Source organism: uncultured Dialister sp. (assembly GCA_900314595.1).
In the GTDB taxonomy this organism is placed as follows: Bacteria; Bacillota; Negativicutes; order Veillonellales; family Dialisteraceae; genus Dialister.
The window spans coordinates 1-57671 of sequence record OMVW01000007.1 but is presented as its reverse complement, the minus strand read 5'-3'; the positions used below and the strand labels follow the sequence as shown (position 1 = coordinate 57671).

Here is a 57671-nt window from a genome sequence, read left to right as displayed (position 1 = left end):
ATTTCATTCTTGCCATAAGGGCAAAGAAGGGATAGCTCAATTCATTTCACCCCACTTGTCGTAAAACCAGAAGTGATGGACCGGTCCGTGGCCGTGACCCACGGAATCTTTCGCCGCTTTTTTGATAGCGCCTTCCATATATTTCTTTGCTTCTTTCACTGCTTCGGGAAGAGAGAGTCCTTTCGCCATTCCAGCGGCAATCGCGGAAGAAAGCGTACAGCCGGTGCCGTGGGTATTTTCCGTTTCCACCCTATCCCCGATGAAGGAATAAAATTGATTTCCATCAAAGAGGATATCCTTTGCATCTTCCACCAGGTGTCCCCCTTTGACGAGGACTGCCCGGCAGCCGTAGTCCATGAGCTTTTCCGCCGCTTTTTTCATATCTTCCGTATTTTCAATGGGAAGGCCCGAGAGGACTTTGGCCTCGGGAATATTTGGCGTAATCAATGTGGCTATGGGTATCAGTTTCTTTTTATAGGTTTCAATGGCTGCTTCTTCGAGAAGGACTGCCCCGCTGGTGGCCACCATGACCGGGTCCACCACAAGGGGCGATTTTTCTGCGGAAATAAGGAAATCTGAAACTGTTTCCACGATTTCCGGAGTGGAAAGCATGCCGGTTTTCACCGCTTTCGGCGGGATATCGTCATAAATGGCGGCAAGCTGGGCCCTGACCATGTCCACGGGAGTATTGGTGACCATGGTCACTCCTTTTGTATTCTGGGCGGTTAAAGCGCAAATGCAGCTCATGCCATAGGTGCCAAGAGCCGCAAATGTTTTCAGGTCTGCCTGGATGCCTGCCCCGCCGGAGGAATCGGAGCCTGCAATGGTCAGTACGGGAATCATTTTTCCTCCTTCTTCAGCTGTTTCAGACCGCTCGTGAAATAGCCCACCAGGCGTCCTGTATTCCAGGTGAGATCATAGTCAATGACCGCAATACCTGCCAGGTCGAATTTGATGGCTGCGCTGCAGGTGGAGAGGAGATAGGACTGCAGGAAGGGATGATGGGAAACAAGGGCAATCGGTGCCCCGTCGGTAATGAGATGATTTCTTAGAATCTTCCAGTTCGGCTGGAGCAGTTCCTCGGCCGTATGGATTTCCTCGGCAAAACATTCTTCTGCCAGAATGCCTGCGGTCTGCCGGGTGCGGGTATAGGGAGAGGTATAGATGCGGATGGATTTATCTTTCAGGAAACGGCTGAGGATCCGGGCGGTCTTTCTCGCCTGGCGCATACCTTTCGGCGTGAGTTTCCTTTCCTTATTCGTCATTCCCTCTTCCTGGGGAACCGCTTCCCCGTGACGCATGAGAATAATGTACATTTTCTATCATACCTCCCGACGTAGTAGTATTTCGATGAAAGTGCTGTTCGTGATTCGTGATTCGTTGTTCGTGATTCGTTGTTCGTTGTTCGTTGTTCGTGGTCCACGGTCCGTGATTCGTGATTCGTGGTCCGTGATTCGTGGTCCGTGATTCGTGGTCCGTGAATCGATAACAGGTAATAGCTAATGGCTAATAGGTAATGGGGCCCAATCAGCCATGAGCCATGAGCTTCAACCGTTTTATCTGCAAAGTTCCGGGCTAACTGCTAATTTTTCTCACTATCCGCCTTCTGGCTGTCCTTCTCAGTATCCGGTTTATCGTCTTTTTCTTTCACATAGTACTTGTCTTTTTCTGCGCCGCTTCTGGCGTAGCGGACGGAGAGGTTTCTGCCGACGGTGGTGAAGGTCTGCTCGATGGGCTGGCCGCTGGCCAGGACTTTGGAAATAGCCACCCGGCCGTCCCGGATATGGATGAGGGCAGTGAGTTCATTTTTCTGGCGGGTTTCCACTTTTTTGGTCTGTTCGTCTTTCACCTGGACCCGTTCGGACAGTTCCACCACCGCCAGTTTTTTGAGCTGGTCCGGATTCATGTAGAGGCGATGGGCCGGGAATTTGAACTGTACCATTCCGTTATTTTCAGAAATGACCCGGGTAGTGATGTACATGCCTCCCGGTTTCTGGTTGGAAGCGCCGGTAATTTCCAGGAGACCTTCTTTATTCTTATCAAAGGAAAGGTAAATTTCCTCCCCCACGTCCGGGGTGACGAAACCTTTCCAGGGAGCTTCCGTGAGCGGAATATAGACAGGAAGATAATTTCTTCCATAGAAATCGCCTTTGAAATCGATGGCTGCCGGCACTTCGTATTCAGCCCCGTCCAGCATGACCGACCGGTAATCGCCGCGAATCCAGAAAACAGTGATTGCTTCCAGTGCGAAGACGATGATGAGAAGGATAAGTGCAAATTTTTTACGCATCATTTGTCTCCCTCCTCTTCTGCCGGTAACGTCTGACGGTGGGCGGGTTTCTTTCCTTTATGCCTTGTGGTTATATAGAAAATCCAGGAAATAAAGGCGGCTGCCGCACCGATTCCGAGGAAAAAGAGACCTCTCTGTGAAAAGGAAAGGGCGGAATCCAGTACGCGGATGGCTCCATCTCCCACGAGGAGCAGCACGCCGCACCAGCTCTGCATGGGCCGGTCCATCTGGAAACCTCTCCCGATGACTCCCACCCCAAGGATCGCTGCATAAATGGAAACAATCATGGCAGAGATAGCGCCCGTCGTTTCCACAATGGAAACAAGTGCGGAAAGGCCCAGGATGAAAGGCGTGAGACCTGCCAGGGCAGAGAGCCATTCTTTCTTCTTTGCGATGCGCGTCAGAAGCACTCCGTCCGCCGCAAGGAAGAGAAGGAAAATAAACCAGAGAGCATAACTTCCTGTAATATCCGCCCAGACGGTTCCGTAGGAACCTTCCAGCAATACCGCAAAGACCGCAATGCCCCCGAAGAAACGGAGCGCATCAGCGCCAAGGCCGTAGGAGCGGAAAAGAGTCCCTGCCATCCAGGTAAGGGAAGCGGCGAGAGAGAAGAAAATCGTCTGCCAGAGCATATTTCCTGCGCTCCAGAATATGAGGAGAAGGGTCCCCACAGCCCATACCCAGGAATAGCATACCACTGCCCGGTCCCGGTGTTCCCTCAGCATAAATCCGAGGAAGCCGAGAGCCAGGAACATGTAAATCCAGGAAAGGAGGCTCGGCCAGCTGCGCAGGGGGTCCGCATAGAAAAGTCCCACGGACACAAGCATGTAAAGAATCCCCATGCCTGCCGAACGGGTCACCAGGGTGAGCAGGAAGAGCAGAAGGCCTGAGAGGGCCAGGCCGGAATACGCATCACTGGTCAGTTTAAAGGAATCGGATACCACCCAGAAACCGCCCAGCATGCATACCCCGTGAAAGGTGGCCGCTGCTTCCCGGATGAAGACAGGCACTTTGTGATGCCAGGTGGTTTTCTTCTTTTTCGGAAGCCTGGGCGTTTCCGAATCGGAAAGGAGTTCGTCGGCCTCCGGCACTTCCTCCTCTTCCATTTCCACCGGGTCCGGTATCTTTTCATCCACCAGCACTACGGCAAGCATGATGAGGAAGGAAATAGCCATGGGAACAAGGCCCAGCAGGAACCGTTCATCCTGGGTAAGCCTGCTCCAGAGGCTGGCGCAGAGGAAGAAAATCCCTCCAATAATGCAGACTATGGCCAGAATAAAAAAGGCTTCCTTATAAGCCGCTATATTGGCACCTTTATACCGGGAAAGAATCTTCTTTCCGGCTTCCTCGGAAATCACCCGGTCTTCCACCCACCGGGGAACTTCCTCCTTCAGCCATCGACGATTAGACATGGTATCACATCCTGTTGTAGTATCATTTTTAATTGTATTCCCAAACCTGCTGCCTGACGTAAGAGAATTCGGATTTGGGACTTCGGATTTCGGATTTCGGGGCAGTGGCGCGCGTCAATTCATATGGCGCGCTTTTTCATATATTCTCCCATCAGTTCCCCAATTTGTATTCATAGATAAAAGGCAAAAATTGAATCTTATTTTTCTCTTATTATTCTATACAATGGGAAGGGAAAAAGCTATATTTTGTTTTTGTACGGGGCTGAATTTGGAAGGGAAACTTCTATGCCGGAAAGCTTTTGTGTCGGGGGTATCGGGGTTGTCGGGAATCTCGGGGCTTTCGGGAAGGTGCGGGGCTGATGCGGCACGATTTTATATGGGACTTTGCACAAACCTGTGGGAATCCTTTCGAAAAGATTTCATTCCTGCCCTTACAGGCCCTTCGGGCCAGCTTCCCCCGGGGGAAGCCTGACTGCTTTCCGATTTCCTCATTTGTCCTGTGATTCTTTCCTCAGTTAGTCTCATATGTGCCTTGTCTGATTGAACAACCTTTCCGGCTGCTTCGCAGCCACCTTTCCAAGCTTGGAAAGGTGGTGCCCGGCAGCACGCTTTGCGGTTTCCTCAAATGTGACTTGAATGGATCGTGCAGAGAAATATAAAATGGCCGCCCTGTAAATTTGGCGGCCACCTTCCCGAGTTTCCCGAAATTCCCGTGATTCCCGTGATTCCCGATTCAAAAGTAATTTCACTTATACGGATGACCGCGAACTGATCACTTTTCCTCCCAAAAAAAGAACCGATTGTATGCACAACCGGTTCTTCAATCTTTATTTCACAATCAGTACAGGACATTTAGCCCGGCTGACGAGGTAGCTGGATACGGAGCCCATGAAGATGCCCTTGAGCGGTCCAAGTCCCCGGCTTCCCATGACGATGAGGTCGATGCCGTGTTCTTCTGCCATATTCAAAAGGACCGGTCCCGGAGAACCCACTTCGTAAAGTTCTTCATGTCCGATTCCTTCAGGCATGACGGAAGCAGCTTCCTTGAGGTCGCTCTTGCACTGTGCCTCCAGGTCTTCCGAGAGCTTTGTGGTCAGGACTCCTTCCGCAATGGATACCTGATCGAAATTGCTCATGGCAGAAACCATATTGCACACAGAGGCGATGAAAATCTGCGTATTCTCTCCGGCGGCCGCAATATCCACTGCCTGGGCCAGTGCCTTCTTTGCATGTTCAGATCCATCATAAGGCACCAGAATCTTTTTGTACGTCAACATATAACCCCCACCTTTCAGAATCAAATTCGGGGAATCATTTCCTTATATATTATATCATATTCATAAAAAGAGAGACTTCTGAAAATTTTGATTGAATTAAAATGAACCAATAGGATGAGACGGCCGGCATTTTAAATCTGGTCGTCATCCATCAGTGATTCATAGCAAACAATGAAAGAAGTCCGCCTCAAAATCAGAAGCGGATTTCTTTATTCTTACCGGAAATGAGAGCCAAAAGTAAAATATATCTCTGCGCCTGAAGGGCGCCACCTTCCCGATAGCCCCGAGATTCCCGGGACCCCCGGCAGCCCCGGTTCAAAAGCCAAACCACATAAAGCTAAAAAACGTCTGAAACGTGATCTCTCAGAAAATCACTAGATCCGACTCCGGTTTGACCTGGCGGTTATGGAAGGGCAGGACCCGGGAAAAGTGATTCCTGAGACGGAGGTCTTCCATTTCCTGCCAGGTGAGATGATTGGGCCAGAGAGCAAACTTCGCGCGGCCCGAATCATAAAACCCTTTTGCCCGGCCGTAGCCGTGAATGCTTCCGGTCAGAAGCACGGAGAGGTCTTTGTGAGTTTCAATGAGCTTCCTGCTGGATGCCCGGACAAGCTGGGCATCGGCCAGGAAATAAATATTTCCTTTTTCCACGGTCTTTTTGTCCCACCGGTGGAAGATGGAATAAGGGAGCTCCGTGATTTCTTCATGGACGAAATATTTGCGATGGCCCAGTTTCTCCCAGTTGTCGTATATTTTATCATCCATATAGACCGGATGGTTTTCACCGAAAAGCTGGTAGAAATAGTAGCCCATGGAAAGGCCGCGGCCAAAATGGGGCACGGGCATGAGAAGGGAGCAGTCCTCCCCGAGAAGCCCCTTTGCTGTTTCCGCCACTTTCCTGCGAAGGTCAGCTCCCCTTTCTTTCAGGCTGTACGCTGCATCGATGACTGCCATATCCGCTTCCAGGTTCCGCACCCGGTCGCAACGGTAGAATGTATCATTCTCCCGGTAATCACCGGAAAAGAAAAGGGTCCGTCCTTCCACAAAAATCTGGTACCATACGGCCCCGGCACAATGGCCCGTGCGCCCCCAGTGCAGGGAAAAGCCCGGTTCCAGCTCCAGTTCCGGTGCGGTGGAATCGAGAATCATTGTATTTTCAGGTTTATAAACAAGCTGACGGTAGGTCTGGTTGCTCATGAGCACAGGCCCGTCAAAACCATGGGTAATGACATATTCAAGAGCACCGGTATGATCCCTGTGGGAATGGGTGATGAAAAGGTACTCCGCCCGGCGGATCTGCTCAGGAGTCAGGTCCGGCAGCCGGTCCTGCCCATCGGTGGAGGTACCGGCATCGACAATAAAAGCATGACGGTCCCCTTCCACGTAGAAGCAGTTCCTGCCTTCATCGCCGCATCCTCCTGCTATATAAAGCTGCATAAGCACTATCCCCCTGAAGTCACGAAAAATCCCGTAAAAAATAAAAAAAGAGCCAATACCCCTTTCAAAGGGGATTGGCTCCATCGCTCAATTATTTTTCTGTTCCTTTATTATAATACTTTTTCTCGTAGAATGCGAACAGTTTTTGAAACAAGATATAGTTGGGCTGCCTCTCTTTTCGACTTGAAGGTTAGAGGCTTTGGTGCGGGCGGCTTTTTCGTATTCGTCTGGCCCGCCCTTCCGACTTGAGGTTTAGAGGCACTCGTGCGAGCGGCTTTTTCGTATTCGTTTGGCCCTTCTCTTCGACTTGAACCGCAGAGGCACTCGTGCGAGCGGCTTTCTGGTATTCGTTTGGCCTGCCTGTTCGACTTGAGGTTTAGAGGCACTCGTGCGGGCAGCTTTTAGGTATTCGTTTGGCTTGCCTTTTCGACTTGGACTTGAGAGGCACTTGTGCGGGCGGTTTTCTGGTATTCGTATGGCCTGCCCTTCCGACTTGAGGTTTAGAGGCACTTGTGCGGGCGGCTTTCTGGTATTCGTGTGGCCTGCCGGACCGACTTGAACCTCAGAGGCACTTGTGCGAGCGGCTTTTGGGTATTCGTTTGGCCTGCCGGGACGACTTGGACTTGAGAAGCACTTGTGCGGGCAGGTTTCAGTGATTCGCCCGAGGGCTTTTTACCAGCCGGTGCCGCCTTTGGAAACCCGGTAGAGGGACATGTAGATTTCTTCTGCTTCGTCGGCGGTGTCTTTGTGATTTCCATTATAGGCGAGAGGTTTGCCATCGGGCGTATAGGCGCCTACGACTTTGTTCAGGATTTTGTACTTGATATCCTGCCCGAACTGGTCTGCGCCTACGGCGCAGTCGAGCTGGAGTATATGGTCCACCATATTGTAATTGCCGTAGTCCGGATAGGTCAGCGGGTCTTTATATACTTCCGCATAGAGGGTGGCGCGGATGATGGGAAGCATGCCGGCAGAGGCCGGATCTCTCTCGATCGTATCATTGTCCGCATAAATCCGTTCATCATCATCCACATAAACTACATAGAACCGGTCATAATCATTGAGCATTTTTTCCGAAGTTACCGGTTTGGCAGCCATGGCCATGCAGGGAAGAGCGGCAGCAAGGAGAGCTGCGGCAGCTATTTTCTTAAACATAAGGTTCCTCCTTTTGAACAACAGTCAATTCATGGTTTTATTATACCTTAGAAAAATGAGGAATGACAAATGGATTTTAGTGGTTAGTGGTTAGTTTTTATTGCTTAGCGGTTAGCCATTAGCATTTAGTTTTTAGATGGGAAGCTGGCGGAAGATTGGGTATTCATTCCGGCAGTTTCCAGACGGAACCGATTGTCTTGGGGACGAGGAGGATTCTTGACTTGACGGCGGGCAGTTCCTGAATGCGGGAGGGGCAGATGTAAATCAGGGTGTAAGGTCCCTGCCAGAGGTAGAAATCTTTATCCCTATGGGCCGGCGGGCCATACTGTTTCTTCATTTCCGCAATGAGTTCGAGCGTGCTTTCCTCCCGCAGGATTTCCACATACCCCAGTTTTCCATCCCGGAATTTCAGGGCCCCGAATGCGCGGCCTTTCAGGAATAAAGCGTTCTTTACGTCCGGAATGGTGAAAATATACTGGTCCCATCCCTTTTTATGGGTGACTGACTGCAGCGGATGTTTCGCCTTTACTTCTTCAGGCGATTCTCCCCAGCGGAGATCGTCAAAGCCCCGGGGATCCTCTTTTTCGGGAATTTCCCGGCATCCCCCGATCAGGGATATGGATTCAAAGACAATGCTGCTCTTCAGGGAAGAAAATGATTTCCTATGTTCCGGGGTGATATGGATCCAGGTCCTGGGACCAATCCAGTATTTTTCCCCCTCTTCGGTGATATAGGGCCTGCCATAGATCTTTTCAAAAGACTTTCTTAATTCTTCCGGAGAAGTGGTAGAGCTAATGATGACACATGCCAATTGATCAGTCTTAAAAAAGCGATTGCCAATTGAAGTCCTTTAAACTTCCACCCCGAAGCCTTCCTCATATCGATCCCGTATTCAGCGTCTCCAGGATTATAACCGATAAAGGAGACCGGATACCTGCTTTTTACCTCTTCCAGCGTTTCTCCCCAGAAAAGGTCATTTGAAACCTCCGGGATCCATCGAAGCCTCCATGGTCTGCCGCTGCATGAGAAGATGAATGTTGGTCGCCTCACCGGAAGCAGGCAGAAGTGAAAAAGCCAGGAGAAGCGAAGCTCCTATGGCAAGACGTTTGAAATGCAGCATATTTCCCCCTTTTTAGAAATAGAACTCTTTCTACATTGTGCCACCGGGAAAGAGCCCGGTCAGTACCTGCAAAAGGAAATGCTGCTCCCTTCTCCCGCATTCATTTCCCCGTGAAACTTGACGCTTTTGCGATTTCCTTCATTTTCGACCTTGACCGGTAGTACGACCCCTCAGTCCGCTTCGCCCAGCTCCCCAGACCCGGGGAGCCTTGAACTTTTCGACGTGTACGGGTATTTCACACTCGTCTGTTTACATCCCCCATAAATACTCTGCGGCCATCAGGCCGCCACCTTCCCGAAAATCCCGAGAATCCCGACACCCCCGATTCAAAAGTCATTCGCACCATATTTCCCCAATATAAAATGCGGCGCCTATGAATTTGCGCCGCACCTTCCCTTTTCCCTTATCTCTTTTTCCTTTCCCCTTTTATTGTCATACGCCTTACATGCCCATGTTTCTCAGAACGAAAATTACTGCTTCACTCCGTCTGCCTCGGCCTGCTCCTTCGCATGCTGTTCTTCTTCGGACTTCACCCGGTCCGCATAGGTGAAGACCCGTTCCTTCATGGTTTTCACGACGCTTCCCTCTGTATAGGGTTTGCCGTAATCCATGCTGGTCACGTCCACATAGGCTTCTCCGGCTTTGCGGTCGATCAGTTTCTTTCCTTTTTTATCATAATAGGTCACATGGCTGGCCACGAAGCAGTCTTTTTCACCAAAATCCACCAGATAAAGGCTGTAGGACACATCATCGTCATCCAGTTCCTCGTCTGAATCTTTTGCAACTGCCTTTGCCCCGGCCTTTGTAAATTCATTTTTCATGGTGGCCGTGACTCTCCGCTCCCCATTCACCATCCGGTCATTCATGGTATCCTGGTCGAAATAAGTTTCCCCGCCGGAGCTTTTCGTCACGCCTACCCACTGGAGATTTTCCAGGGCGCCCATAGCATTTTTATATTTCTGCTTTTTGCTGCCGGAAGTGGTCGTTTGCCTTCCTGCGGAACTGCCGGAGCTGCTTTTCCTGGAATGGCTGATGGCTTTTTTGAAAATACTGCCGAGAATGGATGATCCGCCAAAGGCCTCTACGGTATAGGAAGGCGCAGCCGGCGGAATGGTAAGGGCTGCTGCCAGAAGGGTAATAACCAGTGCTTTTTTCATAATGACCTCCGTTCATCCTCTCTTTCCTTATTTTATCACAGAAAACAACGAAAACCCTGCTTTCGCAGGGCTTTCGTTCAGGAAGGAAATTTATGTATGGATCAAGTCATTAAGACTGATTGTCGTGGGCGGCAGGGCCGCCCGAGGGGAGAGGGTATCAGATGAACATGGGAAAACCCATGGATTCAGCCGATCTCGATGTGATGAGCGGCTTTCTGAATGGTGAGATCCTTCTTCGGCAGTTTAATGGTGAGGACACCATCATTGAGGGCTGCGGAAATCTCAGTTTCTTCGATATCTTTCACAGCGAACTGGCGCTGGAAGGTGGTGGTCATTCTTTCGCGGCGGATATAATTGTGTTCTTTTCCATCATCTTCCGTGGATTTCTTTGCGGAAATGGAAAGGACGCCGTTTTCATAGGTTACATGGACCTCGTCCTTCTTGAACCCCGGCATATCGCAGGTCACTTCATAACGATCCTTGAAATCCTCGATATCCACCTTCGGCAGGCCTTTGTATTCCTGGTAGCCGACAGGGGCATTGTTAAAGAAATCGTCCAGTACAGTATCACCAAAAAGTCCTTCAAATGGAATCAAGCTTCTCATATATAGTACCTCTTTTCAAAATTCATTTTCTTTGGAAGTCTTATCTTCCTTACGATTATCATTATATCACAATTAGCACTCATGTCAAGTGAGTGCTAATATAAATTTTGACTTTTTGTCTATTTATTTAAAATTAACAGTTATCGGAGGATTCGCGTCAGATGGACGAATGGAAATATTTAACTGGACAATAATATTATTTCCACAAATTCAAAAGGTCCCGAGCCAGAAGAGGTCGGGACCCATATTATTATATGGACAAAATAGATTGATTCATCGGTACTCTGAAGGAGCATCAGCAGCTTTCAGTTTTGATTTTCCTTCGGGAGTTGGATATTCCTGCACATGCTCTGATTCTTTTTTATAAGTCATATCAAAAACCATTTTAAGAATCCAATTCCTGAGAGATTCGTTATTCTGAACTTCACGGTACAGTTCGATTCCACTGTTCATGGAAGAAAGAATGGCCTCATTTGTAGCTCTGTCACTTTCATCCTTGGCATTCTGCGCATCGGAATACTTCATTGCATTCTGATATCGCTTATCCTTTTTAACGATTTCAGGCAGTTCGGCAATCTGCTTTTTAATCTTATCCTCATCAGTCCAGGCAATATTACCGAAACGTTCATGGAATTCATCAAGAATATGGGTCAGCGTATCCATTTCCGGCACATCTATCCCCACGTCTGTTCCAACCGGAATAGGATCAATCCTTCCATTTTCGTTATCAAGCTGAATGCGCATGGTCTCTTTCGCTTCTGCCCGATAACTTTCCAGATCTACATCCTGAAGTAGATCGATCGTACCATCTTCACCTCTTGGTGAAGGCAGTTTTGGCAGAAGGAGCTTGAGAAATATGGAAAGCTTTTCCCATGCTGATGAGCCATAGGGAAGAATGGACGCAAGGAAATTATACGTTCTAACGAAAGCTTTTGCAGTACTCTTGAATTCAATCTGCTCCTCCATAATCAACCCTTTATACACATCCGTACAATGATCTAATATAGGATCCAGCTGTTCTCTTGGCACATCATTCAGATATAATTCCACAAATCGATTGACATCTTCACTGGTATAGACCTGAATAGATTCCATGGTATCCATCAGGTCATTCAGTTTATTGACATCAGTTTCACCTGATAGGATAGTAGTTTTGTAATATCGATTAAAAGCCTGCCTGATTATTTCCGGATCATTTACAAAATCCAGAATAAAAGTATCCTTTTTCCCCGGACAGCTCCTGTTGAGACGCGATAACGTCTGGACTGCCTTAATATCTGAAAGTCCCTTGTCCACATACATGGTATGAAGAAGAGGTTCATCAAATCCGGTCTGGAATTTATTGGCTGCCACCAGAATCCTGTAAGGATCATGCTTGAACATTTTCTCTATACTTCCGCTGGGGAAACCATTTAAATCTGCTTCGGATACATCACGACCGCCATCTCTTGTTGTCCCGGAGAATGCTATGATTGCCTTATAAGGACTATGATGTTCTTTAAGTAATTCGGAAATCGCATGATAATAAGTCACTGCCCGCCGGATACTGCTTGCGATGACCATAGCTCGCGCCTGGCCGCCAATTTTAGCATGCCCGATTACCTGGGAAAGAAAATGCTCGACCATGATGGCTGCTTTTTCATGGATGGCATACTCATTAGACTCTACATAATAATGGAGAATGGCCTGGGCTTTTTTCTTGTCAAATTCAGGGTCATCCGCAACCGTCTTCGCCAGTTTGTAATAACTTTTTACCGGCGTATAGTATTGCAGCACATCCAGGATAAATCCTTCTTCTATAGCCTGCCGCATCGTATAAATGTAATGAGGCTCGAAATGGACTGTCCCATCCGGTTCACTCACTTTTTTCCCAAACATTTCCAGCGTTTTATTCTTTGGGGTAGCGGTAAAGGCGAAGTAACTTGCATTTTTTACCATTCTGCGGCCTTCAATAATGGTATTGATCTTATCTTCCAGATCATCCTCATCATCAAGTATAGAACCGGACAATACCAGATTCATCTTGGCAGCCAGGCTTCCATTCTGACTGGAATGAGCCTCATCAATCAGGATGGCAAAATGACGATTCCTATAGGTATCGGAAATATCTTCCAGAATAAACTGAAATTTATGAACGATAGTGATAATGACTTTTTTACCGTCTTCAAGAAGCTTTCGAAGCTCACCGCTGCTTTTCGCCCACCCCACCGTAGAGGAAACCTGCATAAACTGGCGAATCGTATTCTTGATCTGCTTATCCAGATTGATGCGGTCCGTTACAACAATCACCGTATCAAAAATGGGCAGATTTTTATTATCCTTTAAAGTTACCAGCTGATGAGCAAGCCAGGCAATGGAATTCGATTTCCCGGAACCCGCTGAATGTTGTATAAGGTATCTGTGCCCCACCCCATCCCGCTTTGCATCAGCCAGAAGGGAAATAACCACCTTTAACTGATGGTACCGTGGGAAAATCTGCTTATAGGTTGTTTTTCCGGTATCTTCATCTTTTTCTGCAATAACCTGGGCATAGTTTTCAATAATATTGGAAAGCTCATCTTTCGTCAGGATGTCCTTCCACAGATAATCAGTTTTCAATCCCTCCGGATTCGGCGGATTTCCTGCCCCATCGTGATAGCCTTTGTTAAATGGCAGGAACCAGGACTTTTCTCCCCTAAGCTGCGTGCACATCCATATTTCATTGTCATCTACAGCAAAATGAACCATGCAGCGCTTGAAGGCAAAAAGTTTTTCCTTCGGCGACCGGTCCATCCTGTACTGATGAATCGCATCCTTATAATTCTGGCAGGTCAACTGATTCTTTAGTTCCATAGTGATGATGGGAAGGCCATTCAGGAAAAGAGCCACATCCAGCGCCAGACGGGCATTCTCTTTCGAATACTGCAGCTGTCTAGTCACGCTGAATATGTTTTTTCTATAAAACTCTGCCGCTTTGGGATTTTCCGCAGAAGGGCGGACATAGAACATTTCCAACGTCAGATGCTTGTACTTCATTCCTTTCCGCAGGATGGAAATCACACCGTCCGTCTTCAGCTTTCTATCCAGCTGCTTCAGGAAGCGGTCCTTCTCCAGTGGATTATCCAGGATATGAAGGGCTTCCATCTTCTCTTTCTGTGTAGTCCGCAAAAAACGGAAAAGCCTTTCCTCATCAATGGCATAGACCACGTTATAGTCCTGATTCGTCCCCTGCTCATAGTGACAGTCATTCACCAGACTCTGGACAATCAATGATTCCAAACCATTTTCCTTCACATTCGTCGGCATGACTCCGCCTCCGTTTCATCCATCACATAAGGGAAATAACCGAATCATTTCCCCTCATCCGGCACCCGAACTCCCCGCACATCCATCTGCCCGGTTACGACATCAGAAATCAGCCGGATACGATACTCCTTGAGTAAATTCATTTTCTGTTTAAACAAAGGGATTAATTTATCAATCTCATAGGTATTTTTTTGAATATATGCAGCGATTCTGGCCTGTTCCTCATAGGAAATTTCCGGTAACGAAACCTTTGCGAAATTAGCATACCGCAATGCCTGTCCATCACGGACCAAATCCGAAGTTCCCTGTAATGCTTTTATATACAACTTTGATTTGAAAAGATACTTGAAATAATCATTGCATACTTTCCCTTCTCGGGGAATAAGCATTACATAGGCAGAGCTAATCTTACCTTCCACATCACTGAATTCCAATCCCCCCTGAAAGCTGCGCATACTGATTACGAAATCCCCTTTTCCAACATGTTTCAGTATATCATTCCCTTTCAGAACGATGGTAACTCTCCTGCCCTCTAAATCCATAAACTTCTTTTGAGAAATAATCCCATACTTTTGTGATGATGTTAATTGCTCATCCTCCGCAAATGCTTTATCTTTTCGTTCCTGAAAAAGTTTTTTTGCATAAATCATTTTCCAATTTTCAGGAATTTCAGGCATCCAGCTGACTGTGCTTGGTTTCAAAGGTCTATGATCGATTCCCCTGGAAACCGCCTGATTGATGAGCGTTTCTTTCTCCTCTTCCAACAGTTCGATTTCCCGCCGGTACCCCTGAATCAGCCGATCGATATGGGAAACCTGCCAGTCCAGATAACGGACAATCTGGTCCTGCTCTTCAAGAGGAGGGACTGGGCTTTTTATTGATTTGAAATTATCCCACTTTATTGTAAAACGAACTGACTTTGCATAAATTTTATAATATCTCCCTACGAATACGGACTGAAACCAATATTTTAGATATGCTGCATTAAATGACTTTTTAGGAGTTGCAACATCATATGCGGATGTTATCATCCCATAATATTGTGAATTCCCCGCAAAAACAGCAGAAACATCCAAATCAAATAAACAGAATATCATATCTCCAGGATAGACTTTTTGATAGCTCTCATAGGAAGCTGGCACTTTCCCCTTAACATTCTCTATTTCTTTTTCTTTTACTCCTTCAGTTGTTAATGAAAGCAATTGAAATTGAGAAAAATCTTTTCCAATGAGGTCTTGATGATAATCAAATATTGCCCCATTACGCACCCATTTCCAATGAGAAGGTATTCTTCTCAGCCAAGGGACAAAACTTTCCTGATACGAACCATACGACCGTAACATGTTTATTCTCCTAAAATTTCCTTAACAAGGTAATTTGTTTCTTCCTCTACTACTAAAATATCCTTCCTGATTTCTTCCAATGTCCTCAGCTGCACCGGTTTATAGAAGTATTTCGTGAAGGACAGCTCATAACCTGTCTTTTCCGTCCCCGGTTTCAGATAGCTTAATGGCGCATAGGGTTTCACTTCATTTTCAAAGAAGGCTTCGATACCGCCTTCATAGGTAAAAGGGACGATTTCCTTATCCACATCCGGTTTCACAGGATTCCCTTTCTTATCGAGGATTGGTTTTCCTTCTTCGTCCAGCCTGGGCTGGTAGACCGGCACTTCCCAGTATCCGAATTCACTATTGGGGAATACGCGGCTGTACTCCCGGTCCGCTTCTTCATAGTCTTCATAGAGTTTCAGGATTTTTTCTCTGATGGCCGGTGTGATTTCCGTATTCTTTTCACCCAGGTTTTTCCGAAGGGGTGATTTGAAGGATGTGGCATCGATGAGCTGGACTTTTCCTTTCCTCCGCTCTTCTTTCCTGTTGGAAAGGACCCATAGATAGGTACCGATGCCGGTATTGTAAAACATTTTCTCCGGAAGGGCGACTATACATTCCAGTAAGTCATGCTCGATGATATACTGACGCAGATTGGAAGGTCCCTGCCCGGCTTTCCCATTGAAAAGAGAAGAGCCATTATGGACTTCCACGATCCGGCTGCCCAACTCTGTATTATTTTTCATTTTGCTGATATTATTCGCCAGGAAAAGCATCTGGGCATCCCCGATATCCGGCAGGAGAGAGACTTCTTCCCCCTGGTCCTGAATTATGAATCGTTCGTCGGTAATTTCATTTTTCTTGATATCACCCCAGATTTTTAAATCGGTTTTCCATGGAGTGCCAAAAGGCGGATTGGAAAGCATGAAATCAAAAGTTTCCCCGGAGAGGGCGTCTTGGGAGATGGTAGAGCCAAAGTATATATTATCCGCCTGAGTCCCTTCGCCTTTTACAAGCATATCGCTTTTAGCAATGGCATACGTCTCATCAGCCACTTCCTGACCGTATAAATGAATGGAAACGTCTTTTCCCCGCATTTGGGCCAGTTCCTGAATCCGGCCTTCTGCCACAGTCAGCATACCCCCTGTGCCACAGGCTCCATCATAAATACGGTACGTGGTGCTCTGTATTTTATCCTGCACCGGCACAAAAGCCAGATCCGTAATCAATTCGACAATATCCCTCGGCGTAAAGTGACGCCCTGCATCGGTGACATTTGTTTCTTCATTGAACCGACGGATGACTTCTTCGAATACCGTGCCCATGGTGTGATTGTCAAGAGCCGGCAATTTCACTCCGGCAGCATTTGTTACCAGACGACTGGAAAGGTTGATGGAGGAATCGGTAAATTTGGAAATCAGAAGGCCCAGGATATCATGCTCCGACAGTTTATCAATTTGCTTCCGGAATTCAAATTTATTAATGATATCCTGTACATTTTTTGAAAATCCATCCAGGTAAAGGATGAAATCGGATTTGAGCTGCTGCTGGCTGGTCCGATCCTTTAAATCTGAAAGTGTATAGGGAGAGCTGTTGCAGAAAGCTTCTTTTGCAGCATGGCAAAGAGCTTCATCCTGGTCAGTTATTCCTGCTGCATCGAGCATTTTCTTCATGGAAAGTACTTCATTTTTCGTCGGTTCCAAAACGGCATCAAAACGACGGATGACCATCATGGGAAGAATGATTTTACGGTAATCCCCAACGTCATATACATCCACCAGGCAGTCATTGGCAATGCCGAAGATAAATGAAACCAGCTGCCCGAAATTTGTATTGTCCATGTTTTCCCCCTGTATCAATCCTTTTATTAAATGATTCCTTTTAAAAATCTATCTCTATTATAATCGGCAAAATGCTTCAAGTAAACGAATGTAAGATTTTTGCGAACATGGTATTGACTTTTATTTTCTGTCATGCTACGATTTATTTGTAATCTAATTCGCGAACAAGCTTACTTAAGGAGGAAGAAATCATGACTGGCAATTTTGGAAAATTTATTGAGCAAAAGCGAAAAGCAAAAGGAATGACTCTGCGTGGGCTGGCTAAGGCCCTTGATATTGCTCCGGCTTTTATGAGTGATATCGAAAAAGGCCATCGCTATCCGCCTCAGAAAGACAGGCTGGATGAGCTTGTACGTATTCTGGACCTGAATTCTGATGAGGCTCATCAAATGTATGATCTGGCCGGTGAAGAAAGGGAAAATTCTGTCTCCCCCGATTTGCCGGATTACATCATGGGAAATGATAAGGTCCGTGTCGCACTGCGCATGGCAAGAGATCAGGGAGCCGGAGAAAAGGAATGGCAGAAAGTCATCGAAATGCTTGAGGGTAAACGAAAGGAGAACTCTGATCATTGATTCACTACAATTACACTCGTCGGCAATTGGAAGAAAAAGCAGTAGATTTGTTAAAAAGATTTGACCCGGAAAGGCTTTATAAAGCTAAGCCTATCGATGTATATGCAGTTATCGAAAATTGCCTGAATGCACCTTATGACTGGAAATACATCACTCCGGATCAAAGCATCCTGGGATTGACCGCTTTCAAAGATGGCTATCTGTATGTGTGGCCTAAACCTTATTATGAGCCCGGTATGAAGCCACTCACCATTGCACTTGACAAAGGCACTATTCTGATAGACAGTACGCTCACAGAAGAACCATACCGGGGACGGGAGAATTTCACGGTAATGCACGAAGTTTTCCATCAGGTCCTTCACAAAAGATGCTTTGCCCATAGTAACCCGGATTACACTCATACTTCGACAGCATCAGCCCTGAATGGTCAGTTCCGCCGGCGAACTTCTTTGGAAATATGCGAACACCAGGCCAACTACTGTGCTGCTGCTTTCCTTATGCCGGAAGATCTCACTGAACGCATTCTTACTCAATTCAATGGAAGCCAGGGGCATTTATACCTGGAAGATCCACAATCAAAAGCTATCATCGCGCAGATGGCCATGGAATTCAGCGTTTCCAATAGTGCCATGATGTATCGCCTGAAAAACCTGGGCCTCGCTTCCTGATATTTACAATTTCATAAGGTTACTTGCAAAAGAGCTGCCCTGACATGCTGCATTGCAGAATCCCTTTCTTTTATGGAGGTATCTCAATGCATCAAATCCCAAAGCATCACAAACAATCCTATTACACTGGCAACTACAATTCCTTCTGCAAAATGCATTTTCTCATGAGAGGTGCTTCCTAATGGGCAGCGGCAGAAGCGGATTATATCAAAAGACACGGGGTGCAGACAATTCATTAAATAATAAGCAAAATAAACCGGTAAACGGAAAAGATTATAATTCTGCCGGTTCAGCGTCAATAAAAAAAGTAGACACTGTATCAAATGAAACAGATTCACACCATATTTCATTTACCGGAATTCCCAATTCTGTATTAAGAATCACAAAAAATGACAGTCTAACTCAAGAAAGATATTATGGTGAAGATGGAAAACCTTATCTTGATATCGATTATACCAATCACGGGAATGCGAAATTACACCCCAATGTCCCCCATGAACATAAGTGGATAAAAAATGAAGACGGAACTTTGACCAGATTGGAAACAGAAGGAGCAATAAAAAAATGACGCAGGAACAACTCATCGATTATCTTAAGCATGGTCATGAAATTGAATTTAATTTTCATGGAAAGGAATACTCCATAACCCAGGGAACTCTTGACGGGAAATATGTCTTTTCCTTCTGTGAATTCTACAAAGAAACTACAGAAGTGGAAAAACCAGAGGATATACTTATGATTTCCAGAGATGGGTACACTGTTAAGGAGATGATCAATCAAATAACCGATAATGATATATGGTTGTATTAACGACTTTATCAGTTCTGATTTAATTTCATAAGGTTACTTGCAAAAGAGCTGCCCTGACATGCTGCATTGCAGAACCTCACAGTTACATTTTGGAGGTTTGCAATGTTCAGCAATTATAAGTTTTACAAAGTTTCATCGCGCTTTTATATCGTAAAAAGTACTTCCCAAAAAGAGAAACTGATTGGAGGTACATTCTGATGGGCAGCGGAAACAGCGGATTATACAGCAAAACTCGAGGTATGTCTGCTACTCCGGGCAGTATGGACCTGATGATAAAGAATGATGATTTTTCAAGAAATATTAAACGGAGAAAAGATATCGACAGCAATGGCTTTTACGATATCATTGCTCATGGCAGTCCAACCGACATTAAAATAGCATTCAAAGGAAAGCTCTTAAGTATTAATCATAGAATTTTAGCAAGATTGCTGAAATCCAATCCAGAATATAAAGACGGAGCAATACGTTTGTTATCTTGCAGCACAGGAAAAATCCCGAATGGATTCGCCCAAAATTTGGCAAATAAGCTCAATCGTCCAGTCAAGGCTCCCACTTCTTTTTTATGGGCTTGGCCAAGCGGAATATATTTAGTAGCCGATGGACATATTGTAAACGGTTCTCCACAACCATTATTGAATAGACTAGGAAAATTTAAAACTTTCTATCCCCAAGGAGGTAAAAGAAAATGAAATGCGATAAGTGTGGAACAGAAATGGTCTACTTTATAAAAGGTTTATCCTGTGGCTATAAATGTCCCAAATGTAACTGGAATCTAGTCACTACTTACATTCCACCAATTCACCTTGATAAAATTCAATATTCCATAAAGTTGTTTCCAACTGAGAATCCATCTATCGATATGATCCGGGTAACAGCTCGTCTGTTTCATTGTAATTACCCTGCATCAAAAAAATACCTTCAATTTGGAACTGGAAGTCTAACCGATAAAGCTGAAATTATCCAAAGTATAGCGCGTGCTTTAAGTAAGGCAGGCATTTCCTATTCAATAAGCCCTGATTTCCCTTATGAAATTTAATACAATTCTTTTTGTGGGAATATTCATTTATTCCCTGATTTTTCAAGTTTTCTTGTTAGAAATAAGCGAACTAATGAACATGGAGATCCTATGAGAAAAGAATATACCTATCGTTGTCCTACCCAATGCCCATTTAACAAACACTGCTTTATCATTAAAACAGAGGCCCCAATCAAAAATCCTATTCCGATTCTTAAAAAATGCCCCTGTTATAAAAAAGATATTTCTGTATGGATTGGCAACGTGCCGCCAGAAATTCACGAGGTACAAGATGAAGATGCGTAAAGCTATATTGGATGATGGATGTAATCCAGAATTAGTTGCCGGGGCTGATTTTGATGGAATCCTCGAAATTCCAATTATAAAAAGGCCAAAGTCCTTTCTTATCCCATCGTCGATTATCCCTTTCTCCTTTCGAAGACAATGCAACAATCGACAGGCTGCTATTGGTTTTTTTGAGAAAGACATCTGTTTCTCAGATATTCTGATTCATCCGGAGCATTACATTGATGATTTCAAAAAATTCAGTGCCATAATCTCGCCGGATTGTTCTCTCTATCGTGACGCTCCACTGTCCGTTCAAATCACAAATATTTACCGAAATCGTGCTATCGGGTATTATTTTCAGAAGAATGGCATTTACGTGATTCCTCAAATACGATGGGGCACCGAAGATACCTATACCACAAAGAGACTTCCGGAAAGAGCAGCATTTCTGGGAGTTGAAAAGCACAGTATCATTGCTATTGGTACCTATGGATGCATCAAACATAAAGATGATAAATATTTCTTTAAATCCGGTCTTGAAGCCATGCTTGAGACGCTTGAGCCTCAAATTATTCTTGTTTATGGTGCCATGCCGGAATCGGTATTTGGTGATTATAAAAATGCCACAACGTTTATTCACTATGATGATTGGACAACAGCTCAACATAAAGCACATAGCATTGAAAAATTAAATACAAGATAAATGTTCCTGCTTATTCTGTATTTCTAGCTTCACCAATAACTTTCAACGCAAAAACGCCCGCATCTTTCGATACGGGCGTTTCATTTTATGGCTTTATTTCCGAAATGGAATCATCATGACCCAATAATCCGTACGAACCCTCCCCCGAATTTCGTCTTTGCCAGCCAGCTGCCCAGGTTGAAGACGTGGGGTTTTCCTTCGTCCCAGAGGGTGCAGTAGTATTCCCCTTCTTTTTCTTCGATTTTGACGAGGGGCATCCAGTGCCAGTGGTAGGGAATGGGTTCGTCTCCGGAGTGGAGGTTGAGGAAACCCATGGGGCAGTCGGCCTCTAAGCCTTCGGTGATGAAGGCTGCCACTTTGGGAAGTTTCGGGGCGAGCAGCCGGATAGAGGGGATGGGCAGAGCTTCCACTTTGCCTTTGAGTCCTCTCTCTTTCATGTATTCCGTGAGGCCTTCTTTGAGCCAGCGGGTCTTGTAGAGGCCGTGCATGCGGGGTGTGGCGTATTTCCATATTTCCAGCATGACGGAGAGGGCTTCATCCCGGGTGGCGACGATTTTTCCCTGCTGTTTTCTTTCGATATAGGCAGCCATCATGCTGCCGGCCGTGGGGCCGCAGCCGGCCAGTTTCTGCCTTTTCTCGGGGTACCATTCCTGGTCGTAACCGGCATGGTCTATTCCGTTGTCTTTGACTGTGATCCAGTCGGGATGAAGGATTTCTGCCATTTTTATTTCCTTTCTTTCGGAAACAAAGAAATCAGGTGATGTTTTTTTCTTTGAGGAGGCTCCTTACGACGTAGCCTGCCATCATCATGCCGGAAACAGGCGGCACGAAGGAGGTGGAGCCCGGCGCGTGGCCTTCTCCGATGGGTTTGTGGGGAAGTTCTTTGGAGTAAACCACGGTCAGGTGGCGGACCCTCCGGTCTTTCAGTTCTTTCCTCATCTTCCTTGCCAGGTGACAGACGGAAGTTTTATTGATATCTGCAATCTGCAGCATTTCCGGGCGCAGGCGGTTGCCGGTGCCCATGGAGGCAATGAGCGGAATTTTCAGTTTATAGCAGATTTCGGCAATGGAAACTTTGGCCGGTACGTCGTCGATGGCATCGATGATATAATCGGCATGAAGATTTTTAATGAAATCTTCATCTCCTGCCTTGTAATATACAGGATATGCTTTCGCATCACAGGCGGGATTCACCCGGTGGGCTCTTTCCACCATGACTTCCGCCTTGTTTCTGCCGATGGTCGTCCGGTCGGCCACGAGCTGGCGGTTCAGGTTCGAATCTTCCACTTCGTCTTTATCGATGAAAATGAGGTGGCCTACCCCGGATCGTACGAGGGCTTCTGCCGCATAGGAGCCTACGCCGCCTATGCCAAAGACGGCTACCGTTTTCGCAGAAAGGAGGTCGACCCCTTCTTCACCGATCACTCTTGCAGTTCTTACAAAGATAGGGTCCATCATTTGCCTCCCGGGATGATTTCAATCCAGTATCCGTCAGGGTCAAGGATGAAATAGATGCCCATGGCCGGATTTTCATAGCAGATGCAGCCCATTTCCTGATGTTTCCTGTGGGCCGCTTCCATATCGTCCACGTCGAAGGCCAGGTGGAATTCATTGTCTCCCAGATTGTAGGGGTCTTTCCTGTCCCTGAGCCATGTGAGTTCCAGCCGGTGTTTCGTCTCCCCGTCTCCCAGGTAAGCGAGGATAAAGGAGCCGTCCGGAGCTTTGTACTCACCCACTACTTTGAGTCCCAGAGCTTCTTCATAGAAAGCGATACTCTTCTCTAAATCGAGCACGTTGAAATTGTTGTGATTGAAAGCAAATTTCATGGTTTTTCTCCTTTTCTATCACGAGGTTTATTATTTTTAGTATAGCATGTTTTGGAAGGACGAGAAATGGAGAACCCGGAAATTGGGATGAAAGGCGAACTTTCTAACGAAAAAGCTTTTGAATCGGGGATATCGGGATTGGTTTCGGGGATATCGGGGCTGTCGGGAAGGTGTGCCGCTCCCGCGGCACAATTTTATATGGGGATTTTGCACAGGCGGGGTGAATACCTGCTTTCTCATCATTTCAACACAAAAAACGCCTGCGGAGGATTGCCTGCCGCAGGCGTTTTGAAATTGTTCAGCCCGAAGGGCTATATAAGATTGGTTTTCCGCAGGAAAACCATATCCTTCACTTACCACTTATCACTTACCACTTTTATTTCACAGCGATAGAGAAGTAGTTCTTCTTTCCTTTTCTCACGATGATGAATTTTCCGTCGGTATTCGGATGGGCGGAGACGGTGGCTTCGATGTCTTTCACCTGGACCCCGTTCACGCGGATAGCTCCGTTTTTGACGTCTTCTCTGGCCTGGCGCTTGGATTTTTCAACGCCTGCCTGGACGAGGGCTTCCACGATATTAATCAGCGCCTCGTGGACTTCGCCGCCTTTTGTATTTCTGAAAGCGCCTTCGATTTCTTCACCGGAGAGTTCCTGGATATTGCCGGAGAAGAGGGCTTCGGTGACTTTCTGTGCCTGGGCAAGTCCTGCTTCACCATGGACGAAGCGGGTGACTTCTTCGGCCAGTTTTCTCTGGGCATTTCTGTGTTCCGGGTGCTCTGCCACTTCTTTTTCAAGAGCATCAATTTCTTCGTGGGAGAGGAAGGTGAAGTATTTCAGATATTTCACTACGTCCCGATCATCCTGGTTAAACCAGAACTGGTAGAATTCGTAGGGGGAAGTCTTCTTCGGATCCAGCCATACGGCGCCGCCGGCGGTCTTGCCGAATTTCGTGCCGTCTGCTTTCAGCATGAGCGGAATGGTGAGGCCGAATGCATCATGGACGTCTTCCGTCTTTCTCAGAAGATCGACGCCGTTTGTAATATTTCCCCACTGGTCAGCCCCGCCGATCTGGAGCTGCACGTTGTAATGATCATAGAGCATCTTGAAATCGATGGACTGGAGGATCTGGTAGGTAAATTCGGTGAAGGAAATACCGGTATCCAGACGGGAAGCCACTACTTCCTTGGCCAGCATGGTATTGATATTGAAAAGTTTGCCATAGTCGCGAAGGAAATCGAGGAGGGAAATCTTGGACAGCCAGTCGTAGTTGTTCACCATGGTGAAACCGTCTTCGCCGAAAAGTTTCTTCATCTGGGCCGTGAGGCATTCTGCATTGTGCTGAATGGTATCCATGGTCTGGAGGACTCTTTCCGTCTTTCTGCCGGAAGGATCGCCGATGGAGCCGGTGCCTCCGCCGATGACGATGACCGGATGATGGCCGGCCAGCTGGAAACGCTTCAGGATCATAAATGGAATCAGATGACCGATGTGCATGCTGTCACCGGTTGGATCGATACCGCAATAGAGGGAAATAGACTTCTCCCCTACCAGTTTGTACAATCCTTCCTCGTCCGTCTGCTGGTTGACAGCGCCACGCCATTTCAGTTCATCAATAATATTCATCGAACTCCGCCTTTCTTGGTCTATGTTATATGAAATAAAGATACATATGAATCACTATATCACAATCAGAGACGTTTTGATATAGGGAACATAGTTTTGTAAATAGTCATCAGGTCTCACAGGGGATAGAGTCATTTGCGATAAATCGGATTGCGGATTGGGGATTGCGGATTGGGGGAAGGTGTGCCGCTGATGCGGCACGATTTTTTATGGGGCCCATATGCAAATGGCATGTTATGAAGGCGTCTTTTATATGGAGACTTTATGATGAAATAACTTTTGTTTCGGGAATGTCGGGAATGATCTCGGGGATTTTCGGGGTTATCGGGAAGGTGGCGGCCTTTGGCCGCAATTTTTATATTTTGCTTTCGCCCGAGTTTGCCCTCCATTACCCATTAACCTCTATGTGCAGCTTTTCGCAAAACAGCTTCCTTTCAACCCAAAGTCTGCGGACCTATTAACCATTAACCCCAATGTACAGTTTTCCGCAATACCGTTTCCCTTTCGACCCAAAGTCTGCGGACCTATTAACCATTAACCCCAATGTACAGCATTTCCACCTGATTGACTACACAGCCAATAAACCTTGTAACCATTAACCTCAATGTAAAGTTTTTTCCACAAAACAGTCTCCTTCCGGGATTCAGCCATTCGCTATTAGCCATGACCCCTTTCCCGGCACGGATGAAATTCTGCTAACGGCTAAACACCCACTTTCCCATCCAAAAACAGGCCTCTCGAGATGAGAGACCTGCCTGATTTCATAAGAATCAGCCCTGCATGACGGTTCCGTCGGCAAGGGTAATCTTGTGTCCGTTGTAGTTGATGGTGCCCAGATTGCTTACGGTTGTGGCTTCGCTGTCTTCGGTGAGGTTCCAGGTGGAGCCTTCGGAGATGAAGATATCCGCATTGGTGGCATAGGCCATGCCTCCTTCAGCGTTGGGAACGATATGAATCGCGCCGGTCCAGGTGGAGGCTTCGGTCAGGTTTACGTTCACGTCGGAGATGGAATCGACCAGGATATTTCCTGTGAGGTTCTGTTTCTGGAGGACGAGCTGTACATGGCCGCCGTTGCTGCCTGCTTCGCCCCAGCCGAAAGTACCGTCGTTGCCGGTCGCGGTGAGGACTGGCTTGTCAGCATCCTGCTGGATGGATGTATTTACAAGGGTGATTCTCCCATGGGTGCCGGTGACATAGAACATGCCTCCGTTATGGGAAATCAGGGTGGAGTCGGTCGCATTGAACTGCTGGGTGCCCATGGTTCCGATGGCTTCTTCATTGCCGCAGAGGACGATGTTGTAGAAGACGGAATTGGTTTCATTCCCTTCAAGAGTGGAATTTTCAAGGGTGAGGGTATTGTTGTTCTTAATGACTGCAGCTTTGGTCTGCTGTGCGTTGACGGTGCCATTGGTGACCGTTACGTCGCCGGTGGTGTATACGCCGTGGGATTCCTGGCCGCTGGTGGTGAAATGGCTGTTTTCAGCGAGGAGGATGCCTCCGTTCTTGCCCACTTTCATGGCCGGTGATGCATAACCGGTGGTGGTGACCGTGGTATTGGCCAGTTTCATCATGGCCTTTTCCGTAATTTCCACAGCCGGCGCATAATTTCCGGTGGTGTCCACTGTGGAATCGGTGAGGTTGACATAAGTTCCTTTGCTGTAGCCGTAAGCGCCGGCAGCGCCGGTTCCGGTGGTGGAAATCTTTGCATTCGTAAATGCGCCGTGTCCGCCGTGAGATACGAGGAGGGCTGCGTTCTTGCCGTAGAGATCGGAATTGACCGGATCATCTACATTGCCGCTCTTGGTGAAGGTATCATCCTTTGCATCCATGTAGGCCATGGATACGCGGAGGGCATTTTCATTATCCTTTTCGGAAATATAAGTCACGCCGTCATAGGAGCCGTCGGAAGTGATTTCATTGGCTGTTTCACCCTGGTCGGCGGTATACTTCGGCTTCGGGGCCGGTTCCGGCTCAGGTTCCGGTTCGGGCTCCGGCGCCGGTTCCGGCTCGGGCTCCGGTTCAGGAATCGGTTCCGGTTCGGGGATGGGCTTCGGCGCTTCCGGAGAAAGGTTCTTGAAGGTCCCTTCATCCACGGATTTCTGTACGTCCGGAAGAGTCAGGGACAGGCCCTTCAGCAGGGCATCCGTATAATCCACTTCCGGCGCTTTGGCCGTTTCAGCGGTTCCTGCTGCGGGGGCAGCTGTTTCTGCCGCTTCTGCCTTCGGAGCTTCCGTTCCCATGACAGTGGAGACCAATTCCGCTTCCGACGGCGCTTTGGCCTCTTCTGCAAATACAGAGGAAACCCCAGTGCCGGCGATGGCCAGCGCACAGAGCAGAGCGGTGATTTTACTATGTTTCATATATGTCCTCTTTTCTAAATCAAAGGTCCTTCTGACCCCAGTTTATCATTGATTCAGTATTTTTATTTTACAACAAAAGTGACTCGTTGTCATTATTTTTATGAGAAGGAGGTTATAAAGAAATGGTAAATTTTGGGGAGATAACGGGTAGAGACACTTGTCCCTGGGAAGGTTTGTCAAATCGTTCTTCGTTATTCGTTGTTCGTTCTTCGTTATGGATATGGCTGGCTGCGCCAGCCAATCAAATATAGTGCGCTCCGCGCACGGGCACTTGGCCCGCATATACCGGTTTAATCGATATATGGGAAAAACGAATGGCCGGAAAGGATTTCCCCCGCCTGTGCAGAATCCCCATATATAATCGTGCCGCATCAGCGGCACCCCTTCCCGCAATCCGCAATCCCAAATCCGAAATCCGATTTTCCAAAGTTAACCAAAAGCAGTTTCCCTTTTCGGGATAAATTTTCTCTCAACGAATCCCCATTTGTGCTACAATGAAATCAGCAAAATACGTATCATCATTTACCGAGGGAGGCAATTATGCAGATTCATGTCATTGATCATCCGCTGATTCAGCACAAGCTGACTATTATGCGCCAGAAGGGCACCAGCTCCGGCGAATTCCGCACGCTTCTGAAGGAAATCACTCTGCTCATGGGTTATGAACTGACCCGGGACCTGCCGCTGGAAGATTTTGAAATTGAAACTCCTCTTGAAAAGACGACCGGCAAACGGGTAGCCGGCAAGAAACTGGGCATCGTCCCCATCCTCCGCGCAGGCTTCGGCATGGTCGATGGTTTCCTGGATCTCGTTCCTTCCGCCAGAGTGGGCGTCATCGGGCTCTACCGCGATCCTGTCACCGCGAAACCGATCGAATATTACTGCAAACTGCCGGATGTGATCAACCGTGATTTCATCCTGCTGGACCCCATGCTGGCTACCGGCGGCTCTGCCGTGGCAGCTATCGATATGATGAAAGAACATGGCGTAAAGAATATCAAATTCATGTGCCTCGTAGCTGCTCCGGAAGGGGTAGAAGTGGTGAACAAAGCCCATCCGGAAGTGCCGATTTACACCGCTGCCCTTGACCGTCAGCTGAATGAGAAGAAATACATCCTCCCGGGCCTCGGCGATGCCGGGGATAGAATCTTCGGGACGAAATAATCTAGTGGTTAGTGTTTAGAATAGAAAGCCCGCTTGAAATCCAGGCGGGCTTTTTTATCACAGGAAAAGGCCGCGCTTTCCGTTTCGATGTGCGGCCTCAGACACTAAAAACCAAGAACTAAAAACTATAAACGTACGATTTTCCTATAAGCAGCTGTCTTTCGATTCTTCCGGATTCACTTCTCCAGCAGAATCCCTTCCCCGTGGACCGGTTTTCCTCCTTCAAAATTGACCGCTTTGAAATACAGCCGGTGATGCTCATCGGGGTCAAAGAAGACCGGTTCATCGTACTGCCGCTTCCCTTCTTTCGGGAATTTTTCCATGAAAGGTCCCACGTCGAAGGTTTCTTCCCCGGTTTCCGATTTCACGGTGATCCTCCCGTCCGTGATTTTCCCTTTAAACGGGATCAGCCGCTTCCACCCTTCTACGGACATTTCCCGGATAGGCGCGGTGAGCCGGAAATAGGAAAGTTCTTTCACTTCTTCTGGTTCCGGCAGATTTCTTTCCCCTATTTCCTTTAACACTTCCGATTCGGAAACGGTCACGATGAATGGATCGGTCTCCCTTGAACGGTCATAGTGCAGATAATGGTAAGCGGAAAGGAGCGTCTCCCGGTCTTTCCCTTCCACATTTCCGGGAAGGATTTTTCCATCGGAAAGCATATGGTACTTTTCCAGAACTTCGATAAGCCTTGCCTGCTGGTCTTTGGCGGGAACGTCGATGATATTTGCCGGCGTAACCGTGAGCAGGAGAGAAAGCAGCGCTCCCAGCAGGAAAAGGGGACGGATGGGTTTCCCGGAAATGCCGGAAGCCATGGCGATGATGCCATAGAAAGTGCAGACAAGGGAAAGGTACCGCCAGGTGGTGAGACCATAGGCGGTATAGCGGATATACACGCCCCAGAGCTGGACTGCCACGATGGGGATGAGCAGGATGCCGCCCCGGCGGATGAGTCGGGAAATTTTTTCATCTTTATTTCCATAGAGCATGAAGGTGAAAAATACATAGCCCAGTACGGCGATGGAAGCATACCAGTTCATGGTGCCCTCGGGCATTTCAAAAGCCCAGGCGATTTTTCCAAGGTACCCGTACAGGATGAGGAGGTAAATACCATAAAGCGGGAGAAATACCCGGGTCAGCACTTTGCCTGCCATGGGCGGTAGGACGATTTCCTCATGGACCCCCGGAATTTCCGCGAGGAACATATTCCACCCAGCCACGAAAAAGCCGAAATAGAAAGCCTCGGTCCACCAGCGCCAGGACAGATGAAATAAAAGGGCATTCACCGCCGCGATGCAGAGGGAAATGGCCCCCGCCGTCAGGAGAGACAGGCCGGATGATTCCAGAGCCGCCAGAAATACGGGAGGAAAGGCAGACTTTCCCTTTTTCTCCGCGGAAAGGAGGAAAACGAGAAGGCCCGTCAAAGCTGCCGCAAGGCCCAGCCCTCCCAGGATGAGGTAGGATTTTGCCTGATAGAGAGAGAAAAGTCCATAGAAAATGACCCCGGGGAAGAGGTAAATCAGGGGCATCACTTTCCGATTTTTTATTTCCAGAAAGATTTTTATAACTACCGATGAAAGAGCCCCATTCCCCAGGGCAAAGAGCACCGCCAGCAGGTCGATATGGTCTTTCTCCCAGAGATTCAGGTAAGAAAGCAGCAGAAAAAGAGCGAGCCCCCAGAGCGAAGCCGCCCCGAACCGCGTAAGCGAACGCTTTGCCGTCTCCTCAATCCACGCAAGAACTTTCATAAGACCTCCCTCATTGGAGCAAAACCGGATTGTTCATCTTAATTCGTTTAAAGTTATCAGTTATCAGTTAGCAGAATCCCACATAGAGTGAATGAACTTTCTTTTCATATAAATTATACCAAAAACGGCGTGAGCCAAACACATGACCCACGCCATCTTCATTTCCTTTATGAATCATTCACTTTTAAGCCAGAGTTGGACTCCGTTCGATTTCATGAGACCTGCGGGCTTTCACCCCGCCTGTGCAGAGTCCCCATAAATACTCGTGCCGCTTCAGCGGCACACCTTCCCGCAATCCGCAATCCGCATTCCGAAATCCGATTCACAAACAATGACTCAACTCGTCAGCCGCACTATGTTAGAGAGACTCCAGCACCTCCGCCAGCTTTTCCCCATGTGCCCTGCAGGTGGCGATGACTCTGTCCTTTACCGATTCGGGCATGACGCCGGGAATGTAGGCGCAGCCATGGCTGTAGACCGGTTCCAGGTATTCCATGCTGCAGAGAGCGGCCAGCTGCTGGAAATTATAGAAGAAATCCTTGAGGTAATGGCCGTTCGGACCGCCCGGTACATAAGCCTCCGTGGGAGAACCGGTGGTGCAGGAAATGATGAGTTTCTTGCCTTTGAGGGCCGTTCCCGTGGAACCATAGGCAAAGCCGTGAGCGAAGGTTTCTTCCACCCAGAGCTTCATGAGGGCCGGATAGGAATACCAGAAAATCGGGAACTGGAAGACGATGACGTCCGCTGCCACCAGTTTCTTCTGGTCCTCCTCCACATGGGGAGCAAAGCCTTCCTCAGAAAGCTTCAGCACTTCGATATCCGGGCACTTGGCCAGAAGCGTTTCCAGAATCGTTTTATTCGCCAGAGATTTTCCCGGTGCGGGATGACCATAAACCACGAGAACTTTTGGCATAATAGACCTCCTTGCAATGCATAAGATTAGGCCCTTCCGACAGACCTTTAACTATATTGTATCATTTTTTCCGTGGGGAATGAAATTCTTTCGTACCTGAAGGCTGGCTTACAAGAAGATAACCATAAGTAAAAGTTATCCGTACGCAGTGAGCAGAATGGCCGAAAGGCGGGCCGGAGTTATGGAAACTTTTCATTGGGGTTAATGGTTAATGAACGGCCGACTGTCTACCTTTCGGGCAGACTTTCATATGAATGACCCTGCATTGAAGTTAATGGGTTAATAGCTAGCCACCTGTCTACCCTTGGGGCGGACTGTCATATGGATGACTTTACATTAAGGTTAATGGATTAATAGCCGGCCACCTGTCTACCCTTGGAGCGGACTGTCACATGTATGACTTTATATTGAGGTTAATGGGTTAATAGCCGGACGCCTATCTCCCCTTCGGGCGGACTTTCATATGAATGACCCCGCATTGAGGTTAATGGTTAATAGCCGGCCACCTGTCTACCCTTCGGGCGGACTTTCATATGGATAACCCCGCATTGAGGTTAATGGTTAATAGCCGGCCGCCTGTCTTCCCTTCGGGCGGACTTTCATATGGATAACCCCGCATTGAGGTTAATGGGTTAATAGCTATCGACTTCTACCCGATATGAAACCCATGGTTCCTCCCCCGCCTGTGCAAAGTCCCACTAAAAAATGGGCGCCCCATGAATTTGGCGCCCACCTTCCCGCAATCCCCAATCCGCAATCCCCAATCCGACGACCGCAGATGACTGAAAACGTAAATCGAAGCCTGACAAAAAATCAGTACACCGCTTCCAGCTTCAGCACGTCGATATCATCTTCCAGGAGCTTATCCCGTACCCAGTAGAAGTGGTCGTTGATTTCCTCATAGAAAGCTTTGCGGAAATCGGGATCTGCCAGGATGGTCTGGGGACTGTATTCCACCGTTTTATCCTCATCGCAGAAATCGGCAATGCGGAAATAGTTCTCATGGATCCTGCGCAGCCATTCTTCGTACCGTTTGTTGAAGTCTTCGTCCCGGATATCTTTGAAGCAGTCCGTGAGCATGGCCTTCTGCTCGTCCGAAAGGCCGGTCACTTCCACGCAGGAGACCTGCTGGAGGATGCGGAATATTTCATCCGATGCTTCCAGGAATTCTTCCCAGTTCTTCCGCCCGTTCACGAAAAGATCCTTTGTCTTCCACCAGAGGTAGGGACGGTCCGGGCAGTGGGCCGCTGCCACATGGCCCAGGGGGTTGAAATCATTGATGAAATCGGAAACGGACTGATGATTGTCGATGAAATCTTTCAGGAATTTTTCAATCGTTTCGCCGGAAGTATTGAAAATCAGGTTCTGCACCCGGTTGATGGCTGCATTGATGCCCGCAAAGCCCTGATGGGCCCAGGTATCCGCATAGACGTGAAGTCCCACGCCCAGACGGAAGGGGAAATTCCCGTTATCCAGCGTCGTCTCCAGAAGCCGGTCTCCCAGAGCTTTGGAAAGCTCGCTGTACTTTTTGCAGACCAGTTTCTCTTCCACCGTATCCCCCTGAAGGCCGGGCAGGAAATGGAAAGGAATCCATACTTCGCAGTTTCCCTTGCCGGTGATATTGTTCCAGATATTCTGGGAAGAATAACGGATTTCGATGCCCTGGGCAATGGCTTCCTTTTCCGCCTTGTCGGAGAATGAATTGTCATCCATATTGTCATCCACAAACTGGGCGCTGGTGGCGATGATATTCGAATTGGACGGGCCGAATTCCGCCCACCGGGACAGCACGTACATGGTGCCGTAATGGTAATCAATATCCATGGTATTCCTCCTTTTATTTTAAGAAACCTTTATCGTTATTTTCTATCAAGTGGGGACGAATGTCAAACGGAAAATAGGCTAGATATCACATGGTGCCAGAATGGATTATGCACGATTTATTGGTTTCGTTCTTCGTTGTTCGTTGTTCGTGAAGGTGCGCCGCAACGGCGGCGCGAGTATATATGAGGATTATCCCAATTGTGTTTAATTCAATGATTTCATCAGAGGTAATCGTTCTACGATATCCGCAATAGATAGGAAATCATGCTTTCCGGTTTGTCCTCCGCATTTCCAGAAAATCCCCAATGGTGAAGAGGATGAGGGCGAGCCATATGGAGGCAAAGCCGAGGAAACGGTTTTCATCGAAGGGTTCGCCATAAAGAAATATGCCGATGAAAAGGCCCATGGTGGGATTGATGTACTGAAGGAAACCGAGAAGGTTCAGGGGAAGGTTATTGGCTCCTGCCGTGTAAAGAATGAGGGGAATGGCCGTGGCCGCCCCTGCGCCCAGGAGGAAAAGAGTGTAAGTCATATTTCCTGCAAGAAGATGACCGGTGCCTCCTATTTCCACAAAAAGCAGGTACGCCAGGGCAAAGGGCATCGTGAGCAGTGTTTCCAGGGTAATGCTGGCGAAAGGATCGATATGGAGCTTCTTCTTCGCCGCCCCGTAGGCCGCAAAGGAAAGAGCCAGCCACAGCGCCACCCAGGGCATATGGCCCAGGGAAAATCCCATCCACAGAATGCCCCCGAGTGCGATGAAAAGGGCGATCCATTTCAGGGAAATCAGTTTTTCATGGAAGAAAAGGACCCCCATGCATACGCTCACCAATGGATTGATATAGTAACCGAAACTGGAATCCAGGATATGGTCATGGGTGACGGCCCAGATGAACGTGCACCAATTGGACGTGATGATGAAAGAGGCAAAGACAAGGAGCAGCCCCCGCTTCTTATCCTGCAGCAGCTCTCTCGCAAGCGACCGGAAATCCCCCATCATTCCCAGGACCGCCAGCACGATTATCATGAAGAAAAAGGACCACACCACCCGGTGGGCCAGGATTTCATAAGCCGGCACCCCCTCCAGCTGCTTCCAGTAAATGATGAGGAACCCCCAGAGTACGTAAGACCCGATGGCCGTGATCAGTCCCTTTTTCCTGTCTTCCATAAATTTCACCTCTTTTGATTTGGCTTATTTTCGCATGATTTGGGGAAACTGTAAAGGAAAAACTAATAGCTAATGGCTAATGGCTAATAGCAGTTAGCCGGATTAAACAATTTAAAACGGCGGGCCTTCTTTCTGACGCCCGCCACCTTCCCGACAATCCCGATACTACTCCCGTAATCCCCGGGATTCCCGATTCAATAGTTGTCAAAGATGAAAGTTTCCAAATAAAATGGCGGGTCTCTTAACTCGACGCCCGCCACCTTCACTTACCACTATTTCTAAAAAAATGGGCGCCCCATAATTTCGGCGCCCACCTTCACTTATCACTTACCACTATTTCTCAAAGTCTATGGAACAGCAGCTATCCTTCCGGACACGCAGTCTTATTCTCCGAGAAGAACCTTCTTATTTTCCGGTCCCGGGGTGGTGACTACGATCTTCGTCGGGGTGAGGATGATGGCTCCTTTGACATTGGCTGCGCCGTGGAAAAGCTGCTCAGCCATGGCCTGGAATTTTTCGACCACCGGCCCTTCAGTGACATATTCGGCCGTGCCTTTGGCCTGATAGCCCTCATTGGTCTTCGGATCGTAGGCGGAAACGGACATGCGATGGCCGGACTGTACGTTCAGGACGGTCTGTTTCATGAAAACGTCCCCTACCGCCAGTTTTCCGTCAGGCAGGACTGCCTTGAAACCAACCGGTACCACATTCGGCCAGCCCTTCGCGCAGACCGTGGCGATGGACCAGATATTCTCTTCCAGAACTTTCTTGACTCTTTCTTCCATTTTGAATCCTCCTTTGGATATTCTGTCTCTATTTTAGTACTTAATGATTTGGAAATAAAGAGGGAAAGCAGTTAGTGGTTAGTGGCTGGTTCCCGGCGGCGGTCCGGCACCTGATGGTCAACCTTCCCCGGATGGGATGACTGATGTTCCCCCTGCACTATCCTTAGCCGGCAGAAATATAGATACTCATCAGCTTGATACAGGGCCCCACCTTTCCTGGGATGGAAAGGTGCCTGCGGAGCAGACGGATAGGTTGTACAACCGTCTCGCGGAGAGATTGAGAAAAGAATACCCTTTCCAGTTACTTCAGGTATTTGCAGTCATTTTCGATTTTTATGATAGATGAACTTACCCGGCCGCTACGCGGCCACCCTTTCAGCACTCGAAAGGGTGGGGACCGGTAGTGTGCTTACCTTTTTCCTCATATCTGCCATGTATGGATAGTGCAGAATAATTCCTTTGCCTGCCCTCTCACCGCTGTCGCGGAGCTCTCCCGAGGGAGAGCCCGCGTCTTATGGGTAGAGTCATCTGTCACGAGTACGTTTTGTCATTAGCCTCATATGTGCCATGAAGATATCGAGTCTAATGACGTACCATTCCCGCACCAATTGACTCAAAAGGTACGCGGGAAGGCTTCCCCTCGGGGAAGCTGGCCCAAAGGGCCTGAAAGGGCAAGGGATGGAATCCCGGCGGCCTCAGGCCGCCATTTTTCGTTGCTTGCCCTATCAGCCGCGCCGGTGTTCCCTGGGGAGAACCCGCATTTTCCGATAGAGTCATTTATCCCGGAAATGTACAGTCAGTCATCCTTCTATGTGCTTTCAAAAGGTTCGCAGACAGCTCTCTGTGGAAAACGGACCACCTTCGATGAAAACTGCGGGCTGATAACTAAAAAAATCCGCCTGCCACTTTGTGACAGACGGATTTGGCACAAAAACAAGTCCTCCCATAGTGGAGGGCTTAGAGAATATCCGAGATTCCAGGTTTCCGGGGCATGACTTATCAATCGGCTGCAGAAATCGTTATCGTTTACGTATGCACCTCGTGAGAAACAGTATGGTGCCGGAATGACTGGGTTTCAGAATGTTTCCATTTCCTTTTTGAGGGGAGGACTTGTTTTGTTTTTAACTACTTTGTAAATCTTGAATTTCCTCGAGGATGGAAAGCGGGAAGAACACGTGGGCTCTGGTCCTGACTCGCATTAAATTTTTAAGCGCTCTGCGAATCGCACCGGACCTCGGCCCGAGGCCTCGTTCTTTCTGGCTTTCTGCATATATAGTACAAAAATATAATTTTATTTTATTAGAATTTCATTATATTTTTGAATCCAAGAATTTCCCCTCCGCCTGTGCAGAATTCCCACAAAAAGAGGCGGCCAAAGGCCGCCTCCTTCCCGACTTTCCCGGGATTCCCGACATTCCCGGGATTCCCGAAACAAAAGTCAGGGACTATACCGTTTCATTTACAATTTGAGGCTATTTCTCATCCTTCGGTTCTTCGATCCTGAACCAGAAGGCATAGAGGGCCGGGACGAAGAGAAGTCCCAGTGGGGTCGCCAGTGTCAGTCCGCCGATGAAGGCGCAGGACATGGGCGCCCAGAATGGATTGACTACAAGCGGTATCATGCCCATCATATCGGAAAGGGAGGTGAGCATGATGGGGATGAAGCGGATGACCGCTGATTCCACTACTGCATCGTAGGGAGAAAGTCCTTTTTCCCGGTGCTGCCGGATCTGGTCGAGGAGGATGATGGAATTTCGAATGGCCATACCGCCCAGGGAAAGCATGCCGATGATGGCCACAAATCCCATGGCTTTCTGGGTAACTACCAGGGTCAGGATGCTTCCGATGAGGGCCAGCGGTGCGGAAAGGGCCGCAATGACCATGATGCTGATTTTCTTCATTTCGAAAATCAGGATAGCCAGGATGAGGAAGACCATGAGAGGAATGGTAGCCGCGATCTGCTTTGTAGACTTGGCGCTCCATTCGAGGCCTCCGTCTTTTTCAAGGGTATAGCCTTCAGGAAGGTTCTGACGGAATTCCTTCAGATACTTGTCCCAGACGTCGTTGGCCACTGTATCGCCCGTCATGCCGGCTGCCACGTCGCTCCGGAGGGTGATGCAGGGTTCGATATTTCTACGCCAGATGGTGCTTGTTTCATTTTTATAGGAAATATCGGCGAATTCGCCCAGCGGCACGTACCGTCCGCTTCCCACGTGAATGGGGAGGGAAGAAAGGCTGGCGAGGCGGGCCGCATTGTCCCCTTCCAGTCGGAAGGATATAGGAACGAGCTGGTCTCCCTGGTAGGATTCAGCCACTTTGTAGCCGGACAGTTTGATATAAAGGTCCTGGGAAACGGCATAGTTGTCGATGCCCAGTTCCCGCACTTTATCCTGGTTGATTTTCAGCTGCACCGAAGGGGTCTGCTGGGGCCAGTCGAGGGAGGCATTGATGACGTTTGGATTTTCTTTCATCTGGGAAAGGCCTTCATTGGCAAGGGCTGCCAGTTTTCCTGCGTCAGGTCCCCTCAGGCGGAACATCACCGGATATTCGGAAGGCGGACCGGTCTGGATGAGGCGGGTGTGAGCCCGGACTTCCGGATATTTCTCAGCCAGAAATTCCTGCACGTCTTTCCGGAGGGAATCTCTGGAAGACGTATCGGCAGCCACGATGATCATCTGTCCCCGGTCATCTTCAGCGGCCTGGGGATTGAAAAGGAGGATGAACCTGGGGGCCGTATCGCCGATATAGGTGGAGAAGGAGGAAACACGATTGTCTCCGTAAAGTTCATCTGCCACCGCAGCCATGACTTTCTTCGTATCTTTGATGGAAGCTCCGCTGGGGAGGTTCACATCGAGAATAATTTCCGGACGAACGGAATCAGGGAAGAATTCCCGATTTACAAAGGGAAGGGATGCCACGGTCAATGCAAAGAGGCCGATCGTCACAAGAATCGTCATTTTCCTGTAGTGAATGACAAATTTCACGGCTTTCCTGCAGTATTCCCGCCCCAGCCGTTCTACTCTCCCGCTCACGGAATCACCGGTACCGGGCTTGATAAACTGATAGCCAAGGACAGGAGAAACGAAAATGGAAGCCACCCAGGAAAGAAGAAGGGTGGAACCGATGACCCAGAAAAGGGAATTGCAGTATTCGGAAACCTGGCCGTCTGCAAGGCCTACAGGAATAAAGCCTGCAATGGTAATGAGGGTTCCTGCCAGCATAGGCATGGCGCAGGATTTGAATGCTTCCTGGGCTGCCTCCATGCGGGTGGATCCCATTTCCAGTTTGGACTGCATCATTTCGATGACGATGATTGCATCATCTACGAGAAGTCCCAGTGCCAGGATGAGTGTCCCCAGAGATACGATATGAAGGTCGATGCCCCACCATTTCATAAAGAGGAAGGAAGAGCAGACCACCACCGGAATGCACATGGCCAGGACCATACCGCTCCTAAGGCCCAGGGAAAGGAAAGATACGCCCATGACAATAGCCAGGGCCTCGATGAGGGATTCGGTAAATTCACCGATGGAATTATTGACCACTTTCGGCTGGTCTGCCACCAGGGACACTTCCATACCCGCCGGAAGATTCTGCGCCATCCGGTCAATGACGGCCTGCAGATTCTTGCCCAGAACCAGGTTATTTCCTCCATCTTTCATGGAAATGGCAATGCCGATGGAAGGTTTTCCATTGAAATACATGAGGGACGTCTCAGGGTCCGTATAGGTCTGGGTGACTTTCGCCACGTCTCCCAGATGGAACGTGCGCTCTCCCACATGAATGGGGATATTTTCCAGCGCTTCCTTCGTGCCGAGAAGCCCGTCCACACGAATGGCCACATTTCTGGAATTCGTATGAATGGTACCGGCCGGCATCATGGCAGACTGCTGGGAAATCATCTGGTAAATAGCTGCGGGAGACAGGCCGAAGGAAGCCAGTTTATTCTGGTCCATTTCCACATAAATCATCTGCTCCTGCACGCCAAGAAGCTTCACCTGTTCCACATCATCCACAAGGACAAGCTGGCGCCTTATATCTTCGGCATACTTACGTTTTTCTTCATAAGAATAATCGTCGCCGGTCAGGGCATAAATGGAACCGTATACGTCTGTGAAACGGTCATTGATGATGGGTCCCCTGACGCCCGCGGGCAGGTCGGCCCACACGTCGTTCACCGCATTTCGTACCTCGTGCCAGCGCTCCTGCACTTTATCTTTCGGCACTGTATCATCCAGATCCACATAGATGACCGTTTTTCCATCGTGGGTGAAGGACTTGATGTAGTCGAGGCCCCTTGTTTCCTGAAGCTTTTTCTCCAGGGGATAGGTCACCTGCTCGGTAATCTGCTCTGCTGAAGCTCCCGGCCAGGCAGCGGCCACCACCATTTCACGGATGGTGAAATTCGGGTCTTCACTGCGGCCCAGGGAAAAGAAGGAGGCCAGGCCGCCTATGATGATGGAAATCACGAAGAAGTAGACGATCTGCTTATGACGGATGGCCCATTCCGCCAGGGTTTCATCCTTCATGTGCGCACCTCTTCTCCTTCAGAAAGCTTCGAAGCGCCGGCGATGACCACGATATCTCCCCTGGAGAGACCGCCCGTGATTTCCACGGAATCTTCTCCGTATTCGCCGGCAGTGACTTCCACGAGGTGGACTTTCTTATCTTTCACCACCCATACGGAAGGCTTGTCATTCTGGGTAGCCATGGCCGTCAGAGGGACGGAGAAAGATTCTTTCTTCTTTGGACTTTCAAATTTCACTTCTGCCGTCATGCCGACCACCACTGTTTCCGGCGGATCGATCAGGGTGACTTTCGCATCATAGGTTCCGGTAGAACTGTTCGGAGCCGCCGCGATATCCCGGATTTTTCCCTGAACCATCACATTCGGAAGGGCCCAGAAAGTGACCGTAGCCGGCATGCCCACGGAATAGGTTTTGTACTGTTTTTCCGTCAGGGAAATATGGACATCTTTTCTGGAGTCATCAATGATGGATACCACCGGAGTCCCTGCCGCAATGACCTGGCCCACTTCGTACATAGTGGAACCGATGACTCCTGACCTGTCAGCCGTGAGAATGGTAAATCCCAGATTATTTTCTGCTCTCGAAAGGGTGGCAAGAGAATTATTAAGGTCAGCGTCTGCCAGTCTTGCCTGATTTTCCATCTGGTCCATGGTGAGGGCGGAAATGGCATTTTGCGCGTACAGTTTCTCATACCGGGCAAGAGTGGAATGAGCGAGATCCGCTCTCGCCTGGGAAGCGGTGAGGGCCGCTCTGGCGGAGGCCACCTGTTCTTCCGCATCTTTGGAATCCACTTTCATCAGCGGCTGCCCGGCCGTGACCCTCTGGCCCTGGTCCACATAACGGGCCATGATGCGTCCGCCGGTCTGGAAAGCAAGGGGGGATTCAAAATAGCCGTGGACGGTTCCCGAGAACGTACTCTTCTCTCCCTTCGATACTTCGCCGGCAGTCATGGTCTTCACCAGAGGCGGCCGGGTGGTGACAGTCGTTTTATTTCCACAGCCCGAGAAAACGAGAGCCATGCCCAGCAGGGAGAGGAGCACCAGTTTCTTTGTATATTTCATTCTTTCCATCATTTTTCCCTCTTTTCCAGACCTTTCAGCGCCACATCTTCCAGGATATCCATGAGAGCCCTGGAAGTCATTCCCGATTTTCTGAGGAAATCGGGGTCTGTCAATCCTTTGGCCGCGCAGAAAATAATCTGGCGCACCGCCATGACATTGACTTTCCGATACTCCCCCTTGTCCACACCTTCCTGCAGGAGGGAGACCATATCATCGAACCGGGCCTCTTTGAATTCCTCCCATTCCCTGGAAATATCGTCATACCGGTATTCCAGATCTTCCATCACCACGTCCGGCAGATACCAGACCGTGTGGAAATAAAGCTCGCAGAGCTGGACCAGCCTCGTCGTCACCGGTCCTTCCCCATGAAGGAGGGGCTCCTTCTCCCGGTCAAATTTATTCATTGCCCAGTGCATCACAAGGCGGATTAAATCTTCCTTGGAATCCACAATATCGTAAATCGTACTCTTGCTCACATGCAGCTTCTTCGCCAGATCATCCATCGTAAATTTCAGGGACCGGGCCATCATCAGCTCGATCGTCGCACGAATCAGTTTTTCTTCCATACAGTCCTCTCGGTAATTTCAACTTGTATTTTGTAATATTTTAGTATTTTCAGTACTCATAGTATAGAGTGTTTAGAACCGTATGTCAAACTGAGAGAATATGCGGGGTGAAAAGTTAGCAGTTATCAGTTCGCAGTTATCAGTTATCAGTTAATAGATGACGTCAGGAAGGAAACTGAATGTGGAGGGACTGTACATTGAAGTTAATGGGGAATCTCCCGCCTGTGTATAATCGGGAGTGTACGATAGACTGTGTAAAATCTATTGTAGCTCAAGGTATTCTTTTAGTAGCTTACGTTGAGGTCAAGCAGTATAGTTAATTCAAAGGGAGGATGCTCTTATGCCAAGACGTAAACAAAATACCAATGTCGAACTACCAGCTGCTAAAAGAATTGGAGAGGAAATCGTTAAAGATTTTCAAAATCGGAATATCCATATGGATACGACCATGATTCAGCAATTTCTGAGGCAGGCAGTGAAATCAATTGTCGAATCGGAACTCTCAGCTGAGTTGGATAATCATTTGGGATATAACCGGTATGATCAGAGCTCAAAACACAAAGCAAATATCACGGATTCCAGAAATGGATACAGCAGCAAGACAGTTAAATCCGACTACGGGCCCCTGGAATTGAAGACTCCCCGGGATCGAAAAGGGACTTTTGAACCTGTACTCGTTAAAAAGAATCAGGTAGATATATCAAGCCTGTCTCCCTATATAATCAAGCTTTATGCAAGGGGAATGACAACCAGAGATATTTCCGAACAGATTGAAGAGATGTATGGGTTCAGCCTTTCTGCTACTGAAGTCTCCCACCTGACTGATGCCGTCCTTCCGGAAATCATGGAATGGAGAAACCGACCTCTGTGCGAGAAATACATGTATATTTTTCTCGATGCTATCTATTATCGGATCCGAAAAGACGGAAGATATCAGGAAGTGGCCACCTATGTAGCTATCGGCGTAAATATGCGTGGGGAGAGGGACGTTCTCGGCATGTGGGTAGGTGCAGCCGAAAGTGCAAGCTACTGGGCGCAGATTATGGATGATCTGAAAAGTCGTGGCGTAAAGGAAGTCCTGCTCTTTGCTGTAGATGGCCTTAACGGTATGGTGGAAGCCATCAATGCCATGTTTCCCAAATCCATGGTACAAAGATGTATAGTCCACCAGATTCGGAACTGCATGAAACTCATTCCATATAAAGAAAGAAGAGAAATAGCAAAGGATATGAAGGAGATATATCAGTCTCCGACGTTGGAAGCAGCAGGCATGAGGCTGGAAGATCTGGATAATAAATGGGGGAGAAAATATCCGGGTGTAATCAAGACATGGAGGAAAAACTGGGATGAATTAACGACGATGTTTATGCTGCCGGAATCTTTGAGGCGGCTGGTCTACACAACGAATGCCATAGAGAATTTCAATCGTGGACTTAGAAAATACACCAAGGCCAGAACTCAATTCCCATCAGAAGAAGCTCTTTGGAAATCTCTATATTTGGCAATGGAGCTAGTTACTAATTCCTGGAGTAAAAAGGTATATAAATGGAATCAAATTATGGCTGAAGTAAAAGCTAAATATCCTGACTTTATAAGTGAGCAGGATATTGATGAACTTTCTTATAGCCGGTAAAAATAATTTACACAAAATGCTTGACACTCCCTTGACACTCCCGTATAATCCCCATAAAAACTCGTGCCGCATCAGCGGCACACCTTGAAATCCCAAATCCGAAGTCCGAAATCCGTCTTTCCCCAATCACCCCGACACCCCCGATTCAAAGGTCCTTCATCTTATAGTTTCCTTCCGGACCAGCATTCTGAAAAACCACCTGAAAATGGCGGGCCATCATTTCTGACGCCCGCCACCTTCACGGACCACGGTCCACGAATCACGGACCACGACCAACACTTTGTGAGACTAAAAACTAACCACTAACTATTCTTTTTCTCCTTCCTCTCCTTTTCTTCCTCTTCAAATGCCTCTTCCACTTCTTTCGGTTCTTCTACTTTATACCAGAAGGAGTAGAGGGCCGGGACGAAGAGGAGGCCGAGGGGCGTTGCCACGGTGAGGCCGCCGATGAAGGCGACGGACATAGGGCTCCAGAATGGATTCGGAATGAGGGGAATCATCCCGAGGACTTCGGCAAAGGAAGTCAGCATGATGGGACGGAAACGGAGGACTGCGGATTCGATGACTGCATTGTAGGGCGTCATTCCGTCTTCCAGATGCTGCCGGATCTGGTCGAGGAGGATAATACTATTTCTGATGACCATCCCGCCTATAGCCAGCATACCGATGATGGCTACGAAGCCCATGGCTTTTCGTGTGAGCACCAGGGTGAGGATGCAGCCAATCATACCAAGGGGCGCAGACACGGCCGCGATCACCATAAGTTTCAGGTCTTTCAGCTCAAACATAAGGATCATCAGGATGAGGAAGACGAGAATCGGGACAGTGGCCGCGATTTGTCCCATGGACGTATCGCTTCGTTCCAATGTGCCGTCTTTTTCGAGGGAATAACCATCAGGCAGGTTTTCCCGGAAATCTTTCAAAGTCTTGTTATAAAGCTCGGAAGCCACGGAATCACTCGTCACTCCGCCTTTTACATCACTCCGGATGGTAATGCAGGGGGCGAGATTTCTACGCCAGATGGTACTCGTTTCATTCTGGTAGGAAATATCGGCAAACTGGCCGAGGGGCACATACCGGCCGCTTCCCACGTGAATGGGCAGGGATTCGAGGCTTCCCAGCTGAGCCGCATTGTCTCCTTCGAGGCGGAAGGAAATGGGCACGAGCTGGTCGCCCTGGTAGGATTCGGCCACTTTATAGCCCGAAAGTTTGATGTAAAGGTCTTCGGATACCGCATAGTTATCGATGCCCAGCTCTCTCACTCTGTCCTGGTTGATATCGAGGTGAACCGTGGGCGTCTGCTGCGGCCAGTCGAGGGAAGCATTGGTCACATTGGGATGGGTCTTTGCCAGAGCCAGCGCTTCTTCAGCAAGGGCTGCCACTTTCCCTGCATCCGGTCCGCGGAGGCGGAGCATCACCGGATATTCCGCCGGAGGTCCCGTCTGGATAAGGCGGGTATGGGCACGGACTTCCGGATAATTCGTTTCCAGGAAATCCTGCACTTCTTCCCGAAGAGAATCTCTGGCTTCGGTATCCGTAGTAACGATGATCATCTGCCCATGATCATCTTCTGCCGCCTGCGGGTTGAAGAGAAGGATGAATCTGGGCGCCGTATCACCGATATAGGTGGAGAAGGAGGAAACCCGGTCGTCTCCATAGAGCCTGTCTGCCACGGCAGTCATTACTTTTTTCGTATCTTTAATGGATGCACCGCTGGGCAGATTCACGTCCAGAATGATTTCCGGACGAATGGAGGAAGGGAAGAATTCCTGATTCACAAAAGGAAGGGTCAGGATAGAAAAAACGAAAAAGGCCACAGTCCCCAGGATGGCAGTCTTTCTGTAATGAACGAAAGCTTTCACTGCCTTTCTGAAAACAGCATAGGCTTTATTCTGGATTTTAACTTTAATTTCCGGTGGTTTGGAAAGCTTGATGAACTGGTAGCCCAATACCGGGGAAACGAAGATGGATGCCAGCCAGGAAAGAACGAGGGTTGATGCGAGGACCCAGAAAAGGGAATTCGTATATTCCGTGACCTGCCCTTCCGCAAGGCCTACGGGAATGAAACCGGCTGCGGTAATGAGAGTGCCTGCCAGCATAGGAGCGGCGCAGGACTTGTAAGCCCCTTCTGCCGATTCCAGACGGCTGAAGCCATGCTCCAGTTTCACCTGCATCATTTCAATGACGATGATGGCATCATCTACGAGAAGTCCCAGGGATACGATGAGTGCCCCCAGGGATACGATGTGAAGGTCCACTCCTTTAAATTCCATAAATAAAAATGATGAACAAACGACGACAGGTACGCACATGGCAAGGACCATACCGCTCCGGAGGCCTAAACTGAAGAAGGAAACAGCCATGACGATGGCCAAGGCTTCGATCAAAGCTTCCGTAAATTCGGCAATAGAATTATTAACCACTTCCGGCTGGTCCGCCACCAGATCTATTTCCATCCCTGCCGGCAGATCCTGTTTCATCTGGTCTACCACGGCCTGGAGATTCTTGCCCAGGGTCAGGTTATTTCCTCCATCCTGCATGGAAATGGCAATACCGATGGCCGGTTTGCCATTGAAATACATGAGGGACGTTTCCGGGTCCGTATAGGTCTGGGTCACTTTCGCCACATCAGACAGGTGGAAATTTCTTTCACCCACATGAATGGGCAGGTTTTCCAGCGCTTCCTTCGTCCCCAGAAGTCCTTCCACACGGATGGCCACATTTCTTGAATCCGTATGAATGGTCCCGGCAGGCATCATGGCCGACTGATGGGCGATAATCTGGTAAATGGAAGCTGGGGAAAGGCCGAAGGAAGCCAGTTTATTCTGGTCCATTTCCACATAAATCATCTGCTCCTGGACACCCAGAAGTTTGACCTGCTCCACATCATCCACAAGGACAAGCCGGCGGCGGATATCTTCGGCCGCTTTTCTTTTTTCTTCATAGGTATAATCATTCCCCGTAATGGCATAGATGGAACCATAGACATCGGTAAAACGGTCATTAATGAAAGGTCCCACCACCCCTTTTGGCAGGTCACTCCATACGTCATTCACCGCATTTCTGACTTCATGCCAGCGCTCTTGAACCACGTCTTTCGGCACTTCATCTTTCAAATCCACGTAAATGACGGTCTTTCCGTCATGGGTGAAGGACTTGATATAGTCGAGGCCCCGCGTTTCCTGCAGTTTCCGTTCCAGGGGATAAGTCACCTGGTCCGTCAGCTGCTCGGCCGATGCGCCGGGCCAGGCTGCGGAAACCACCATTTCACGGATGGTGAAATTCGGATCTTCGCTCCGACCCAGTTTGAAATAGGACGCAAGGCCGCCGATGATGATGGAAATAATGAAGAAATAAATGATCTGCTTATGACGGATGGCCCACTCCGCCAGATTGAAGCCTTTCATGTTCTCACCTCTTCACCTTCCGTGAGTTTATTGGCTCCGGCGGAAACTACGATATCTCCCTTTACAAGGCCTCCCGTGATTTCCACGGAATCTTCACCGTATTCACCGGTAGTGACTTCTACCAGATGGACTTTCCTGTCCCTGACTATCCATACCGCCGGCTTGTCACTCTGGGTGGCCATAGCCGTCAGAGGTACCTTGAATACGGCAGTCCCTTCTTTATCTCCGCCAAAGCGCACTTCTGCCGTCATGCCTACCACCACCGAATCCGGCGGGTCAATCAGGGTGACTTTGGCATCATAGGTTCCGGTGGCCGTATTCGGCGAAGCTGCGATATCCCGGACCCTGCCTTCCACGGTCACTCCCGGAAGAGCCCAGAAGGTGACAGTGCAGGGCATTCCTACTGAGTAAGCTTTATATTGTTTTTCCGTTAAGGAAATATAGGCATCCTTTCTCGAATCATCGATGATGGAAACAACCGGTGTCCCTGCCGCAACGACCTGACCCACTTCATACATGGTGGACCCGATCACTCCATCCCGGTCTGCCGTGAGGAGAGTGAAAGAAAGATTATGTTCCGCCCTCGAAAGGGCAGCGGTGGAATTGTTCAAATCCGCATCTGCCAGTTTTGCCTGATTTTCCATCTGATCCATAGTGAGGGCGGAAATGGCATTCTGGGCATACAGTTTCTCATAGCGGGAAAGGGTGGAATGAGCCAGCTCTGCCCGGGCCTCCGACGCATTGACGGCCGCTCTTGCCGAAGCCACCGCTTCTTCCGCATCTTTGGAATCCACCTTCATCAGGGGCTCTCCGGCCGAAACCCGCTGGCCCTGATCTACATAACGGGCCATAATCCGTCCTCCGGTCTGGAAAGCCAGGGGGGATTCGAAATAACCGTGCACGGTCCCGGAAAAAGTCATTTTTTCTCCCTTTGTGGTCTCACCGGCTATCATCGTCTTCACAATGGGCGGCTGGGTAGTGACCTGCGTTTTATTTCCACAGCCTGAGAATACGAGGGCCATCCCCAGCACAGACAGGGCTGCCGCTTTCTTCCAATATTTCATGCTCTCTCCTCCTCTTTTTCCGATTCTTCGGGAACCGTCCTGATATTTGCATGCTCTCCCGCTTTGAGCCCGTTCAGGATGATATCCTCCAGCGCTTCCAGCATGTCGGAACCGGTCATATTCATTTCCGCAAGGAATTTGGGATCCGTCATGCCCCAGGCTGCATGAAATACGCACTGTCTCACAATTTTCAGGTTCACCGGGCGGTATTCGCCGGTCTTTACTCCTTCTTCCAGAAACCGCATAATATCATCAAATTTGGATTCCCGGTAATCGTCCCATTCTTTCCAGATATCCTCGTACTTGTTCTGCAGGTCTTCATACACCGGCTTCGGCATGTACCAGAAAGTCTTGAAGAAAAGCCCGCAGAACTCAATGAGCCTCGAATTGACCGGTCCCTTTCCATGAATCAGGATTTCTTCTTTCCTCTCGAAAATATCCATGGCCCAGTGCACCACCAGGCGGATGAGATCCTCCTTCGAATCCACCACTTTGTAAATGGAACTTTTGCTTGCGTGAAGTTTCCGGGCCAGGTCATCCATGGTAAATTTGAGTGACCTTGTTTTCATTTCCTCCAGCGTCGCCTTAATTAACCTTTCTTTCATGGTTACCTCCAGTACTACTTTCGTTTTTATCGTACTTACATTATAAGTTGCACTGTTGAAAGTTGTCAATAACAAGTTCAAATAAATAATAAGTGATTTGATGTATGAACCTTCACCGGTGAATATCCCGGGAAGGAAATCGTTGAAATAGGACAAGGAAATACCATATTTTATCGACTTTAATTTAATTTCATGCAGTTCCCTTCGCAGAAATAACTCCTTTAAAAAACAGAAAATCAAAATTTTTATTTATTTGAACGCAATACAAAAATATGCTTTCCGTGCAAATGCTCCAAACATTTATTTGCATTATTTCCCTCCTCATCGTAAAATAAAGAAAATGGCAAAAAGGAGCTGATACCCATGGAAAATTTTGACCTCTTCGCCTTTATGGCCCGCTGGAAGGAAACGATCCGCCGGCGGAAGGACCTCCTGCAGGAAGGTGTTTCTTCCTATGGAGTCCCCCGGGGAACGGACGCCTTTCTTGCTGCCATGACCGAATTTGTCACTTTCACAAAAAAGAACTGGAGCAGCCGCTACCCCACAAACGAAGCGGTCCTTCGCGGCATGAGGCAGTCCGAAATCGACCGCCGGCAGTGCGTGGAAATCCTCTGGGGCTACAATTTCCCCTATTTCCGCACCCTGGCGGCTGCTTACCCGAAAGAAAGCCAGGATGATCTCATTATTTCCATATTCGAATCCTTCAATACGGCCGTCGAACGATTCAATCCGGAAAAGGGCGTCAAATTCCTCACCTTCTGCAGCCACTGGGTAGACGGCTCCCTGAAGGAAACGAACAGAAAGAGCATCAACTATGCCAGCCACTACCAGTCCACCCTGGATGCGCCGCCGGAAGAAGGCGGAAAAAGTCTGGAACTGGAAGCCGACGACCGCCCCGAACCTTCCTCCCTGGTAGAAACCATGGATGAACGAAATAGAAATATAGAAATCGTCAGAAAGACCCTCCCCCACGTGCAGCTCACCGCCCGGCAGGCTGACGTCATCGATAAAATCTACTACAAGCACATGGGAGTCACAGAAACGGCCAGAGCCCTCGGTATCGACCCCACCTCCGTCCGGGACGCAGAAAGAGGAGCCCTGAAAAAAATGAAGAAATACCTGGAAAAGACAGGCTACACCAGAGAATAATCCTTCCGCTCCACATCAAAAAACGCTGCCCCGCAGCGTTTTTTGATTTTTTCCCCCTCCGTTTATCCCCCGCCTGTCCACATCCCCCATATATGCTCGTGCCGCCTCAGCGGCACACCTCCCCGAAATCCGAAATCCCAAGTCCGAAATCCGTCTTTTTCCCAAGCCGCCTGTGCAAAATCCCCATATATACTCGTGCCGCACCAGCGGCACACCTCCCCGAAATCCGAAATCCCAAGTCCGAAATCCGTCTTTTTCCCAAGCCGCCTGTGTAAAATCCCCATACAAAACTCGTCGCCGCCCCAGCAGCGACACCTTCCCTTTTCCCTTTCCCCCTTCCCCTTTCCCCTGTATTTTTACCCACATTTGACGCACCATTTGTTATAATAGAAAAAACAATAAAAACAAAAACATGGAGGTACCTATGTCACAAAGCGCCATGCAGGAAATCACCTGCCCCAAGTGCGGGAAAAAGCACGAATGTCTCGTATGGGACAGCATCAATACAAAAGAAAATCCGGAAATGAAGGCAGCCGTCAGAAACGATGAAGCTTTCCGCTACCACTGCCCCGACTGCGGAGCTACGGCCGTTTTGAATTATAATTTCCTTTACCACCAGCAGGAAGACAAAATCCTCATCTTCGTCGATGCCGACGGATCCAGCTACAACGATATGGCTGCCATGCTCGGCCAGCAGGGAAATGCCTTTGACGGTTATGTGAAACGGATCGTCCTTTCCTATAATGAATTCAAGGAAAAACTCCTTATTTTCGACGCAGGACTGGATGACCGGATTGTGGAAATCATCAAAAGTTCCGTTTGGGCCAATGTGGAAGAACATTATAAGGACAAGGGAATCGAGGAAATCCTCTTTGCCACCAATGAAGACGGAGAGCACGGTTTCCTTTTCAGAAAAGGCGGAGCCATGATCGCTTCCATGGAATTCGATATGGCCCTCTACAAAGCCATCAAGGAAGCAGCCCTTCCGAGAATCGCTTTCCTCTCCCAGAAAGACCTGATTATCAACCGCGCCTGGGCGGTGGAAATGGTCAATCGGCTGGGATAGTTTTTAGTCGTTAGTTGTTAGTGGAGAGTTATCAGTTATTAGTTATCAGTTCTCAGTTATGGAGGCCGCATGAAAATAAAAAGGCGGCCTTTTTATATACACTATATTTTAGTTAAATCATGTATAAAAAAGGCCCGCCATCCAAATTTGATGCGGGCCTCTTTCACTGATCACTGTGAACTGATAACTGATAACTTTTTAACATGCAAATTGCAGGCAGTATTTTTATCTTATTTTCGAAAAAGCCGAAACGATACACAAAATGAAAAAACTGCAATTTGTGTATCGTTAAACAACCTCTTTTGTGCCTTGCAGTGGTAGAACGCCCCCTGCCCGCTTCGCTCGCTGCCCTCCTGACCAGAGGGGCAGGTGAGTTTCGACTTGTGCGGGCTTTTCAAACTCGCCTGTGCACATTCCCCATAAATACTTATCGGCGCCTCAGCGCCGATACCTCCCCGAAATCCGAAATCCCAAATCCGAAATCCGTCTTTTCCATCCACCGTCTTGACAATTAAAAATCCCCATGCTACCATATTCATAATTCAACAGAGGCAATGACAGGAAGAGTAAGCATCGGAGCAAGTCCCAGAGAGCTGCGTCGGGTGAAAGCAGTACGAGCGAAGGAGCTGAAGATGGACCTGGAGCCAGTCGGACCGAATCATGAAGCCCGCCGGGACTGCCCGATACAGCAGCAGGGTATCAAGGAAATTTTCCGGCGTACCTCAAGAGTTCCTGATGGTGACATCAGGAAGAAGCAGAGTGGTAACACGGTAATAATCGTCTCTCAATAGAGAGGCGATTTTTTTATTTCAGAAACAAAGGCTGCTAAAGCAGCTGACAGCAGGGGTTTAAAAGCAGGATTGTGAAATAAGTCAGATTTCCGGCAAACTACTAAAAGCGGCGCCTTCTACTGATGCGCCGCACCATCACGGACCACGGACCACGGGTCACGGATCACGATGACGATAAAGGTAATCCGGAAAAGTGAAACTTTCCAATTTCACCTCCCACCACCCTTGTCCCCTGTTCTTTGATTTCTATTTTGATAAAACATTGGAGGCTATTATGGACATTAAAACAATCTGCATTCATGGAAGCGACTGGAAAGACCCGACGGGCTGCATTTCCGTACCGATTTTTCAGAGCGCTACTTTCGGCCATCCGGAGCTGGGGAGTTCTACGGGCTATGATTACACACGGGTCCAGAATCCGACCCGCGAATGCACGGAGAAGGTGGTAGCGGCCCTTGAGCACGGCTGTGACTGTACCAGCTATTCTTCCGGCATGGCCGCTATTTCCATGGTCATGGAACTTTTCAAACCGGGAGATACGATTCTTTCCTCTGACGACCTCTACGGCGGATCCATCCGCCTCTTCCGTTTCATCAACGAAAAAAACGGGCTGAAATTTAAATACGTCAATACCTCTCACCCGGAAGAAGTGGAAAAAGCTTTCGATGAAACGGTGAAGGCCGTCTACATTGAAACTCCGACGAACCCCATGATGCAGGTGACGGATATTCAGAAAATAGCCGAACTTGCCCACGCCCACGGCTGCCTTCTCATCGCAGACAATACGTTCATGAGCCCTTATTTCTGCAATCCCATCGATTTCGGGGCAGATATCGTCCTCCACAGCGGGACGAAGTATCTGGCAGGACACAACGATACCCTGGCCGGCTTTGTAGTCTGTAAGGATAAAGAAATCGCTGAAAAAGTCCGTTTCCTTTACAAGACCGTCGGCGGGTGCCTCGCCCCCTGGGACGCATGGCTCGTGACCCGCGGGATCAAGACCCTGGCCCTCCGCATGGAAGCAGCCCAGAAAAATGCCGGGGCTATCGCCGAATTTCTCGAAAATCATCCGAAAGTGACGAAAGTCCTCTATCCGGGATTGAAAAATTTTGAAAATAAGGACGTCCACTTCAAACAGTCCCGCGGGGCCGGCGCTATGCTTTCCTTCTACACCGATTCCCATGAGACGGCCCTCAAAGTGCTGAAATCGGTCAAGCTCATCCGCTTTGCCGAATCTCTGGGCGGCGTAGAAAGCCTCATCACCTATCCGGCCACCCAGACCCACTGCGATTTGACCGAAGAAGAAAGGCAGTCCCGGGGCATCACGGAATGCCTCCTCCGCCTTTCCGTAGGCATCGAAGGAGCAGAAGATCTGATCGCTGATTTGAAACAGGCCCTGGACTAAAGGAGGACTTATGAAATTATCTGATCTGGATACCATCATCGACAGGCGCGGAAGCGGCTGCTTGAAATATGATTTTGCCCTGCAGCGCGGAAAACCGGCGGACGTGCTCCCCTTCTGGGTGGCCGATATGGATTTCCGAGTGGCAGAGCCCATTATCGATGCCCTTCAGAAACGGGTGGCTCACGGGATTTTCGGCTACTCCGAGTCAGGCGTTGGCTATTTCAAAGCCCTCGCCGCCTGGCAGAGGAAATATTTCCACTGGGACATTCAGCCGGAATGGCTCATCAAGACCCCCGGGGTAGTTCCTGCCATCAATCTGGCCGTCAAAGCCCTCACGAAAGAAGGAGAGGGAGTCCTCATCAACCAGCCGGTATACTACCCTTTCCTTAATGCAATTATTAAAAACGACAGAAAGCTCATCAACTCTCCACTGGTCCTCAAGGATGGTCATTATGAACTGGATTTTGAAGATCTGGAAAATAAAATCATCGAAAACAATGTCAAACTGGCCATCCTCTGCAGCCCCCACAATCCTGTGGGCCGCGTATGGACGAGAGAGGAACTTTCGAAATATGCGGAAATCTGTGTGAGACACCATGTGAAAATCATTGCCGATGAAATTCACGAAGATTTCACCTACCCCGGCCATCCCCACACCGCCTTCGGCACCGTTTCCGAAGAAGCGGCCCAAAATGCCATCATCTGCACCGCTCCTTCCAAGACCTTCAACATCGCAGGCCTCCAGAATTCCAATATCCTCATCCCCAATCCGGAGATCCGCGCAAAATTTCAGGCAGAGCTTGACGCCTTCGGCTACGACCAGCTGAACGTCATGGGCCTTGCCGCCTGCCGGGCCGCCTACGAAGAAGGGGCCGAATGGCTGACGCTGGTGAAAGAATACATCCGCGGAAATCTCGATTTCTTCCGGGAATACCTGAAAACAAACCTTCCAAAGCTCAAACTCATCGAACCCGAAGGCACCTACCTCACCTGGGTAGACGCCTCGGCTTACGGACTTTCGAATGTTGAACTGGAACACAAAATCCTCTACGACTGCCATCTCTGGCTCGATATGGGCTATGTCTTCGGAAAAGAAGGAGAAGGGTACCTCCGCTTCAACCTCGCCTGCCCGAGAGTGACACTGGCACAGGGTTTAAAGCAGCTGAAAGAAGGATTGGAGGGGAGTTGTTAGTTGTTAGCAGTTAGCCGTTAGTTTTTCCAATTAAAATGGGCCCGCAGTATGAATGCGGGCTCTTTTTTATTGAAATTATCTCTAAGCAGGTAAGCCTCCACTTATCAGTATCACTATCGTTCACCAGCTCCCCGAGCCTGGGGAGCTGCCGAGCGAACCGAGGCTGAGGGGTTGTTCTACGCCGGCCCTAAAAATGTTGGCACAAACTCACCCTGCGCCCCTGATCAGGGAAGGAGGATTTTTCCGCGCCTGTACAAATTCCCCATAAAAAAATGTGCCGCATCAGCGGCACACCTTCCTGAGATTCCCGGGATTCCCGACAATCCCGAGAATCCCGATTCAATAGTATTTCATACTGAAGTTTCCTTTTCAGTTAAAAGTCCCGTACAGACTAATTCCTGTCCCACAAAGATATCACCCGCAGACTCACTTCATACAGCAGGATACAGGGCAGTGCCAGAAGGGACTGGGTCAAAATATCCGGGGTGGGCGTAATGACGGCTGCAATCACAAAAGAGGCGAGGATCACAAATTTCCGCACTTTCTTCAAAGTTTTCGCATGGACGAGGCCTGCCCGGGACAAAGCAATCATGACGAGAGGCAGGTTGAAAACGATGCCGAAGGGAATGATCATGAGGAGCACGAATTCCAGGTAATTTTCCATGGAAAGAAGGGGCGTGAAGCTTTCTCCCCCAAAGCCGATGAGGAAGTGAAGGCTCCTCGGCATGACGAAGAAGTAGGAAAAGCAGATGCCTCCCAGGAAGAGTCCCACGGAAAGGGGGACGAAGATGCAGGTCCAGGATTTTTCCCGGTCCGTCAGGGCGGGAAGGATGAATCGCCAGAATTCGTAGAAAACGACCGGCGATGCCAGGATGAATCCTGCGATGACGGCTGTTTTCATATAAATGATGAAAACTTCCGCAGGCCTTGAGAAATAGAGATGGCCCGCCGGAGCCGTGAGGAAGGCGATGAGTTCTTCTATAAAGAAAAGGGAAACAGCCGTCCCCAGACCGATGGCGATGAGAGAGGAAATGATCCGCTGCCGGAGTTCGGAAAGATGACCGGTAAGGGGCATTTCCCCTGCCGATTCAGCGGCAATCATTTTTTCTCACCTGAGGGCGCTGCCGGAACCTGCACTTCTTTTACAACCGTAACCGTTTTTGTTTCATCCGTATTCACTGCGTCCTTGAATTCATGCATGCTCTTTCCCAGAGCTTTGCCGATTTCCGGAAGTTTGCCCGGTCCGAATACGATGAGACCGATAACGAGGATGAGAAGTAATTCAGGAATGCCGATGCCAAACATAATGTACCTCCTTGAGTAAACGATGGAAATATTATTTACAGCATACGACAGCTTTATTTCCTTTCTGTCAAATTTTATTTCCATTTTTGTCAGAAATGGAAAAATTCTGCAAATTTACGGAAATTTGACTGATTTTCCCTAAATTTTGCAGAATTTTGCTTTTATTTTTTCCCATCCTTCCTACACTGGAATTATCCGCATGGGAAAAGCATTCCAAGAAGATGAATCACTCCTATGGAACTTCCCCTGAGCCTTTTCTCATGCGGTTCCATAGAAAGGTGAATCCCGGTGAAAAGGGTACCACTGACTCTATTTCCACAGGCCATTCACCACCAGTCTTTATTTTGGAGGATACCATGAGTGAATCAATGATGAAGGAACCTATTTCCAGAAGAACATTCCTGAAACTGGCCGCAGGAACCGCTGCAGGCGCCATGCTTTTCCATTTCCCCTTCCAGGCTTCTGCCGCTGAAGAAACAGCCCACCGCCTGGAAATTAAACCGATTGCGGTCAAGGACCTGCCCGATGCCATCGGCTCTGCCAAGGCTTCTCCCCTCGTCAATGGTTCCTACAAAGACCTCCTTTCTTTAGTCAATAAAATCAAGGACAGCTCCCTCCGGTCTGCCGTCCTGGACATTTACAACGACCCTCAGCCCCGGTTCATGTCCAACTACACGTCCTCTGCTGCCGTCACCCGCACCTACAACAAGCTTCTTGAAAAAGGTCTCGTGGATCCCGCAAAGATTACCGCTGAAACCCTTTTCCCGAAACTTCCGGCAAAGAGCCAGCCAACCATGACCGCTCCGGGCTCCGGCTACATGAGCCATCATCCTTACCCCGGCGGACTTTCCACCCATGTATGCTCCAACATGCATATCACCCTGGGCCTCTGCGATACCTACACGAAAGTTTTCGGTTATGACGTAGACTATGATATCGCTCTCGCCGGCCAGGCACTTCACGACAACCAGAAACCTTTCGTCTTCCAGTGGCAGGCAAATGGCGCATCCCTCAAGGAATTCACCCTTGCCGGCCAGGGCGCTCATCACGTCTTCTCCATCGCTGAATCCATGACCCGCGGCCTTCCGGCAGCAGAAGTGGTAGCCCAGGCCTGCGCTCACGGCGCACCGTCCAACCCGAAAGAAGAAGCGCCGGTAGTCGGCTGGATCAAGGCAGCCGGCATCATCGCAGGCATTGACCCTGTGAAATACGGAGCCCTCACAAAAGACGGTGAAGGACTCCCGGCTCCTCACAAGCAGGAAGGCTACATCGTCCATCTGGGCGACCATGACTGGGTACTGACCAGCCCGGCCTCCGGCAAATCCATCGCTATCCTGAAGGAAATAGCCGCATCCGACTACAATATTACCGATGAACCCACTTTCAATAAGTTCAGAAACTATGTAGGCTCCCAGGTCTCCTTCATGTACATCAACCACCTTTCTTCCTTCGCAGACGGCATGCAGCAGATCAAAGCACTGGTACATCAGGTTATATTGAAATAAGGTGCTTACCTTTATGAACATTTTCGACATGAACTATCGATAATCGTTCTTCGTTATTCGTTATTCGACGCAAGCCAAAGGACCGCTTCAGAAATGAGGCGGTCTTTTTTTATTTGAGGTATCAGTTCGCAGTGAAGGCGCAGCCCTTATATCCCAATGATTCCCGGATATGCTCATGACGGAAAAGTGGTCACTTTACCGTTTTTTCGTCATCAGTACAGGCGAAAACCCTGTTTTTTCAATTTTCATGACGAAAAAACGGTCATTTTACCACTTTTTGTCATGACCAATTTCATTTTTCCATATAAAAAGGCGCCTTATGATTTGGGCGCCTGCCTTCACTACCACTTATCGCTTTTATTTCCTGCCGCTATTTCTCCTCCACCGGAAATAATAAATCAAAGCAATGATTCCCGCCGGAAGGCAGATGCAGAGATACATGAGGGAGTAGCCCAGGATGTTCACCGCAAGGCCCAGGACGGCTCCTGCAAGGCCTATGGAAATATCCTGGGACCAGAAATAGGTGGACGTGGCCACGCCTGCCCGGGAGGGAGGCGCGCACTGGACGGCCAGGGTCTGGAGGCTTGGCGAAAGGGCGCCGAAGCCGATGCCCAGAAGGGCAGAAGATATGGCAAGCAGCACCGGTCCATTCCACAGGGAAAAGAGGACGAGGCCCAGGGAGAAGAGGACAAGTCCCGGGTAAATAACCGCATCCGGTCCATGATGGTCATAGAGGTACCCTACTAGAGGCCTTGTCAATACGATGACCACTGCAAAGGTCATGAAGAAAAGGCTGGAAAGTCCGCCCATTCCCAGACTTCTGGCATACATGGGGACGAAAGTCAGGACTCCCCCATAGGCAAAGAAGACGAGTCCTCCCAAAATGACGGAAGGGAGTGCTTTCCGTTCAATAAAATCAGAAATATGGAAACCCTTTTTCATTTTTCCCGACGGTCTGACCACGGATTCGGGGAGTTTTTTGCTGTTTCCCGAGAAAACAGCCGAAAGGGCCAGCAGCGCAAGGAAAATCAGAAGGCAGGATTTTCCCAGATGATTCAGGATGAGAAGACCCACCAATGGCCCGATGACCATGGCCAGATTGGCAGTCACTGCGAAATAGCCGATGCCTTCCCCTTTCCGGGAAAGAGGAAGAATCAAGGAAGCCAGGGTGGCCGCCGAAGTGGTCCCCAGAGCAAAAATAATGCCATGAATGAAGCGGAGACCCCATACCATTTCCAGGCTTTTCGCAAAACCAAAGCCCACCATAATGAGGAAAAGGATGAAAGATGCGCCGGAAAGGACATGCTGTTTGTGCATACCATCGATCATCCGCCCCGCAAAGGGACGGCAGCAGGTGGTGCCGAACTGGAAAAAAGTGAGGGCCATGCCCGCTTCCACCTGGCTTTTTCCAAGGTCATCCATTATAAAAATCGGAAGAGCTGCCACGAGGATCCAGTGGGAAATGAAATAAAAGAAATTGGCCATCCCCATGCCCACGAATTCCCTGGTCCAGAGTTTATCGGTCATAGCAGCCTCCTTTCTTACGGTAATACGTTTATTGTATCACAGAATATGGAGAATTAACTGTTTTATATTATAGGGGAAACTGCAGGATGTCAAACTTTTAAATCGGGGCGGTCGGGGTGATCGGGGTGGTCGGGATGGTGTGCCGCTTTCGCGGCACGAGTATGATGGGGATTCTGCACAGGCAGTGTTGAAGTATCCGTACGCGCCGAATTTCACCTGCTCCTCTGGTCAGGGGGCGGCGAGCAAAGAGGGCAGGGGGCGTACTATCGCTCCAGGGCACAAGTGAGGCTGACTAGCGAAAGGTACCCGGGACAAATGATCATATCCGGAGTGATCGGGGTGGTCGGGGCAATCGGGGCGATCGGGAAGGTGTGCCGCTCCCGCGGCACAAGTTTTTAGTGTGCCGGGCATGGCACGATTCTAGCTGGTGAAAGTCCAGTTACAGGTATTTGTCGCCGAGTGTAGCGGAGCGCAAGCTGTAAACAGTAATG

50 protein-coding genes (1 of these 50 running past the window's edge) are annotated in these 57671 nt (G+C 48.8%); 16 read left to right on the top strand and 34 right to left on the bottom strand.

What is annotated here, in order from left to right; translation table 11 throughout:
- From yfbR to QZN42_RS04070, 15 genes are all read right to left on the bottom strand, one after another.
- Window positions 1-40, bottom strand: the 5' portion of a protein-coding gene (yfbR, locus tag QZN42_RS04140) for a 5'-deoxynucleotidase (RefSeq protein ID WP_296954540.1). 542 nt of this gene lie to the left of the window's left edge; only the first 40 of its 582 coding nucleotides appear in the window; it begins with the start codon at window positions 38-40; the stop codon falls past the left edge of the window.
- Window positions 37-843, bottom strand: coding sequence for a bifunctional hydroxymethylpyrimidine kinase/phosphomethylpyrimidine kinase (thiD, locus tag QZN42_RS04135; protein WP_296954538.1), 807 nt, complete (start codon window positions 841-843; stop codon window positions 37-39). Before thiD ends, yfbR begins: the two co-directional genes overlap by 4 nt.
- Window positions 840-1316 carry a histidine phosphatase family protein gene (locus QZN42_RS04130; protein WP_296954536.1) on the bottom strand — a complete coding sequence of 159 codons (477 nt, stop codon included), beginning with the start codon at window positions 1314-1316 and terminating at the stop codon, window positions 840-842. Before QZN42_RS04130 ends, thiD begins: the two co-directional genes overlap by 4 nt.
- A 266-nt stretch (window positions 1317-1582) precedes the next feature.
- Window positions 1583-2293 (bottom strand): hypothetical protein, encoded by a 711-nt coding sequence (locus tag QZN42_RS04125; protein WP_296954534.1) that lies wholly within the window; start codon window positions 2291-2293, stop codon window positions 1583-1585.
- A complete protein-coding gene (locus tag QZN42_RS04120) occupies window positions 2290-3702 on the bottom strand; it encodes a DUF2157 domain-containing protein (protein ID WP_296954532.1) in 1413 nt (470 codons plus the stop codon). The genes QZN42_RS04125 and QZN42_RS04120 overlap by 4 nt, the downstream gene beginning before the upstream one ends.
- An 827-nt stretch (window positions 3703-4529) precedes the next feature.
- Complete coding sequence (locus tag QZN42_RS04115) at window positions 4530-4979, bottom strand: universal stress protein (RefSeq protein WP_296954530.1); 450 nt, start codon at window positions 4977-4979, stop codon at window positions 4530-4532.
- A 363-nt stretch (window positions 4980-5342) separates the two neighbouring features.
- Window positions 5343-6416: an MBL fold metallo-hydrolase gene (locus QZN42_RS04110; RefSeq protein WP_296954529.1), complete on the bottom strand. Its 1074-nt coding sequence runs from the start codon at window positions 6414-6416 to the stop codon at window positions 5343-5345.
- Between the two features lie 672 nt (window positions 6417-7088).
- Window positions 7089-7571 (bottom strand): hypothetical protein, encoded by a 483-nt coding sequence (locus QZN42_RS04105; protein WP_296954527.1) that lies wholly within the window; start codon window positions 7569-7571, stop codon window positions 7089-7091.
- 163 nt (window positions 7572-7734) lie between these two features.
- Complete coding sequence (locus QZN42_RS04100; RefSeq protein WP_296954526.1) at window positions 7735-8382, bottom strand: hypothetical protein; 648 nt, start codon at window positions 8380-8382, stop codon at window positions 7735-7737.
- Window positions 8383-8544: 162 nt separating this feature from the next.
- Window positions 8545-8691, bottom strand: a complete 147-nt coding sequence (locus QZN42_RS04095) for a hypothetical protein (RefSeq protein ID WP_296954524.1) — start codon at window positions 8689-8691, stop codon at window positions 8545-8547.
- Window positions 8692-9161: 470 nt separating this feature from the next.
- Window positions 9162-9848: a hypothetical protein gene (locus tag QZN42_RS04090; protein ID WP_296954522.1), complete on the bottom strand. Its 687-nt coding sequence runs from the start codon at window positions 9846-9848 to the stop codon at window positions 9162-9164.
- Window positions 9849-10033: 185 nt separating this feature from the next.
- Entirely contained in the window at window positions 10034-10453 is a 420-nt protein-coding gene (locus QZN42_RS04085) for an Hsp20/alpha crystallin family protein (RefSeq protein ID WP_296954521.1), read from the bottom strand.
- A gap of 273 nt (window positions 10454-10726) precedes the next feature.
- Window positions 10727-13738: a type I restriction endonuclease subunit R gene (locus QZN42_RS04080; RefSeq protein ID WP_296954518.1), complete on the bottom strand. Its 3012-nt coding sequence runs from the start codon at window positions 13736-13738 to the stop codon at window positions 10727-10729.
- Window positions 13739-13782: 44 nt separating this feature from the next.
- Window positions 13783-15081: a restriction endonuclease subunit S gene (locus QZN42_RS04075; RefSeq protein ID WP_296954516.1), complete on the bottom strand. Its 1299-nt coding sequence runs from the start codon at window positions 15079-15081 to the stop codon at window positions 13783-13785.
- A 2-nt stretch (window positions 15082-15083) separates the two neighbouring features.
- Window positions 15084-16907 (bottom strand): class I SAM-dependent DNA methyltransferase, encoded by a 1824-nt coding sequence (locus QZN42_RS04070; protein WP_296954514.1) that lies wholly within the window; start codon window positions 16905-16907, stop codon window positions 15084-15086.
- Between the two features lie 191 nt (window positions 16908-17098).
- Between QZN42_RS04070 and QZN42_RS04065 the strand changes: the two genes are divergently transcribed.
- The 8 genes from QZN42_RS04065 to QZN42_RS04030 all read left to right on the top strand — a co-directional run bounded on the left by QZN42_RS04065 (window position 17099) and on the right by QZN42_RS04030 (window position 20966).
- Window positions 17099-17482: a helix-turn-helix domain-containing protein gene (locus QZN42_RS04065; protein ID WP_296954512.1), complete on the top strand. Its 384-nt coding sequence runs from the start codon at window positions 17099-17101 to the stop codon at window positions 17480-17482.
- On the top strand, window positions 17479-18150 hold the full coding sequence (locus QZN42_RS04060; RefSeq protein ID WP_296954510.1) for an ImmA/IrrE family metallo-endopeptidase: 672 nt from the start codon (window positions 17479-17481) through the stop codon (window positions 18148-18150). The genes QZN42_RS04065 and QZN42_RS04060 overlap by 4 nt, the downstream gene beginning before the upstream one ends.
- Window positions 18151-18331: 181 nt before the next feature.
- The gene (locus tag QZN42_RS04055; RefSeq protein WP_296954508.1) at window positions 18332-18718 is read left to right on the top strand and encodes a hypothetical protein; all 387 of its coding nucleotides are present in this window, start codon (window positions 18332-18334) and stop codon (window positions 18716-18718) included.
- On the top strand, window positions 18715-18960 hold the full coding sequence (locus QZN42_RS04050; protein ID WP_296954506.1) for a hypothetical protein: 246 nt from the start codon (window positions 18715-18717) through the stop codon (window positions 18958-18960). Before QZN42_RS04055 ends, QZN42_RS04050 begins: the two co-directional genes overlap by 4 nt.
- Window positions 18961-19157: 197 nt before the next feature.
- Entirely contained in the window at window positions 19158-19649 is a 492-nt protein-coding gene (locus tag QZN42_RS04045) for a hypothetical protein (RefSeq protein WP_296954504.1), read from the top strand.
- On the top strand, window positions 19646-19996 hold the full coding sequence (locus tag QZN42_RS04040; RefSeq protein WP_296954502.1) for a hypothetical protein: 351 nt from the start codon (window positions 19646-19648) through the stop codon (window positions 19994-19996). The genes QZN42_RS04045 and QZN42_RS04040 overlap by 4 nt, the downstream gene beginning before the upstream one ends.
- 90 nt (window positions 19997-20086) lie before the next feature.
- Complete coding sequence (locus QZN42_RS04035; RefSeq protein WP_296954498.1) at window positions 20087-20281, top strand: hypothetical protein; 195 nt, start codon at window positions 20087-20089, stop codon at window positions 20279-20281.
- Complete coding sequence (locus tag QZN42_RS04030) at window positions 20268-20966, top strand: DUF4417 domain-containing protein (RefSeq protein ID WP_296954496.1); 699 nt, start codon at window positions 20268-20270, stop codon at window positions 20964-20966. Before QZN42_RS04035 ends, QZN42_RS04030 begins: the two co-directional genes overlap by 14 nt.
- Before the next feature lie 113 nt (window positions 20967-21079).
- On the opposite strand, the gene QZN42_RS04025 is transcribed toward QZN42_RS04030, so the two are convergent.
- The 3 genes from QZN42_RS04025 to QZN42_RS04015 are packed head-to-tail and all read right to left on the bottom strand — an operon-like array spanning window position 21080 to window position 22792.
- Window positions 21080-21688, bottom strand: coding sequence for a hypothetical protein (locus QZN42_RS04025; RefSeq protein WP_296954494.1), 609 nt, complete (start codon window positions 21686-21688; stop codon window positions 21080-21082).
- A gap of 31 nt (window positions 21689-21719) precedes the next feature.
- On the bottom strand, window positions 21720-22424 hold the full coding sequence (locus QZN42_RS04020; RefSeq protein WP_363916222.1) for a tRNA threonylcarbamoyladenosine dehydratase: 705 nt from the start codon (window positions 22422-22424) through the stop codon (window positions 21720-21722).
- Complete coding sequence (locus tag QZN42_RS04015) at window positions 22421-22792, bottom strand: VOC family protein (RefSeq protein WP_296954491.1); 372 nt, start codon at window positions 22790-22792, stop codon at window positions 22421-22423. The genes QZN42_RS04020 and QZN42_RS04015 overlap by 4 nt, the downstream gene beginning before the upstream one ends.
- Before the next feature lie 66 nt (window positions 22793-22858).
- Here QZN42_RS04015 and QZN42_RS04010 point away from each other — a divergent pair, with 66 nt between their 5' ends.
- Window positions 22859-23185 (top strand): hypothetical protein, encoded by a 327-nt coding sequence (locus QZN42_RS04010; protein WP_296954489.1) that lies wholly within the window; start codon window positions 22859-22861, stop codon window positions 23183-23185.
- On the opposite strand, the gene tyrS is transcribed toward QZN42_RS04010, so the two are convergent.
- Window positions 23169-24416, bottom strand: coding sequence for a tyrosine--tRNA ligase (gene tyrS / locus QZN42_RS04005; protein WP_296954487.1), 1248 nt, complete (start codon window positions 24414-24416; stop codon window positions 23169-23171). The genes QZN42_RS04010 and tyrS overlap by 17 nt on opposite strands.
- A gap of 770 nt (window positions 24417-25186) precedes the next feature.
- Window positions 25187-26776, bottom strand: coding sequence for a hypothetical protein (locus tag QZN42_RS04000; protein ID WP_296954485.1), 1590 nt, complete (start codon window positions 26774-26776; stop codon window positions 25187-25189).
- Window positions 26777-27316: 540 nt separating this feature from the next.
- Here QZN42_RS04000 and upp point away from each other — a divergent pair.
- Complete coding sequence (upp, locus tag QZN42_RS03995) at window positions 27317-27940, top strand: uracil phosphoribosyltransferase (protein ID WP_296954483.1); 624 nt, start codon at window positions 27317-27319, stop codon at window positions 27938-27940.
- A gap of 176 nt (window positions 27941-28116) precedes the next feature.
- Here upp and QZN42_RS03990 read toward each other — a convergent pair whose 3' ends face one another.
- The 8 genes from QZN42_RS03990 to QZN42_RS03955 form a co-directional block, all read right to left on the bottom strand.
- Window positions 28117-29688: a DUF4153 domain-containing protein gene (locus QZN42_RS03990; protein ID WP_296954481.1), complete on the bottom strand. Its 1572-nt coding sequence runs from the start codon at window positions 29686-29688 to the stop codon at window positions 28117-28119.
- Between the two features lie 358 nt (window positions 29689-30046).
- Entirely contained in the window at window positions 30047-30601 is a 555-nt protein-coding gene (locus tag QZN42_RS03985; RefSeq protein ID WP_296954480.1) for an NAD(P)H-dependent oxidoreductase, read from the bottom strand.
- Window positions 30602-31414: 813 nt separating this feature from the next.
- On the bottom strand, window positions 31415-32425 hold the full coding sequence (locus QZN42_RS03980) for a DUF6765 family protein (protein ID WP_296954478.1): 1011 nt from the start codon (window positions 32423-32425) through the stop codon (window positions 31415-31417).
- 262 nt (window positions 32426-32687) lie between these two features.
- Entirely contained in the window at window positions 32688-33590 is a 903-nt protein-coding gene (gene rarD, locus QZN42_RS03975; RefSeq protein WP_296954475.1) for an EamA family transporter RarD, read from the bottom strand.
- A gap of 383 nt (window positions 33591-33973) precedes the next feature.
- Complete coding sequence (locus QZN42_RS03970) at window positions 33974-34375, bottom strand: pyridoxamine 5'-phosphate oxidase family protein (RefSeq protein WP_296954473.1); 402 nt, start codon at window positions 34373-34375, stop codon at window positions 33974-33976.
- A gap of 1472 nt (window positions 34376-35847) precedes the next feature.
- Window positions 35848-38904 (bottom strand): efflux RND transporter permease subunit, encoded by a 3057-nt coding sequence (locus tag QZN42_RS03965; protein WP_296954471.1) that lies wholly within the window; start codon window positions 38902-38904, stop codon window positions 35848-35850.
- Complete coding sequence (locus QZN42_RS03960) at window positions 38901-39977, bottom strand: efflux RND transporter periplasmic adaptor subunit (RefSeq protein ID WP_296954469.1); 1077 nt, start codon at window positions 39975-39977, stop codon at window positions 38901-38903. The genes QZN42_RS03965 and QZN42_RS03960 overlap by 4 nt, the downstream gene beginning before the upstream one ends.
- Window positions 39974-40531 carry a TetR/AcrR family transcriptional regulator gene (locus tag QZN42_RS03955; RefSeq protein WP_296954467.1) on the bottom strand — a complete coding sequence of 186 codons (558 nt, stop codon included), beginning with the start codon at window positions 40529-40531 and terminating at the stop codon, window positions 39974-39976. Before QZN42_RS03955 ends, QZN42_RS03960 begins: the two co-directional genes overlap by 4 nt.
- A gap of 340 nt (window positions 40532-40871) precedes the next feature.
- Between QZN42_RS03955 and QZN42_RS03950 the strand changes: the two genes are divergently transcribed.
- Window positions 40872-42164 carry an IS256 family transposase gene (locus QZN42_RS03950; RefSeq protein ID WP_296954465.1) on the top strand — a complete coding sequence of 431 codons (1293 nt, stop codon included), beginning with the start codon at window positions 40872-40874 and terminating at the stop codon, window positions 42162-42164.
- A 302-nt stretch (window positions 42165-42466) separates the two neighbouring features.
- Here QZN42_RS03950 and QZN42_RS03945 read toward each other — a convergent pair whose 3' ends face one another.
- The 3 genes from QZN42_RS03945 to QZN42_RS03935 are packed head-to-tail and all read right to left on the bottom strand — an operon-like array spanning window position 42467 to window position 47240.
- Window positions 42467-45571: an efflux RND transporter permease subunit gene (locus QZN42_RS03945; RefSeq protein ID WP_296954463.1), complete on the bottom strand. Its 3105-nt coding sequence runs from the start codon at window positions 45569-45571 to the stop codon at window positions 42467-42469.
- On the bottom strand, window positions 45568-46635 hold the full coding sequence (locus tag QZN42_RS03940) for an efflux RND transporter periplasmic adaptor subunit (RefSeq protein ID WP_296954460.1): 1068 nt from the start codon (window positions 46633-46635) through the stop codon (window positions 45568-45570). Before QZN42_RS03940 ends, QZN42_RS03945 begins: the two co-directional genes overlap by 4 nt.
- Entirely contained in the window at window positions 46632-47240 is a 609-nt protein-coding gene (locus tag QZN42_RS03935) for a TetR/AcrR family transcriptional regulator (protein ID WP_296954459.1), read from the bottom strand. The genes QZN42_RS03940 and QZN42_RS03935 overlap by 4 nt, the downstream gene beginning before the upstream one ends.
- A 363-nt stretch (window positions 47241-47603) precedes the next feature.
- Between QZN42_RS03935 and QZN42_RS03930 the strand changes: the two genes are divergently transcribed.
- The 4 genes from QZN42_RS03930 (at window position 47604) to QZN42_RS03915 (ending at window position 52843) form a co-directional block, all read left to right on the top strand.
- Entirely contained in the window at window positions 47604-48389 is a 786-nt protein-coding gene (locus tag QZN42_RS03930; protein ID WP_296954457.1) for a sigma-70 family RNA polymerase sigma factor, read from the top strand.
- Between the two features lie 424 nt (window positions 48390-48813).
- On the top strand, window positions 48814-49455 hold the full coding sequence (locus QZN42_RS03925) for a CpXC domain-containing protein (RefSeq protein WP_296954455.1): 642 nt from the start codon (window positions 48814-48816) through the stop codon (window positions 49453-49455).
- Between the two features lie 1065 nt (window positions 49456-50520).
- Entirely contained in the window at window positions 50521-51651 is a 1131-nt protein-coding gene (locus QZN42_RS03920) for a PLP-dependent aspartate aminotransferase family protein (RefSeq protein ID WP_296954453.1), read from the top strand.
- Window positions 51652-51661: 10 nt separating this feature from the next.
- On the top strand, window positions 51662-52843 hold the full coding sequence (locus QZN42_RS03915; RefSeq protein WP_296954451.1) for a MalY/PatB family protein: 1182 nt from the start codon (window positions 51662-51664) through the stop codon (window positions 52841-52843).
- 391 nt (window positions 52844-53234) lie between these two features.
- On the opposite strand, the gene tatC is transcribed toward QZN42_RS03915, so the two are convergent.
- Both tatC and tatA read right to left on the bottom strand, forming a co-directional pair.
- On the bottom strand, window positions 53235-53945 hold the full coding sequence (tatC, locus tag QZN42_RS03910; RefSeq protein ID WP_296954450.1) for a twin-arginine translocase subunit TatC: 711 nt from the start codon (window positions 53943-53945) through the stop codon (window positions 53235-53237).
- Window positions 53942-54148, bottom strand: coding sequence for a twin-arginine translocase TatA/TatE family subunit (gene tatA, locus QZN42_RS03905; protein WP_296954446.1), 207 nt, complete (start codon window positions 54146-54148; stop codon window positions 53942-53944). Before tatA ends, tatC begins: the two co-directional genes overlap by 4 nt.
- A gap of 356 nt (window positions 54149-54504) precedes the next feature.
- Between tatA and QZN42_RS03900 the strand changes: the two genes are divergently transcribed.
- The gene (locus tag QZN42_RS03900; RefSeq protein ID WP_296954444.1) at window positions 54505-55653 is read left to right on the top strand and encodes a twin-arginine translocation signal domain-containing protein; all 1149 of its coding nucleotides are present in this window, start codon (window positions 54505-54507) and stop codon (window positions 55651-55653) included.
- A gap of 357 nt (window positions 55654-56010) precedes the next feature.
- Here the strand turns inward: QZN42_RS03900 and QZN42_RS03895 are convergent, their stop codons facing one another.
- Window positions 56011-57180, bottom strand: coding sequence for an MFS transporter (locus QZN42_RS03895; RefSeq protein ID WP_296954441.1), 1170 nt, complete (start codon window positions 57178-57180; stop codon window positions 56011-56013).
- Window positions 57181-57671 lie beyond the last annotated feature (491 nt).

Bases quoted from the DNA above. Each gene is read 5' to 3' on its own strand.
- QZN42_RS04130 (WP_296954536.1), bottom strand. From the start codon at position 1,316: ATGTACATTATTCTCATGCGTCACGGGGAAGCGGTTCCCCAGGAAGAG.
- QZN42_RS03960 (WP_296954469.1), bottom strand. From the start codon at position 39,977: ATGATGGAAAGAATGAAATATACAAAGAAACTGGTGCTCCTCTCCCTG.
- QZN42_RS03970 (WP_296954473.1), bottom strand. From the start codon at position 34,375: ATGGAAGAAAGAGTCAAGAAAGTTCTGGAAGAGAATATCTGGTCCATC.
- QZN42_RS04045 (WP_296954504.1), top strand. From the start codon at position 19,158: ATGGGCAGCGGAAACAGCGGATTATACAGCAAAACTCGAGGTATGTCT.
- QZN42_RS04010 (WP_296954489.1), top strand. From the start codon at position 22,859: ATGGAGAACCCGGAAATTGGGATGAAAGGCGAACTTTCTAACGAAAAA.
- QZN42_RS03965 (WP_296954471.1), bottom strand. From the start codon at position 38,904: ATGAAGGATGAAACCCTGGCGGAATGGGCCATCCGTCATAAGCAGATC.
- QZN42_RS04125 (WP_296954534.1), bottom strand. From the start codon at position 2,293: ATGATGCGTAAAAAATTTGCACTTATCCTTCTCATCATCGTCTTCGCA.
- QZN42_RS04025 (WP_296954494.1), bottom strand. From the start codon at position 21,688: ATGGCAGAAATCCTTCATCCCGACTGGATCACAGTCAAAGACAACGGA.
- thiD (WP_296954538.1), bottom strand. From the start codon at position 843: ATGATTCCCGTACTGACCATTGCAGGCTCCGATTCCTCCGGCGGGGCA.
- QZN42_RS03915 (WP_296954451.1), top strand. From the start codon at position 51,662: ATGAAATTATCTGATCTGGATACCATCATCGACAGGCGCGGAAGCGGC.
- QZN42_RS04015 (WP_296954491.1), bottom strand. From the start codon at position 22,792: ATGAAATTTGCTTTCAATCACAACAATTTCAACGTGCTCGATTTAGAG.
- QZN42_RS03895 (WP_296954441.1), bottom strand. From the start codon at position 57,180: ATGACCGATAAACTCTGGACCAGGGAATTCGTGGGCATGGGGATGGCC.
- QZN42_RS04120 (WP_296954532.1), bottom strand. From the start codon at position 3,702: ATGTCTAATCGTCGATGGCTGAAGGAGGAAGTTCCCCGGTGGGTGGAA.
- rarD (WP_296954475.1), bottom strand. From the start codon at position 33,590: ATGGAAGACAGGAAAAAGGGACTGATCACGGCCATCGGGTCTTACGTA.
- QZN42_RS04115 (WP_296954530.1), bottom strand. From the start codon at position 4,979: ATGTTGACGTACAAAAAGATTCTGGTGCCTTATGATGGATCTGAACAT.
- QZN42_RS04095 (WP_296954524.1), bottom strand. From the start codon at position 8,691: ATGCTGCATTTCAAACGTCTTGCCATAGGAGCTTCGCTTCTCCTGGCT.
- tyrS (WP_296954487.1), bottom strand. From the start codon at position 24,416: ATGAATATTATTGATGAACTGAAATGGCGTGGCGCTGTCAACCAGCAG.
- QZN42_RS04075 (WP_296954516.1), bottom strand. From the start codon at position 15,081: ATGTTACGGTCGTATGGTTCGTATCAGGAAAGTTTTGTCCCTTGGCTG.
- QZN42_RS04020 (WP_363916222.1), bottom strand. From the start codon at position 22,424: ATGATGGACCCTATCTTTGTAAGAACTGCAAGAGTGATCGGTGAAGAA.
- tatA (WP_296954446.1), bottom strand. From the start codon at position 54,148: ATGTTTGGCATCGGCATTCCTGAATTACTTCTCATCCTCGTTATCGGT.
- QZN42_RS03945 (WP_296954463.1), bottom strand. From the start codon at position 45,571: ATGAAAGGCTTCAATCTGGCGGAGTGGGCCATCCGTCATAAGCAGATC.
- QZN42_RS04105 (WP_296954527.1), bottom strand. From the start codon at position 7,571: ATGTTTAAGAAAATAGCTGCCGCAGCTCTCCTTGCTGCCGCTCTTCCC.
- QZN42_RS04030 (WP_296954496.1), top strand. From the start codon at position 20,268: ATGAAGATGCGTAAAGCTATATTGGATGATGGATGTAATCCAGAATTA.
- tatC (WP_296954450.1), bottom strand. From the start codon at position 53,945: ATGATTGCCGCTGAATCGGCAGGGGAAATGCCCCTTACCGGTCATCTT.
- QZN42_RS03990 (WP_296954481.1), bottom strand. From the start codon at position 29,688: ATGAAAGTTCTTGCGTGGATTGAGGAGACGGCAAAGCGTTCGCTTACG.
- QZN42_RS04085 (WP_296954521.1), bottom strand. From the start codon at position 10,453: ATGAGAAGCTTGATTCCATTTGAAGGACTTTTTGGTGATACTGTACTG.
- QZN42_RS03930 (WP_296954457.1), top strand. From the start codon at position 47,604: ATGGAAAATTTTGACCTCTTCGCCTTTATGGCCCGCTGGAAGGAAACG.
- QZN42_RS04080 (WP_296954518.1), bottom strand. From the start codon at position 13,738: ATGCCGACGAATGTGAAGGAAAATGGTTTGGAATCATTGATTGTCCAG.
- QZN42_RS04065 (WP_296954512.1), top strand. From the start codon at position 17,099: ATGACTGGCAATTTTGGAAAATTTATTGAGCAAAAGCGAAAAGCAAAA.
- QZN42_RS03940 (WP_296954460.1), bottom strand. From the start codon at position 46,635: ATGAAATATTGGAAGAAAGCGGCAGCCCTGTCTGTGCTGGGGATGGCC.
- QZN42_RS04040 (WP_296954502.1), top strand. From the start codon at position 19,646: ATGAAATGCGATAAGTGTGGAACAGAAATGGTCTACTTTATAAAAGGT.
- QZN42_RS04110 (WP_296954529.1), bottom strand. From the start codon at position 6,416: ATGCAGCTTTATATAGCAGGAGGATGCGGCGATGAAGGCAGGAACTGC.
- QZN42_RS03935 (WP_296954459.1), bottom strand. From the start codon at position 47,240: ATGAAAGAAAGGTTAATTAAGGCGACGCTGGAGGAAATGAAAACAAGG.
- QZN42_RS03920 (WP_296954453.1), top strand. From the start codon at position 50,521: ATGGACATTAAAACAATCTGCATTCATGGAAGCGACTGGAAAGACCCG.
- QZN42_RS04050 (WP_296954506.1), top strand. From the start codon at position 18,715: ATGACGCAGGAACAACTCATCGATTATCTTAAGCATGGTCATGAAATT.
- QZN42_RS04000 (WP_296954485.1), bottom strand. From the start codon at position 26,776: ATGAAACATAGTAAAATCACCGCTCTGCTCTGTGCGCTGGCCATCGCC.
- upp (WP_296954483.1), top strand. From the start codon at position 27,317: ATGCAGATTCATGTCATTGATCATCCGCTGATTCAGCACAAGCTGACT.
- QZN42_RS03925 (WP_296954455.1), top strand. From the start codon at position 48,814: ATGTCACAAAGCGCCATGCAGGAAATCACCTGCCCCAAGTGCGGGAAA.
- QZN42_RS03980 (WP_296954478.1), bottom strand. From the start codon at position 32,425: ATGGATATTGATTACCATTACGGCACCATGTACGTGCTGTCCCGGTGG.
- QZN42_RS04035 (WP_296954498.1), top strand. From the start codon at position 20,087: ATGAGAAAAGAATATACCTATCGTTGTCCTACCCAATGCCCATTTAAC.
- QZN42_RS04055 (WP_296954508.1), top strand. From the start codon at position 18,332: ATGGGCAGCGGCAGAAGCGGATTATATCAAAAGACACGGGGTGCAGAC.
- QZN42_RS03900 (WP_296954444.1), top strand. From the start codon at position 54,505: ATGAGTGAATCAATGATGAAGGAACCTATTTCCAGAAGAACATTCCTG.
- QZN42_RS03985 (WP_296954480.1), bottom strand. From the start codon at position 30,601: ATGCCAAAAGTTCTCGTGGTTTATGGTCATCCCGCACCGGGAAAATCT.
- QZN42_RS03955 (WP_296954467.1), bottom strand. From the start codon at position 40,531: ATGGAAGAAAAACTGATTCGTGCGACGATCGAGCTGATGATGGCCCGG.
- QZN42_RS03950 (WP_296954465.1), top strand. From the start codon at position 40,872: ATGCCAAGACGTAAACAAAATACCAATGTCGAACTACCAGCTGCTAAA.
- QZN42_RS04070 (WP_296954514.1), bottom strand. From the start codon at position 16,907: ATGGACAATACAAATTTCGGGCAGCTGGTTTCATTTATCTTCGGCATT.
- QZN42_RS04090 (WP_296954522.1), bottom strand. From the start codon at position 9,848: ATGAAAAAAGCACTGGTTATTACCCTTCTGGCAGCAGCCCTTACCATT.